The organism is Nocardia thraciensis, assembly GCF_054782435.1.
This window is the reverse complement of the sequence record NZ_BAAGSM010000027.1, coordinates 1-55,492: the sequence shown is the minus strand read 5'-3', so window position 1 is coordinate 55,492 and position 55,492 is coordinate 1. Positions and strand designations below refer to the sequence as shown.

General features: G+C 68.6%; 58 protein-coding genes and 1 tRNA gene (1 of these 59 cut by a window edge). 12 read left to right on the top strand and 47 right to left on the bottom strand.

Features of this window, described 5'->3' with window-relative positions:
* Window positions 1-1,109: the 5' portion of a L,D-transpeptidase gene (locus ACYVLQ_RS17985; RefSeq protein ID WP_460698642.1), read on the bottom strand. Its footprint begins 100 nt before the window's first position; the window shows 1,109 of its 1,209 coding nt (coding positions 1-1,109); it begins with the start codon at window positions 1,107-1,109; the stop codon falls past the left edge of the window.
* A 314-nt stretch (window positions 1,110-1,423) separates the two neighbouring features.
* On the opposite strand from ACYVLQ_RS17985, the gene ACYVLQ_RS17980 reads away from it, so the two are divergent.
* Window positions 1,424-1,496 (top strand) — tRNA-Lys (locus ACYVLQ_RS17980).
* 98 nt (window positions 1,497-1,594) lie between these two features.
* On the opposite strand, the gene ACYVLQ_RS17975 is transcribed toward ACYVLQ_RS17980, so the two are convergent.
* From ACYVLQ_RS17975 to ACYVLQ_RS17950, 6 genes are all read right to left on the bottom strand, one after another.
* Window positions 1,595-2,890, bottom strand: coding sequence for a tyrosine-type recombinase/integrase (locus ACYVLQ_RS17975; RefSeq protein WP_460698641.1), 1,296 nt, complete (start codon window positions 2,888-2,890; stop codon window positions 1,595-1,597).
* Between the two features lie 67 nt (window positions 2,891-2,957).
* The gene (locus ACYVLQ_RS17970) at window positions 2,958-3,218 is read right to left on the bottom strand and encodes a helix-turn-helix transcriptional regulator (RefSeq protein ID WP_460698640.1); all 261 of its coding nucleotides are present in this window, start codon (window positions 3,216-3,218) and stop codon (window positions 2,958-2,960) included.
* A 229-nt stretch (window positions 3,219-3,447) separates the two neighbouring features.
* Window positions 3,448-6,429, bottom strand: coding sequence for a TraG/VirB4 family ATPase (locus tag ACYVLQ_RS17965; protein WP_460698639.1), 2,982 nt, complete (start codon window positions 6,427-6,429; stop codon window positions 3,448-3,450).
* On the bottom strand, window positions 6,426-8,318 hold the full coding sequence (locus tag ACYVLQ_RS17960; protein WP_460698638.1) for a hypothetical protein: 1,893 nt from the start codon (window positions 8,316-8,318) through the stop codon (window positions 6,426-6,428). The genes ACYVLQ_RS17965 and ACYVLQ_RS17960 overlap by 4 nt, the downstream gene beginning before the upstream one ends.
* A gap of 2 nt (window positions 8,319-8,320) precedes the next feature.
* Window positions 8,321-8,719 (bottom strand): pilin, encoded by a 399-nt coding sequence (locus tag ACYVLQ_RS17955; protein WP_460698637.1) that lies wholly within the window; start codon window positions 8,717-8,719, stop codon window positions 8,321-8,323.
* Window positions 8,710-9,561 (bottom strand): hypothetical protein, encoded by an 852-nt coding sequence (locus tag ACYVLQ_RS17950; RefSeq protein ID WP_460698636.1) that lies wholly within the window; start codon window positions 9,559-9,561, stop codon window positions 8,710-8,712. Before ACYVLQ_RS17950 ends, ACYVLQ_RS17955 begins: the two co-directional genes overlap by 10 nt.
* A gap of 561 nt (window positions 9,562-10,122) precedes the next feature.
* Between ACYVLQ_RS17950 and ACYVLQ_RS17945 the strand changes: the two genes are divergently transcribed.
* From ACYVLQ_RS17945 to ACYVLQ_RS17920, 6 genes are all read left to right on the top strand, one after another.
* A complete protein-coding gene (locus ACYVLQ_RS17945; protein ID WP_460698635.1) occupies window positions 10,123-10,794 on the top strand; it encodes a hypothetical protein in 672 nt (223 codons plus the stop codon).
* Between the two features lie 50 nt (window positions 10,795-10,844).
* Window positions 10,845-11,837, top strand: a complete 993-nt coding sequence (locus ACYVLQ_RS17940) for a TRM11 family SAM-dependent methyltransferase (RefSeq protein ID WP_460698634.1) — start codon at window positions 10,845-10,847, stop codon at window positions 11,835-11,837.
* On the top strand, window positions 11,834-14,332 hold the full coding sequence (locus ACYVLQ_RS17935) for a helicase HerA domain-containing protein (RefSeq protein ID WP_460698633.1): 2,499 nt from the start codon (window positions 11,834-11,836) through the stop codon (window positions 14,330-14,332). The genes ACYVLQ_RS17940 and ACYVLQ_RS17935 overlap by 4 nt, the downstream gene beginning before the upstream one ends.
* A 76-nt stretch (window positions 14,333-14,408) precedes the next feature.
* Window positions 14,409-15,401, top strand: a complete 993-nt coding sequence (locus tag ACYVLQ_RS17930; protein ID WP_460698632.1) for a replication-relaxation family protein — start codon at window positions 14,409-14,411, stop codon at window positions 15,399-15,401.
* A gap of 8 nt (window positions 15,402-15,409) precedes the next feature.
* Window positions 15,410-16,420: a C40 family peptidase gene (locus ACYVLQ_RS17925; protein WP_460698631.1), complete on the top strand. Its 1,011-nt coding sequence runs from the start codon at window positions 15,410-15,412 to the stop codon at window positions 16,418-16,420.
* Window positions 16,421-16,556: 136 nt separating this feature from the next.
* The gene (locus ACYVLQ_RS17920) at window positions 16,557-18,065 is read left to right on the top strand and encodes a cutinase family protein (RefSeq protein WP_460698630.1); all 1,509 of its coding nucleotides are present in this window, start codon (window positions 16,557-16,559) and stop codon (window positions 18,063-18,065) included.
* Window positions 18,066-18,431: 366 nt separating this feature from the next.
* Here the strand turns inward: ACYVLQ_RS17920 and ACYVLQ_RS17915 are convergent, their stop codons facing one another.
* The 24 genes from ACYVLQ_RS17915 to ACYVLQ_RS17800 all read right to left on the bottom strand — a co-directional run bounded on the left by ACYVLQ_RS17915 (window position 18,432) and on the right by ACYVLQ_RS17800 (window position 39,654).
* Window positions 18,432-18,971: a hypothetical protein gene (locus ACYVLQ_RS17915; protein ID WP_460698629.1), complete on the bottom strand. Its 540-nt coding sequence runs from the start codon at window positions 18,969-18,971 to the stop codon at window positions 18,432-18,434.
* Window positions 18,972-19,243: 272 nt separating this feature from the next.
* Window positions 19,244-19,783 (bottom strand): hypothetical protein, encoded by a 540-nt coding sequence (locus ACYVLQ_RS17910; RefSeq protein ID WP_460698628.1) that lies wholly within the window; start codon window positions 19,781-19,783, stop codon window positions 19,244-19,246.
* Window positions 19,784-20,128: 345 nt separating this feature from the next.
* Complete coding sequence (locus ACYVLQ_RS17905; RefSeq protein ID WP_460698627.1) at window positions 20,129-20,554, bottom strand: hypothetical protein; 426 nt, start codon at window positions 20,552-20,554, stop codon at window positions 20,129-20,131.
* Window positions 20,555-20,622: 68 nt separating this feature from the next.
* A complete protein-coding gene (locus ACYVLQ_RS17900) occupies window positions 20,623-21,387 on the bottom strand; it encodes a hypothetical protein (protein WP_460698626.1) in 765 nt (254 codons plus the stop codon).
* A 316-nt stretch (window positions 21,388-21,703) separates the two neighbouring features.
* Window positions 21,704-21,991, bottom strand: a complete 288-nt coding sequence (locus ACYVLQ_RS17895) for a hypothetical protein (RefSeq protein WP_460698625.1) — start codon at window positions 21,989-21,991, stop codon at window positions 21,704-21,706.
* 586 nt (window positions 21,992-22,577) lie between these two features.
* A complete protein-coding gene (locus ACYVLQ_RS17890) occupies window positions 22,578-23,054 on the bottom strand; it encodes a hypothetical protein (RefSeq protein ID WP_460698624.1) in 477 nt (158 codons plus the stop codon).
* A complete protein-coding gene (locus ACYVLQ_RS17885; protein WP_460698623.1) occupies window positions 23,051-23,920 on the bottom strand; it encodes a hypothetical protein in 870 nt (289 codons plus the stop codon). Before ACYVLQ_RS17885 ends, ACYVLQ_RS17890 begins: the two co-directional genes overlap by 4 nt.
* 75 nt (window positions 23,921-23,995) lie before the next feature.
* Complete coding sequence (locus ACYVLQ_RS17880) at window positions 23,996-24,433, bottom strand: hypothetical protein (RefSeq protein ID WP_460698622.1); 438 nt, start codon at window positions 24,431-24,433, stop codon at window positions 23,996-23,998.
* A 50-nt stretch (window positions 24,434-24,483) separates the two neighbouring features.
* The gene (locus tag ACYVLQ_RS17875) at window positions 24,484-24,627 is read right to left on the bottom strand and encodes a hypothetical protein (protein WP_460698621.1); all 144 of its coding nucleotides are present in this window, start codon (window positions 24,625-24,627) and stop codon (window positions 24,484-24,486) included.
* A gap of 32 nt (window positions 24,628-24,659) precedes the next feature.
* Window positions 24,660-25,058 (bottom strand): hypothetical protein, encoded by a 399-nt coding sequence (locus ACYVLQ_RS17870; protein WP_460698620.1) that lies wholly within the window; start codon window positions 25,056-25,058, stop codon window positions 24,660-24,662.
* Between the two features lie 81 nt (window positions 25,059-25,139).
* Complete coding sequence (locus tag ACYVLQ_RS17865) at window positions 25,140-25,751, bottom strand: hypothetical protein (protein ID WP_460698619.1); 612 nt, start codon at window positions 25,749-25,751, stop codon at window positions 25,140-25,142.
* A gap of 88 nt (window positions 25,752-25,839) precedes the next feature.
* Complete coding sequence (locus tag ACYVLQ_RS17860; protein ID WP_460698618.1) at window positions 25,840-26,319, bottom strand: hypothetical protein; 480 nt, start codon at window positions 26,317-26,319, stop codon at window positions 25,840-25,842.
* A gap of 82 nt (window positions 26,320-26,401) precedes the next feature.
* Window positions 26,402-28,081 (bottom strand): VWA domain-containing protein, encoded by a 1,680-nt coding sequence (locus ACYVLQ_RS17855; RefSeq protein WP_460698617.1) that lies wholly within the window; start codon window positions 28,079-28,081, stop codon window positions 26,402-26,404.
* Between the two features lie 38 nt (window positions 28,082-28,119).
* Window positions 28,120-29,295 (bottom strand): AAA family ATPase, encoded by a 1,176-nt coding sequence (locus ACYVLQ_RS17850; protein WP_460698616.1) that lies wholly within the window; start codon window positions 29,293-29,295, stop codon window positions 28,120-28,122.
* A 91-nt stretch (window positions 29,296-29,386) separates the two neighbouring features.
* Window positions 29,387-29,704, bottom strand: coding sequence for a hypothetical protein (locus tag ACYVLQ_RS17845; RefSeq protein ID WP_460698615.1), 318 nt, complete (start codon window positions 29,702-29,704; stop codon window positions 29,387-29,389).
* A 4-nt stretch (window positions 29,705-29,708) separates the two neighbouring features.
* The gene (locus ACYVLQ_RS17840) at window positions 29,709-30,080 is read right to left on the bottom strand and encodes a hypothetical protein (protein ID WP_460698614.1); all 372 of its coding nucleotides are present in this window, start codon (window positions 30,078-30,080) and stop codon (window positions 29,709-29,711) included.
* Window positions 30,081-30,570: 490 nt separating this feature from the next.
* A complete protein-coding gene (locus tag ACYVLQ_RS17835) occupies window positions 30,571-32,469 on the bottom strand; it encodes a BTAD domain-containing putative transcriptional regulator (protein ID WP_460698613.1) in 1,899 nt (632 codons plus the stop codon).
* A 27-nt stretch (window positions 32,470-32,496) separates the two neighbouring features.
* On the bottom strand, window positions 32,497-33,402 hold the full coding sequence (locus ACYVLQ_RS17830) for an alpha/beta fold hydrolase (protein ID WP_460698612.1): 906 nt from the start codon (window positions 33,400-33,402) through the stop codon (window positions 32,497-32,499).
* 121 nt (window positions 33,403-33,523) lie between these two features.
* Complete coding sequence (locus ACYVLQ_RS17825; RefSeq protein WP_460698611.1) at window positions 33,524-34,252, bottom strand: hypothetical protein; 729 nt, start codon at window positions 34,250-34,252, stop codon at window positions 33,524-33,526.
* 108 nt (window positions 34,253-34,360) lie between these two features.
* The gene (locus tag ACYVLQ_RS17820) at window positions 34,361-35,104 is read right to left on the bottom strand and encodes a hypothetical protein (protein WP_460698610.1); all 744 of its coding nucleotides are present in this window, start codon (window positions 35,102-35,104) and stop codon (window positions 34,361-34,363) included.
* A 33-nt stretch (window positions 35,105-35,137) separates the two neighbouring features.
* Complete coding sequence (locus ACYVLQ_RS17815; protein WP_460698609.1) at window positions 35,138-36,313, bottom strand: lipase family protein; 1,176 nt, start codon at window positions 36,311-36,313, stop codon at window positions 35,138-35,140.
* A 151-nt stretch (window positions 36,314-36,464) separates the two neighbouring features.
* On the bottom strand, window positions 36,465-37,616 hold the full coding sequence (locus ACYVLQ_RS17810) for a lipase family protein (RefSeq protein ID WP_460698608.1): 1,152 nt from the start codon (window positions 37,614-37,616) through the stop codon (window positions 36,465-36,467).
* Window positions 37,613-38,860, bottom strand: a complete 1,248-nt coding sequence (locus ACYVLQ_RS17805) for a cutinase family protein (protein WP_460698607.1) — start codon at window positions 38,858-38,860, stop codon at window positions 37,613-37,615. The genes ACYVLQ_RS17810 and ACYVLQ_RS17805 overlap by 4 nt, the downstream gene beginning before the upstream one ends.
* Window positions 38,857-39,654, bottom strand: a complete 798-nt coding sequence (locus tag ACYVLQ_RS17800; protein ID WP_460698606.1) for a hypothetical protein — start codon at window positions 39,652-39,654, stop codon at window positions 38,857-38,859. The genes ACYVLQ_RS17805 and ACYVLQ_RS17800 overlap by 4 nt, the downstream gene beginning before the upstream one ends.
* A gap of 804 nt (window positions 39,655-40,458) precedes the next feature.
* Between ACYVLQ_RS17800 and ACYVLQ_RS17795 the strand changes: the two genes are divergently transcribed.
* Window positions 40,459-41,202 carry an MmyB family transcriptional regulator gene (locus ACYVLQ_RS17795; protein WP_460698605.1) on the top strand — a complete coding sequence of 248 codons (744 nt, stop codon included), beginning with the start codon at window positions 40,459-40,461 and terminating at the stop codon, window positions 41,200-41,202.
* A gap of 91 nt (window positions 41,203-41,293) precedes the next feature.
* Here the strand turns inward: ACYVLQ_RS17795 and ACYVLQ_RS17790 are convergent, their stop codons facing one another.
* Window positions 41,294-41,533: a hypothetical protein gene (locus ACYVLQ_RS17790; protein WP_460698604.1), complete on the bottom strand. Its 240-nt coding sequence runs from the start codon at window positions 41,531-41,533 to the stop codon at window positions 41,294-41,296.
* A gap of 323 nt (window positions 41,534-41,856) precedes the next feature.
* On the opposite strand from ACYVLQ_RS17790, the gene ACYVLQ_RS17785 reads away from it, so the two are divergent.
* From ACYVLQ_RS17785 to ACYVLQ_RS17775, 3 genes are all read left to right on the top strand, one after another.
* Window positions 41,857-42,723 (top strand): SDR family NAD(P)-dependent oxidoreductase, encoded by an 867-nt coding sequence (locus ACYVLQ_RS17785; RefSeq protein ID WP_460698603.1) that lies wholly within the window; start codon window positions 41,857-41,859, stop codon window positions 42,721-42,723.
* A gap of 54 nt (window positions 42,724-42,777) precedes the next feature.
* The gene (locus ACYVLQ_RS17780; RefSeq protein WP_460698602.1) at window positions 42,778-43,809 is read left to right on the top strand and encodes a GAF domain-containing protein; all 1,032 of its coding nucleotides are present in this window, start codon (window positions 42,778-42,780) and stop codon (window positions 43,807-43,809) included.
* Between the two features lie 496 nt (window positions 43,810-44,305).
* The gene (locus ACYVLQ_RS17775; protein ID WP_460698601.1) at window positions 44,306-45,454 is read left to right on the top strand and encodes a helix-turn-helix domain-containing protein; all 1,149 of its coding nucleotides are present in this window, start codon (window positions 44,306-44,308) and stop codon (window positions 45,452-45,454) included.
* Between the two features lie 193 nt (window positions 45,455-45,647).
* On the opposite strand, the gene ACYVLQ_RS17770 is transcribed toward ACYVLQ_RS17775, so the two are convergent.
* From ACYVLQ_RS17770 to ACYVLQ_RS17700, 15 genes are all read right to left on the bottom strand, one after another.
* On the bottom strand, window positions 45,648-45,884 hold the full coding sequence (locus tag ACYVLQ_RS17770; protein WP_460698600.1) for a hypothetical protein: 237 nt from the start codon (window positions 45,882-45,884) through the stop codon (window positions 45,648-45,650).
* A 466-nt stretch (window positions 45,885-46,350) separates the two neighbouring features.
* On the bottom strand, window positions 46,351-46,878 hold the full coding sequence (locus ACYVLQ_RS17765) for a hypothetical protein (protein WP_460698599.1): 528 nt from the start codon (window positions 46,876-46,878) through the stop codon (window positions 46,351-46,353).
* A gap of 55 nt (window positions 46,879-46,933) precedes the next feature.
* Window positions 46,934-47,164, bottom strand: a complete 231-nt coding sequence (locus tag ACYVLQ_RS17760; protein WP_460698598.1) for a hypothetical protein — start codon at window positions 47,162-47,164, stop codon at window positions 46,934-46,936.
* Window positions 47,165-47,271: 107 nt separating this feature from the next.
* Entirely contained in the window at window positions 47,272-47,883 is a 612-nt protein-coding gene (locus ACYVLQ_RS17755) for a Scr1 family TA system antitoxin-like transcriptional regulator (RefSeq protein ID WP_460698597.1), read from the bottom strand.
* 152 nt (window positions 47,884-48,035) lie between these two features.
* Complete coding sequence (locus ACYVLQ_RS17750) at window positions 48,036-48,299, bottom strand: winged helix-turn-helix transcriptional regulator (protein WP_460698596.1); 264 nt, start codon at window positions 48,297-48,299, stop codon at window positions 48,036-48,038.
* A 20-nt stretch (window positions 48,300-48,319) separates the two neighbouring features.
* Window positions 48,320-48,841, bottom strand: a complete 522-nt coding sequence (locus ACYVLQ_RS17745) for a hypothetical protein (protein WP_460698595.1) — start codon at window positions 48,839-48,841, stop codon at window positions 48,320-48,322.
* A gap of 113 nt (window positions 48,842-48,954) precedes the next feature.
* Window positions 48,955-49,398 carry a hypothetical protein gene (locus ACYVLQ_RS17740; protein WP_460698594.1) on the bottom strand — a complete coding sequence of 148 codons (444 nt, stop codon included), beginning with the start codon at window positions 49,396-49,398 and terminating at the stop codon, window positions 48,955-48,957.
* Window positions 49,398-49,925, bottom strand: coding sequence for a hypothetical protein (locus ACYVLQ_RS17735; RefSeq protein WP_460698593.1), 528 nt, complete (start codon window positions 49,923-49,925; stop codon window positions 49,398-49,400). Before ACYVLQ_RS17735 ends, ACYVLQ_RS17740 begins: the two co-directional genes overlap by 1 nt.
* Before the next feature lie 44 nt (window positions 49,926-49,969).
* Complete coding sequence (locus tag ACYVLQ_RS17730) at window positions 49,970-50,251, bottom strand: hypothetical protein (RefSeq protein ID WP_460698592.1); 282 nt, start codon at window positions 50,249-50,251, stop codon at window positions 49,970-49,972.
* A gap of 115 nt (window positions 50,252-50,366) precedes the next feature.
* Window positions 50,367-50,597, bottom strand: a complete 231-nt coding sequence (locus tag ACYVLQ_RS17725) for a hypothetical protein (RefSeq protein WP_460698591.1) — start codon at window positions 50,595-50,597, stop codon at window positions 50,367-50,369.
* Window positions 50,594-50,854 (bottom strand): hypothetical protein, encoded by a 261-nt coding sequence (locus ACYVLQ_RS17720; RefSeq protein ID WP_460698590.1) that lies wholly within the window; start codon window positions 50,852-50,854, stop codon window positions 50,594-50,596. Before ACYVLQ_RS17720 ends, ACYVLQ_RS17725 begins: the two co-directional genes overlap by 4 nt.
* 7 nt (window positions 50,855-50,861) lie before the next feature.
* Entirely contained in the window at window positions 50,862-51,083 is a 222-nt protein-coding gene (locus ACYVLQ_RS17715; protein WP_460698589.1) for a hypothetical protein, read from the bottom strand.
* A gap of 877 nt (window positions 51,084-51,960) precedes the next feature.
* The gene (locus ACYVLQ_RS17710; RefSeq protein WP_460698588.1) at window positions 51,961-52,455 is read right to left on the bottom strand and encodes a hypothetical protein; all 495 of its coding nucleotides are present in this window, start codon (window positions 52,453-52,455) and stop codon (window positions 51,961-51,963) included.
* The gene (locus tag ACYVLQ_RS17705) at window positions 52,452-53,012 is read right to left on the bottom strand and encodes a hypothetical protein (RefSeq protein WP_460698587.1); all 561 of its coding nucleotides are present in this window, start codon (window positions 53,010-53,012) and stop codon (window positions 52,452-52,454) included. The genes ACYVLQ_RS17710 and ACYVLQ_RS17705 overlap by 4 nt, the downstream gene beginning before the upstream one ends.
* Window positions 53,013-53,521: 509 nt before the next feature.
* Window positions 53,522-54,025 carry a hypothetical protein gene (locus ACYVLQ_RS17700; RefSeq protein WP_460698586.1) on the bottom strand — a complete coding sequence of 168 codons (504 nt, stop codon included), beginning with the start codon at window positions 54,023-54,025 and terminating at the stop codon, window positions 53,522-53,524.
* A gap of 217 nt (window positions 54,026-54,242) precedes the next feature.
* Between ACYVLQ_RS17700 and ACYVLQ_RS17695 the strand changes: the two genes are divergently transcribed.
* The coding region (locus tag ACYVLQ_RS17695; protein WP_460698585.1) for a helix-turn-helix domain-containing protein at window positions 54,243-55,492 on the top strand (1,250 nt) is incomplete at its 3' end.

Sequence of the window (55,492 nt, the reverse complement as noted above, 5' to 3'; positions counted from 1 at the left end):
TTCACGATGGCGATATCACCGCGCTTGGCGTTCTCGTAGACCCAGCGGGCATCCGAGGGGCTCAGGTTCAGACAACCGTGGCTGGTGTTGGAGTTCCCCTGCGCGCCCAGCGACCACGGGGCGGAGTGCATGAAGATACCGCTGTAGGACATGCGCGTCGCGAAGTCCACCGGCGTCCGGTATCCGTTCGGGCCCGTCGCCGACACGCCGTAGGTGGAGGAGTCCATGATGATGTGGTCGAACCGGTCGCTGATGATGTAGATGCCGTTGTCGGTGGGGTCGGAGGCCTTACCCATCGAGGTCGGCATGCTGCGGACGACCTGGCCGTTCATCTCCACGGTCACCATCTTGGTGTTGTCGTCGGCCGTGAAGATGGTGGGCTCGCCCACCGTGAAGCTCGAATGGATATCGCTGTCGCCGATCAGGCCGTGACCGAGATCCTTGCCGTAGGTGTTCACGTCGACGGTGACCCGGGTGTTCGGCGCCCAGAAATGCTCGGGCCGCCACCGCACCTCGCGATTGTTGACCCAGTAGAAGGCGCCCTCGACCGGCGGGTTCGTCGTGATCTTGATGGCCTCCTGGGCCGCCCGGCGATCGGGGATGTTCTCGTCGAACTGCACCGCCACGGGCTGCCCGATGCCGACCACCTCGGCCTCGCCGGGCAGCAGCCACGGGTGCGTGCGGTTGCGCGGCGACAGTGTGGTGAAGCTCAGCGTGCTGGAGGCCTTGCCGCCCAGCCCGACCGCCTCGGCCTGCAGGCGATACGTGCGCCCGAAGCCGAGCTGCTCGCCCACCTGCCAGGACCGGCCGTCGGGCGCGAGCTGCCCGGCCACCGGGGCGCCCTCCGGATTGAACAGCGTGACCGCGGTGAACCTGCCGTCCTCGACTCGCACCTGCAGCGGCACCGCGGGCGATACGCCGACGTCACCATCCTTGACCGGCGCGACGAGTTTGGGCTTGATCAGTTCGGTCATCGGATTGGGCTCGATCGCGGGCCCGGAACTCGCCCCCGAATCGCTGCATCCGGTCGCCGCCAGCGCTAGCGCGGACAGCACGGCAACCGATCCGAGCACTACCTTCGACCGATGTCGGCCCCGCCATACGCTCATGTCCAACCCCGTTTCATGTTCTCGGCGCCGCCGGGCCGCCCCGGCGATGCTGCTCAACCCACCACGCCCGCGGGGATCGGTCGAGACCACGCCCCGCCTATTCTGCCAGCCGGAAGAGCCCGAAACGCGCAAACACGGCGGGATCTCCGATCGGTCTGCACGTTCATCCGATCCCGCCCGCGATCCGTTACCACCGCCCGAAACGCCCGAACCACCCGCGAACAGGCGATTTCACTTTCCCCGCCCGCGCCTGTTATGGTTTTCCCCGCGCCGGAACGGAGCCCCACGGGCCCCGCAGCCGGATCACGCATCAAGCGCCATTAGCTCAATTGGCAGAGCAGCTGACTCTTAATCAGCGGGTTCGGGGTTCGAGTCCCTGATGGCGCACTCAAAATACCAGGTCAGGCCCAGATTCGGGTGCTGATCATCTCGCCCCGTCGGGTCATCACCAAAAATATGCCAAGAATTCCGGGGCTGGCCATCCGTCAGCTGGCCCTGCCAAGCCCCTCCTCCAGCACCGCCGACGAGTCAGGCGCCTGCTCCGGCGAGGCAATGTAGTGGCGTTCTGTGATGCCCTCCTGAGAGTGCCCCAACTGTTTCGCCGCGGTCTTCGAATCCGACGCCTCCGCGACCAGGGTCGCAACCGTCTTCCGGAACGTGTACTGAGTCACATCCTTGTAGGTGGAGCCTCGTGCAGCCCGCCACGTCCGGTTGAAGTTGTGCGGGTCTCGCAGAACTCCTCCCCGTCCCGGAAACACGAGAGGGACCTTGTCTTCAACCTCCTCCGCGCTGCCACCCACGTCGCGGAGCGCCTTCACTTCACACATCCGTCGATGCGCCGGGTCGATCTGCAGCCGCTTCAACATGCTGGTGGTGAATCCGGGAAGGGCGACGATGCGGTACCCAGCGTCGGACTTCACCCACTCTTGTCGGAACAGCCCCTTGCCAGTGAGTCTGACCACGGTGGCCGACACGGTGAAGGTCGCTGGTGTCGAGTTCAGGTCGAATTGGTCCCAGGAAGCGGCCAGCGCTTCCCCCGGACGAACTCCCGAGCCGAGAATCAGGTCCGCGACGTCGACCACAAGCGGATCCCGCTGCGGACCGTGCGTATAGGCCGGGGTCCCTGGAATCTCGTCACCCGCGAGCCATTCCTGAAGCTGAGCACGAAGCTCGTCCAGCCGTTCCCGCTCGATGATCTGAGGTTTGGTCTTCCGCCTACGCATGCGGGAGGTATCGCGTACCGGGTTCTCTGTGAGGACACCGTGCCGCACTGCAACACCCATGATCCCGGTCAGAATCACCTTATGCAAACGAGCCTTCGACTTCATTCCGGCATCAACGATGGACTGAATATGCTCGTCGATTCTCCCGGTGTCCGCTTCCCATATCCGGAGATTTCCGATAGCAGGCCGGAGCTTGATTGCCTCCTTCTTCGATCGCTTATCTTGACTGGCATCGATCTCACCTATGTATCGGTCGTACGACTGTTGCCCAACGCCTTCGTCCCGTTTTATCTCGGCGAGCCACATATCCATCAGTACAGCCAGGCGTGTGTCTCGCGTGATCGTGCCGCGCGCCCGTCCTCTGTGCTGCTTCTGGCGCATGCCGAGCTTCTTCCGCAATGCCGTCTTTGCCTTACTCTCCGTCGGTCCGTAAGCGTCGACAAGTCGGCCCTTGCCGTCGTAGTCGCGGAACGTTGCCCAGGCCCTCCACTGCCCGCCTTCTTGCTGTTTGGTACCTATGTCGCCGTAGCAACCCAGCTCTATGACCGGTCTCGGCATCGACGATCCCCTTTCTTTGAAATGGATTTCATCCCACGAACAATAATACGTTCACCGAACGCCATTTTCAGGCCGCTTCGGGCTGTTCTTCGGTATACACCATTCGGGCATCTAGATACGCATCCAAATCTGCTCGGCGATACATGCACGAGCTACCCGATGCCTTCGAGTAACGAGGGCCTTGCCCCTTTGCAGCCCAATTCGCGAGCGTGCGGGGGTGTACGCCCAGGTATTCTCCTGCCTCATGACGAGTGAGCCATCGCTTACGAGGCGAATCTCCTATTGCTTTCACACTGCCAGATGGCAGCTCCTGCGACTCTGATGCCATCAGAAGACCTCCAGTAATCGTTTTCTTCGAACAGTCCTAGCCATGCGTTGTGCGAATTGGGAATCGGCGCGTGCGCGGCGATCCGGCCGCCTCCGAACGCAGCCAGCACGTCTGATATGGCCCCGCGCTGCCCAGAACGCTCCGCCAAGCGCCGGGCCGTTCAGCGATCCGCCCCCGACCACACCGCCGGGCTGTCCCTGGCCAGGATGGTGGCGCGGAGCCGGGCCACTCATGCCACGCCTTCCGCGTCGATGAACACGTCGTCTTTGACGTCGGTGTCGATGTATGTGTGATCAGTGTTTTCGCTGTCGTCAGCAGAGGCACTGCGTGGGCAGAGTGATGGCAACGCGCTGAGATCGAAATCGATATGGACGTCGCCGTTCTCCTCGCCGATAGCGGTGAGTTCGCTCGGAGTGGTGGTGATTAACGTGTCCTCGAAGTCGGAGGCCATCGATGCGAAGACGGCTCGGTCGGTGCCGCCGAGTGCGAGTAATCCGCTGCCCCGTGACGCGGTGAGCAGGAATTGCTGTTCGCCGTCGGAGAGTTTGAACGCGGTAGCGACCTCGTCGATGGCTTGAGGGGCTTGGCGCAGCAGGATCTGGGTGGCGGCGTTGGAGACGATCGCGCGCCCGAGTTCGGTGGATAGCACGTCGGCGGAGTCTTGGGTGGCGATGGTGAGCCCGGCCCAATGCTTGCGGAAGCTCTTCGCGGCCCGGTACAGGAATTCGGCTCCGGCGGACTGGCGCATGATCAGCCACGCCTCATCCACGGTAACCATGCGGGGCCTCCGGGTGGCCGGGTCCGACACTCGCCGCCAGGTCGCGTCCAAGGCGAGCAGGGTGCCGATCGTTTTGAGTTCGTCGGGCAGGTCCCGCAGCGAGAACACGATCAGTCCGGCGTCGGGGTCGGTGGTGGTGGGGCCGTCGAGCAGCCCGGCGTATGCGCCCCCGGCGACGTAGGGGTGCAGTCCGGCGGCCAGCTCGTGGGCGGTAGGGGTGTCGAGCCGGTCCAGCTGGTCACGGAGTGTGCTCAGGGTGGGTGCGGGGCGGGTCCAGGTGGTGGGCTCGTCGGTGATGCCCGCGGCGGCGTAGGTGGCGGTGAGGGCGGTGTCGAGGACCGCCCGCTGGGTGGGGGTTTGCGCGCCGTGCAGCACCTGGATAAGGGTGTGCAGGAAGAGTTTCCGGCGGGTGAGGGCGTCGGCGGGGGCGGTGCGGCGGCCGTCGGGCCGGGTGCGGATTTCCAGGTCGAACGGATTGAGGCGCACGCCGGGCGCGCCGAGGCGCAGGTGCGCGCCACCGACAGCGTCGGCGAGGCGGCGGTATTCGTCTTCGGGGTCGATGATCACTTGCTCGATGCCGCGATACAGCGAGCGCAGGATTTCGGTTTTGGCCAGGTAGGACTTGCCTGCTCCGCTGCGGCCGAGGATCACCGCGTTGTGGTTGTGGGCCTCGGCGGCGAACCGGTCGGCGAACACGAGACCGCCTGCGGCGTCGCGCCCGTAGAGCACGCCACGTGGGCGGGTGGCGGCAATCGGGTCGGTCACCGGTAGTTGCGGGGAGTCGAACGGGAACGCGGCGGCCAGTGCGCTGGTGTCGAAGGTGCGCCCGATCCGGATCAGGTCCAGTCCGACCGGCAGGGTGGTGACCCAGCCCTGTGCGGCGCGGAAGGTTGTCGGGCAGGTGTCGATGAGCAGGCTGGCGGCCAGGGCCCGTACCGCGGCGATCTCGTCGGCCAGCTCGGCTTCGGAGTCGGCGTGCACGGTGAGGTAGACGCCGACCCGGTAGAGGCGGGCCTCGGCGCGGGCGACCCGCGCGGACAGGTCGGCGGCGTCTTCGACGGCGACGTCGACCTGGGGGTCGGCGAACCGGCCCCGGTGGGTGTCATGCAGGCGGGAGGACTCCAGCCGCGCGAGCTGGCGGCGCAGGCGCCCGGCGGCGGTGACCGGGTCGATCGGGTCGACATGCACGGCGACATCCAGGCGCCCGGGATGCGACAGCAACGGCGTCAGCCAGCCGGAGGTGACCTCGCGCGGGAATCCGGTCACCGCCAGGGTCGCGACCCAGTCCGACCCGATTTCGAGGTGCCGGGGCCGGAGCGACAGCGACTCGGGTCCGAAACTTGATGTCTCCGTGCCGGATTCGGTGTCGGCATCGATGCTCAGGCCGAGGGCGCCGGTGTGCTCGCCGGGGTCGGCGGTGATGATCTCGCCGGGACCGGCGGTATCGGCCGAGGACGCCACGAGACTGCCCGGATTACAGCAGGCAGCGAGCACCGCAGCCGCCTGTTCCTCATCGAGGGCGGTCACACGGACCCCGAGCGGGGCCAGCAGTTCGGTGGCCTCCCCGAGACGGCGCACCAGTCGCGACTCGGCAGCCCGGCGCGCAGCGCCCGACAACCATCCCCGTGAACGCCGACGTAACGGGAACACCCCCGAGGATGATGCGGGGGCCGCCGGTGCCTGGACGGGTTCGCGCCAGACCAGCAGCACTTGGTGCTGGATGAGGTCTTCGCCTGCGGCTAGGTCGGCGAGGTGGTCGGCGTGGCCACGGGCGGCGTCGGCCAGCTCCGGGGACATATCGCCGGTGGCGGTGTCCAGGGCCGACAGGTGGGCGGTCATGTCCAGGCGGGCGGAGCGGATCAGGATCTGCACGGGCTGGCGCAGTGTGTGCAGCCAGCCACCGAGCTGGGCGACGAGGCTGTCCTGTTCGGCCGGGGTGCGCAGGGCGAGGTTCACGGTGCCTGCCGCGGCGAGGACCGCGAGCCCGTCGGCGCCGAGGTCCACCACCCCGACCCCGCCGCTGCTGCCGGTCACCGTCTGCGGCAGGCGCACGGACTCGGCCGACAACGCCGCCGGAACCGGCACGCGCGGGCCCCGCTCGGCCCGGCCGGTGGCCCAGCGTGGCACCGCGTCGACGCGGTCGGGGTTGCGTATCAGGTGCCGTGGCCGGAGCCGGTGGCGAAGCGCCGCGAGGAGTAGTTGGTCGGCCGACAGGCCGTCGCGGGTGGTCGAGATGACGACCGTGACGATGACGCCGATCAGGACTGCACCGGCGAGAAACACCAGCGGCGCAACCACCGTGCGGGTGGCCATCCACGCCAGGTACAGCAGCAGCCCGGTGGTCGCGAGGATGGCGAGTTGCCGGGCGGTGAAGGGCCCGATCAGGCGGTCGCGGCGCTCGACATCGGCGGGTATACGCACGGGGGTGGTCACGGCAGTCCTCCTCGGGGTGTGCGGGGTGCGCGGCGGCGGACCGGGAGATCCGGCAGCGGCAGATGCAGTTGCCGCCCCGCCGACCGCTTCGATGCCGGTGTCGGCGGTTGCGGCGGGACGGGTGCGGGCGGGGCGGGGCGGACCCTCTTGACGGGGATGGGGAGCGGGTACTGGCCGCTGCGCAGTGGCCGGATGCGGGCGTAGGGGTCGCGCGTTGCGGGTGTGTCGAAGTCGAGCGTCAGCTGCGTGCCGCGAGAGCTTCGTGCGGGTGTCCGCTTCGCCGGGGCCGGTTCGGGCGCTGCGGGTGCGGGCCGCACCCGAGTAACCGCGATCGGGAGCGGGTCCTGGCCGCCCCGTCCGGGCCGGATCCCGCGATACGGGTCCAGCGGGGAGAAGTCGAACGCGAGCTGCCTACCTCGCGGCGCGCGGGAGGTCGCGGGCTTGGGTTGCGGTGCGGCGGAAGCCTGTCCGGCGGGTGGGGGTCGCCGTTTGACCCGGTGGACTCCTTCCAGCGGGAGCACCAGCTGCCCGTCGCGGGTGGCGCGCACCCGCGCGTACGGGTCGTCGTCCGAGCGGGGCCTGGGCGGCCGGGCTACGGCGCGCTTGGACCGTCGGGTAGCAGCGGCGGCGGTGCGTGAGGATGCGGTGGAGCTCTTGCCTTTGAGCACGCGGAGGGTCTTGTAGGTGATGTAGCCGCGCACGATCGACCCGGCCAGGGAGCGGCCCTGGCCGATCCGCAGCGCGGACAGCAGCCAGAACGGGGTCTTGACCAGTACCCCCATCAGGGCGAGGCCGATGATCAGGTTCACGATGCCGTCGGCGTTGGGGCCGAAGAAGTTCCAGGCACCCGGGGTGAGGAACACCCGCAGGCTGGTGACCAGCACCAGGGATTGGACGACCTGGATGGCCAGGCAGGCCGCGAACGCCCGCCACCACCAGCGCGCCACCTGGTCCAGGCCGGGCAGGGCGTGGCACATCAAGGCCAGGGGTGCGGCGACGACCAGGATCACGGTGATCGCGACTCGGATGACGTAGGCGATGAGCAGTAGCAGCACCATCACTTCGAGGGCGACCCGGAGCAGGATCAGGAAGAACCCCGACCCGGGGCCGGTGAAGGCCAGCTCGCGGATCGCGGCGGCGGCGGAGTCGGGATCGACGCCGTCTCCCGCGAGGGCGTAAGCGAGAGCGTTGGCGAACCGGATCGCCTGCGTCGCGATCAGCAGACTCATCGCCCCGGCGACGAACCCGACCACGAGCCGGGGCAGCAGCTCGCGCAACGACCACCGGTCCTGCAGAGTCTCGCGGACCATCAACAGGATGCCCGCGGCCATCACCAGCAGCCCGTACATCGCAACCACGAGCTGCCACGACGACTGCCACAACTCCCCCACCCGCGGCAGCTCACCGGGTTCCGGGGTGGTGAGCAGGGTCCGCGACAGCAGGTCCAGCAGCGGATTCAACCCGGAATCGACCAGCCGCTGGAAGACCCCGTCGACCGCGTCGGCGACGCAGCCGGAGATATTGGTGACCCCGCACCCGCCGTCCCCGTCACCGGACGAGCCATCCGGGATTCCGGTGCCCGGGTCGACCGGATACTCGGGGTCGAGCGGATACTGCGGGGTGGGGGTGACGGGGACCGGAGCACCCGGCGTTGTCGGAGCAGGGGTTTCGGGCTGCCAGCGCGGAGCGGGCACGGGCCCGGGTGTGGGCGTAGGCGTGGGCGGCACCGACGGCACCACCAGCGGAATCGGCGGCGGTGTGGTCGAAGGTTGCGCGAGCGCGGTAGCCGCGGTGAGGGTGGCGATCAGTGTCGCCGCGACCAGCAGCACCACCGCCGCTACGGCCCGGAGCGTCTTGCGGTGGATCGCCGCGTGGGTACGCGCTGGCATGGTCAGGCTCCCACGAGGGATTTGAGGACCGAGACCACGACCGGGGCCAGCATCGCGAGCACGTAGCCGATGCACGCGGCACGCAGCGCGGTCTTGGCTTTCTCGATCTCGGCCGGATCGTTGCCGCCCAGCAGGTAGCGCGCGCCCGCGACGGTCAGGCACACCGTGGCCAGCCCGGCCAGGATCCCGATCAGCCACGTGCGCGCGTTGTCGAGCAGCTGATCGAACGAGGTCACGATCGCCAGCACCGGCACCGGCTGCGCCGACGCCGGAGCCGACGCCGACACCACCGACAGCACCGCCACCACGGCCAGCACCGCGCCGATGGCCCCACCTGCTCGCCGCAGGCGTCCTCGGACCGCGAGACTTGGGGATAGTGCGGGGGTGCGGGTTATGCGCATCGCCGTGCCTCCTCATCCCCGACGACCACAGTGGGCTGGGCGTGTCCACTCAGCCCCTCTGGCCGGGAAGCCGGGAGTGTGGACACCGACGGTCGCTGACGGTCGGGCAACGCGGTATTCGCGAGGTTGTCCGGTTCCGGATGCGGGTCGGCGGTACGCGCGACCAACCACGGCGCGAGTGTCGTTTCGGCGGACTGGAGTTGTCTGCGGATCGTCCAGTACGACTGTGTTTCACGGAGTCCTCGGGCCACCGCAGACACCGACCGCCCCTCCCACCAGGTCATCGCGACGAGTTCCGCCTCGTCGGCGGTGATCACCTCAGCGGCGACCGCTTCGGCCAGCAGCAGGTCCGGATGGCCGTGGGACGTCACGGCGAGGATCGAACGGGTAGCCGCGGGATTGTCGTCGAGGTCGATCGCCGACGGCGCGCGCCCGCGCTGGCGAGTCCAGGACCGGCCGCTGTGCATGGTCCCCGACCACAACCGCGACCACAGATGCGGGCGATCCAGGTCGATCTCGCGCAGCTGCCGCACGAACCCCGCCACGATCTCGGCTTCCGCCTCGTCGCGGTCGCCGCTGCCGGGAGCGGCGTACCGGCCGGTGACTCGCGCCAGCATCGGCACCGCCAGTCCGATACACCCCAGCACCGTCTGACCGCCCCGCACTGTCCACCCCCGGCGGGCGCACCCGATCAGCCACGCCCACAAGGCGTCGACCGGCAGCGACCGAGACCGTAACCGCTCGTGCACCTCGCCCCACGACACCCCCTCCTCGACTCCCAGACTCGCCGGTGCGCCGGCGGGCACCGGCTCACCGGCGAGGCGGTCGAATGCCGAGGACACGACCCTCAGAGGCGAGAGTTCCACAATCTCTCGGCTGCGCCGAAAATCCGTGTATCCCGAATTAGTCACCAGGAACTCCTTGCTCGATGAACGACGACCGATTTCATACCGGCAAGGACAGCACACGCGAACCTCCAAACAACCTCCAACTAACCCCGAAACAACCCCCAACCGACCTCGAAACAACCCCCAAATAGCCCCCAACCAACCCCGAAACCGCCGCGCACACTTGCCCTCAAATCAGCCCGGACCGCTACGACACCCGCCCGAAAAGTACCCGTCTACCAGGCATTGTGATTCAGTGGAGGCGATCTGGAGGCTGTCTGGAGGTTGTTTCGGGGCCGCCGCAATCACCGTTGCCCACACCGGCCGGAAAAGTTTTTCAAAATATTCTCGACGGAGACCATCGCGCCCCGGAGACTTTCCCACTGGAGGCTCCCGACTCGGCACCGGCTCCGGAAAATTACTGAAGATTCTCTGGCGGAGACGCCAAAAAATCGGCCTCCGAGTGGAATTTATCTTGTGTACCCCATTCACTCCACTACGTCAGGAGCTTTCCGTATGACCACGCAATCCCCGCAGCCATTCCCTAACAGCTGGAACCCGCGCAGCAGTGCCACACGGCGGGTGGTCCCGTCCACCGTGTGGGCGGCAGGCACCACACCGATCGATCCGGGCGACCGCTGGCCGACCCCGGTCGTGTCCCGCGCCGTGACCGAGTTCTCCGCTCCCGGCGATCGAGTCCTACTGATGGACTGGCCCGAGCCCACCAGTCGCGGCCCGCTGACCGTGCTGCCGTCGGACACCGGTGACGCGCTCACGGTGATCGACGGCTTGAGCCGGACCGGACGCATCGCGCCGGGCCTGCCCGGCCCGGACGACGGTGCCGAACTCGTGCTGGCGAGCCTGCTCGCCCCGGACCTCGATCCGGTGGCCGCTGCCGACCGCGTCGCGGAACTGGCCAGCGCCCGGCTGGCCGAGGGCGGGCTGCTGGTCGTGCTCAGCCGCTGCGGCCACAGCGAGACAGGCGTGCTGACCGATCCGGTCGGGGCGGTCGTGTCCGCCGCACAGGCCGCCGACCTGCTCTACCTCCAGCACATCATCGCCGCACCCCTGCACGGCACCACCGTCAGCACCGGCGACCCCGACATCGCCACCCCCGCCCGGCACACGGTCGCCCACACCGACCTGGTCGTGCTCCTGCGGCCCGAGTCCGCACCAGCCCAGCACTGAGATCACCACCCCCACCTATGTCCCGTCACTCGATATCGCAAAGGAACCCGATGACCCTCGACCCCACCACCGCACCCACCGCCGCGACCGGCCACGCACCGGCGGTGTCGGTGTGGGCCACCGGCCAAACCGCCCCCGCCGCCCAGCGGGTGCGGGGCCGGTATCACCCCGACAGCGTGAAACACCCGGCCAAGATGCTGCCCGTCATCGTCCAGCACGCCGTGCAGGCATACACCCAGCCGGGAGACCTCGTCCTGGACCCGATGTGCGGCATTGGCACCACCCTGGTCGAAGCCCTCCACCTGGGCCGCCGCGCGGTCGGCGTCGAATACGAGACGCAGTGGGCCGAGCTGGCCCGCACCAACCTGGGCCTGGCCCGCGACGCCGGTATCACCTTGGACGCCGCCGTCTACCACGGCGATGCCCGCAAACTGCCCACCCTGCTCCCCGACGAGCTGCGAGGCCGGGTGGACCTGGTGATCACGTCCCCGCCCTACGGCGACTCCACCCACGGGCACGTGCGGATGAAAGCCGGAGAAGGGGTGCACAAGCGCGACCACCGGTACGGGTCGGTGCTCGACCGCGGCAACCTCGCCAACGTCGGCCTCGGCAGGTTGTTGAGCGGGTTCACGCGCATCCTCACCGGGGCCGCGGAGTTCCTCGCCCCCGGTGGGCATGTGGTGATCACCGCGCGGCCGTGGCGGCAGCACGCCGAACTGGTCCCGCTGCCAGGTCACCTGATCACCTGCGGCACCCTGGCCGGGCTCACCCCCGTCGAACGCTGCGTGGCGCTGCTCGGGCGGCTCGCGGACGGGGATCTCGTCGCCCGCAGCAGCTTCTTTCAGCGCGACTTCATCGTCAAACGCCGCGACGCGGGCCTGCCGGTCCATTTGATCGCGCACGAGGACGTAATCGTTCTGCAGAAGCGTGGAGAGGCCAGGAAGTCGTTGTCCCCCAACAGGTCTCATTCGTCGGATGAGACTACCGCACCGCTGCGGGCCGTGGGAACCGCAGCGTTCGAGTCGCACCGGGATGCGGCATGAACGCGCCGGAGCCCGGACTACTGGGCCGGTTCGTGCTGTCGCCGGGTCAGACACTGGGGGACCTCGCCCGAGACATCGGGCACGCCGTCGTCTCGCCCGCGGTGATCCCGGTCGTACTGGCGGCAGCAGGACTGCTCGCGGTGGCGCGGGTGCTCGCGGGAGTCCGCAGGCACCGGCTGGGGGCGGGGGCTCGCCGGATCACGGTGATGACGCCGCCCGAGGTCGATGCCAAGGCGGCGACCGCGCTGTGGTCGCACCTGTACGGGCAGCTGCGCCCGGCGTGGCGGCGCGCGGTGTTCGGGCAGCCGCATGTGGGGTTCGAGTACACCGTCACTCCCGAGGACGGTGCCGCGATCCGGATGTGGGTGCCCGGAGAGATCCCGGCGGGTCTGGTGGAGCGGGCGATCGCGTCGGCGTGGCCCGGCGCGCACACCGACACCGACGACACCCCCATCTCGCCGTTGCCCGGCGATGCTGACGGGAGGCGGCGGGTGCTGGTGGGTGGGCAGTTGCGACTGGGCCGCTCCGAGGCGTTCCCAATCCGCACCGACCACGGCGGGAACCTCGTGCGGGACCTGATCATCGCCGCCGATGATCTCGGGCCCGGCCAGGCCGCGTGTGTGCAGATCCTGGCCCGTCCGGTCACCGGCCGCCGCATAGCGCGCGCCACCCGCTCCGGCACCCGACAGGGTGGCGGGTTGAGGGCGCTGGCGCGGGAGCTACTGGACCTCATCACTCCCGGCCCCCTGACTCGTTCTCGCTCGCCGCGGTCGACTTCCGGCCCGGCCGACCGGCAGACCGCGATGGAGTACAACACCGCCGTGCGGGCCGCAGCGGTCAAAGCCCGGGGTCCGCATTTCGAGACCCGCATCCGCTACGCCGTCTCGATCCCGGTCTCCGAAGATGCGGGGGGTGTCGGTGGGGCGCGGCGGGTGGCGCGGGGCCGCGCGGACGCGCTGGCGACGGTGTTCGGGGCGTGCGCCGATCACAATTTCTACCGGCGGCGGCGCTGCTGGCGGCTCGCCCGCGCCGTGGGTGAGCGGCGGCTGGGGCGCGGTGACGTGCTCTCGGTGCCCGAGCTGGCCACCCTCGCCCACCTCCCCGACGACGACGGACTCCCGGGCCTGCACCGGGCCGGAGCCCGCGCCCTCCCCCCGGCGCCGGACATCCCGTCTCCCGGCGAGCACACCAAGCCCCTCGGCGTGGCCGACACCGCCAGCCGCCGCCCGGTCGCGGTCCGCGTCACCGACGCCCGCCACCACCTGCATATCCTCGGACCGACCGGCGTCGGCAAATCCACCCTGCTCGCGAGGACGATCCTTGCCGACGCCGACGCGGGGCGCGGCCTGATCGTCATCGACCCCAAAGGCGACCTCGTCACCGACGTCCTAGCCCGCCTCCCCCGCCGTCTCGCCGGCAAGGTGGTGTTGTTCGACGCCGACTCGCACGCCCCGCCACCGTGCGTCAACCCCCTGGATATCGGCCGGGTCGGCCACGCGGGCCTGGATCTCGCGGTCGACAACCTCGTCACCGTGTTCCATCGGGTGTTCGCCCAGTGGTGGGGACCGCGCACCGACGACGTGATGCGCGCCAGCCTGCTCACCCTGTGCGCCCAGCCCGGCACCGCCACCCTCGCCGACCTCCCCCGCCTGCTCACCGAACCCGCATTCCGGGCCCGGGTCACCCGCACCACCAGTGACCCCGTCCTGCGGGGGTTCTGGGAAGGCTACGAGGGGCTGTCCGAGGCCGCACGCGCCCAAGTCATCGGTCCCCTGCTGAACAAGCTGCGGGCGTTCCTGCTGCGGCCGTTCGTGCGCGCCGCGATCGCGGCCGGGCCCTCGACCGTCGAGTTCGGTGACGTTCTCGACAATGGCGGGATCTGCCTGGCCCGGCTCCCGAAAGGCTCCCTCGGCGAGGAGACCAGCCGCCTGGTCGGGTCCCTGCTCGTCGCCCGCACCTGGCAGGCCACCACCGCCCGCGCCCGTCAGCCCGCCGCCGACCGCGCCGACGCGTCCCTGGTCCTCGATGAAGCACACAACTTCTTGAACCTGTCCACACCGGTCGAGGACATGCTCGCCGAAGCCCGCGGCCTGCACCTCTCGCTGCTGCTGGCGCATCAGAACCTCGCCCAGCTACCGAAAGATCTGCGCGACGGTATCAGCGCGAACGCGAGGAACAAGGTCATCTTCGCCGTGAGCCCGGACGACGCGCGGGAGCTGGCACGCCACACCACACCGTGGCTGACCGAGCACGACCTCACACACCTGGACGCTTTCCACGCTGCCGCGCGGTTGCTCGTGCACGGCCAGCAGGCGCGCCCGTTCACGCTCACCACCCAGCCCCTGCCGCCGCCGACCCCGGGCCGGGCCCGGGACATCGCCGCCGTCGCGCGGGCCCGATCCAGCGGGTCGCCCCCGGGCACGGCGTCCACGCCGGTGCCCGGCACCAGCCACCGCGACGCGCCGCCCGCCACCGGCGATCCCCGGCTGAAGTAGCCACCCACCCCGACTCACAGGCACACCGCTGCACTGCCCCGCGTCGTGCCGCTCCGTGCCCGAAAGGTTCTCCCCGATGATCACCCGTCCCGACCAGCAAGCCGACCTGCGCGCACCGCGCCCGACCCCCGCTCAAGCCTCCGACACCGCACAGCTGGTGGCACGGCTGACCGACCGCGACCGCTGGATCCTGCGCATGCTCTACGAGCACCGCGTGCTGACCACCCACCAGCTCGCCGCACTCGCCTTCCCCACCCTCAAGATCGCGCGCCGCCGCCTGGCACTGCTGCACCGCTACGGCGTCGTGGACCGGTTCCGGCCGTTCCGTACCCGAGGCAGCGCACCCTGGCACTGGGTCCTCGCCCCAGCCGGCGCCGCAGTGCTCGCCGCCGAGGCCGACACCAGCCTGCGCACCCTGCAGTACCGCCCGCAGCACGCACTCGACATCGCCCACGCCCTGACCCTCACCCACACCATCGGCGTGAACGACTGGTTCACCACCCTCGCCACCCGCACCCACCACGACGCCCAAGTCACGGCCTGGTGGTCGGAGACCCGCTGCCGCCGCCTCTGGGGCGACCTCGCCCGACCCGACAGCTTCGGCCGCTACACCCGGCACGGGCACCGGCTGGACTTCTTCCTCGAATACGACCTCGCCACCACCACCAACCCGACCCGCATCGCCGCCAAACTCCTCGGCTACGCCGAGCTGGCCCGCACCACCGGCGTCATCACCCCCGTCCTGCTCTGGGTCCCCACCCGGCTCCGCGAGACCGCCGCCCGCCACGCCCTGCGCGACACCGCCGCCTCGCTACCCGACCCCGGCGCGGTCCCCGTCGCCACCGCCGCCGCCGAACTCCTCGACCCCACCAGCCATCCCAGCCCGGCCGACCGCGTCTGGCTGGCACTGGACCCCACCGGCACCGGCCGCGTCCACCTCCACGAGCTGACCAGCGTTTGGCCGCACCGCACCCCGCCACCGGAGAACATCAACACCGAACCCGCCCCGGTCGCTGTCGGCGGGCAGATGCTCCCCGCTCCGCCGCCGATCTTCCAGGCCGGTAGGTGATCGGAGGAATGCTCGTCAAAACGCTCGGCGCAGGTTCAGCGGTGATCGTGTTCTTCGTCGTCGTCATCGCCGCCGTGGTCACCGTCACCGTCGTCTACGACCAGACCTCCCAGGCCCCCGCCCCCGCCCCAGCGCCGGGCGCGGGCAGCGCGCCGAGCCCGCAGGCCCGCGACGACATCCCACCGGAGCTGCTGGTGCTGTACCAACGCGCCGCCAGCGACTGTCCCGGGTTGGACTGGTCGGTACTGGCCGCGATCGGGAAGGTCGAGACCGACCACGGCCGCTCCAAGCTCCCCGGGGTCCGCAGTGGCGAGAACTTCGCGGGCGCCGGGGGTCTCATGCAATTCCTCGCCCCCACCTTCGACGCGGTCACCACTCGTCACCAGCTCCCGCCCGGGGGCGCGAGCCCGCCTTCGCGCTACAACGACAGCGACGCCGTCCACGCCGCCGCGTTCTACCTGTGCGACTCCGGCGCACCCGACGACTTGCACCGCGCGCTGTTCGCCTACAACCACTCCGACGACTACGTGCAGCAAGTCCTCGACCAGGCCGCCCGCTACCGGCTCGACCCGCCACCCGTCAGCCGCGACTGCCGCGCGCTGCAGCCCGCCAGTCCTGCTGCCACACAGGTGATCTCGTTCGCCTGCTCGCAGCTCGGGCAGCCGTACGTGTGGGGCGGCGACGGCCCCAGCGAAGGCGGCTGGGACTGCTCCGGCCTCACCAAGGCCGCCTACGCCACCGCCGGAATCGACCTGCCCCGCACCACCTACGACCAGATCCACACCGGGCCCCGCATCCCCGAACACCAACTCCAGCCCGGCGACCTGGTCTTCTACGGCACCGACGCCGACGTCCACCACGTCGGCATCTATCTCGGAGCCGGGAAGAAAGTCGAGGCCGCCACCTTCGGAGTTCCCCTGCAAGTCAGCGAGCTGCGCTACCCCGCAGACGACTACTACGGCGCGACTCGACCCGCCGCCACACCCCGGCACTCAGCACCCCACGGCGGCCCCGAATGACCACCATGCCCCGCACCAGCCCCGAGAGGCTCGCGAGATCGCCACCGCGCCAAAGCCTTCCGCGCACTGGAGCGCTTCCCGACCACGTCCACACCCACCGCACCCGAATTCCCCGACTCTCCAGGAGGTCACACCTATGCCCCACCATCCACACACTCACCGCCGCACCCGTTTCCCCGCCCGCACCCTGATCAGCGCCGCCATCGTCGCCGCCGTGGCGATTCTCGGCTGCGGTCCGGCACTGGCCGATCCGGCACCGGCCGACCCGGCCTGTCCGCGATTCACCGCAGTCCTGGTCCCGGGCACCGGAGTAACCACACCCAGCTCCACCGGCTCGGACCAGCCGGGCGGAACACTCGCCCCGATCGGCCAGGGCCTGCGCCAGCGCTACGGCGGGAACATCGCCGTCCACACCCTCACCCAACCCGCCTCGACGACCCCGTACAACGCCTCGGGAACCGAGGGCAGGCAGGCCCTCTCGACACTCCTGGCCGGGCTGTGCTCCTCGACACGGGTCGTGCTCGCCGGATACTCCCACGGCGCGGACATCGCCGGACACCTCGCCACCGCCATCGGGAACAACCGGGGCCCGCTGCCCGCCTCCCGGACCGTGGCGGTCGCGCTGCTCTCCGACCCGCGCCGCGCGGCCGGTACCCCGCAGCTCGGACCACCCTCGCCCGGCGAGGGCATCGCCGGCCCCCGCGGCGAGGACTTCGGCGCCCTCGCCGACCGAGTCCGCACCCTCTGCACGACAAGCGACCTCACCTGCGCTACCTCCTCACACGCCGCACCCGTCCTCTCGGCCCTCGGCCGCGCCGTCACCGACAACGCCTTCCCACCTACCAGCGGCACCGCAGCCCCTGGCACGGACCCCACTCCCGCACCCGCGCTCTCGCCGCAGGCGAGCCCGGGGCACGCGGCAGGTTCACTCGACGGTCCGGAGCAGACAGCGGCAGGCTCGATCGGGAGCGTGGATCCGTCGGAGATCGTGCGGCAAGTGGTCACCGTCCTGAGCGGGCTGACCTCCTTCGCCGCGGGCGTGCCCGCGATCGTCGGCGACCTCGCCCAGCTGCCCGGGTTGCTCGCCACCGGCAATATCCCCGGCCTGCACCAAGTCTCAGGAGACCTGAACAACCGGTTCGCGCCGCTGGTCCAGATGGCCGCCCAGATCGACCTGCACCTCGTCGCCCGCGCCCTCGCACTCGCCGCGCCCCTCGACACGTCCGGATGGACCGCGATCGCCGCCCAGATCGTCGCCATCATCGCCAACCTCGACATCGGGCGCATCGCCACCGACATCGGACACGCACAAGAAATCGCCTGGGACGCAATACAGAAGCTCACCACCGGCGACCCGGCCGGTGCCGCGCTCGCGCTCACCGGCCTCATCCCCATCGCCGCAGACCTCGCCACCACCGCGGCCTCGGCCCTGACCGGGGACGCTGGAACCTATTTGTCCGGGCTCGCACACACCTTCACCGACTCCACCAGTCCCGACACCAGCAACGCGCTGACCGATCTGGCCCGTCAGGGCAGTGACGCGGCCCGCCTCGCCGGTCCGGAAGTGGACCGCGACGGCTACGCCGACGACGCCGGGCGGCAGGCGTTGAGCTGGCTCATCACTCGACTCGACACCGTGCGATAGCACCGCGCACCGGAAGCGCGGTCGTCGTCAGCGCGTGGGTGGGGCCCTCCGCGACCGGGAACCCCAGTCGACACGGGCCGATGCCCGGCCGGGGACGGTGGCAACATCCGCCGGGCGGACCTCGGCACGCACGGCCCGTCCGCCGAAATCGGCACACCCCCGCCGAACCCGCACGCCGCCCCGGGTCCACAGCGCGTTACCGCTCGGGGGTTCGTCCGTGGTCCCGGGCGCGGTGTCGGGCCGGGTGGGTAGCCGACAACCACGCGTCCGCATACGCGGCCCCCGCGTGCCGGACCGACCACCGAGAACGGGCCCCGGGTGATCCGCGGTGGCAGTGGATCACCCGGGGCCCGTGCGATCGCGTATCTAGTCGGCGCGGCGTTCGGCGGCGGGTGACGAGTCGGCATCGGCACGCTGCCGGGCCAGTTTCCGTCCGCCTTCGGTACGCGAGTACCGCACCACGTAATCTATTTCCCAGCCTTCGGCGCATTCCCTGCATATCGTGACACCGTGGTTGCAATTTTCCGGGGTCATGAACAGCACCTTGCTGATATGTGCGTCATCCTTTGATCGCACGGACACATACATGGCACCGCCGAGTTTCGCCGACAATTTGATCGCGCCGTCGGAATCGTGTATTGCGTTGTCGCGCATAACGTGCCTGGTTTCCTCACGCTCGTAGGTGATGCCCGCTGCGGCGCAACGAGCCTCGATTTCGGGACGGCCGAGGTCGGAACGCATGGAACGCCACATACTGAGTTCCCATAGGTTCTCCCGTACCGCCAACGGTTCGATGGCCTCGTACCCGTCGGCGATGTGTCTCGCGGCGAAATCGGTCAACACACCGAGATCACTACCACGCACCGTATGAGTCACGACGGCATCCACAACCGCATATATCACCATGCCTGCACTCCTTGTCATGAGCCGATAAACCCCGCCACCACCCCCGGGGGTATCGAACATTTCCGAAATCCGGCCGGACCGATGCGCCCCACCGAAACAATTCCCCGCCCATGCATTGACGCTCCATACGCCACAAATGTCAACCCGCCCTATAACTACGCGCGGTCCGCATATGCGACCCCCACATGCCGGACCGACCACCGAGACCGGGCCCCGGGGTGATCCACAGTGGCAACAAAAGGAACACCCGGGGCCCGTGCGAACGCGCGCATCTAGTCGGCGCGGCGTTCGTGGGAGGGCGATGCGTCGGCACTGGCACGCTGCCCGGACAATTCCCGCCCGGCGATGGTGCTCGAGTATCGCACCTCGTAATCTAGTTCCCAGCTTTCCGCGCATTCGGTGCATATCGTGACGCCGTGGTTGCATATGTGCGGAGCCATGAGCAGCAACCGGCCGAATACCCGGGTATCCCTACATCGAATGGACACGTAAGCATTACCGCTGAGCTTGGCTGACGTTCTGACCGCACCCCGGTCGTCGTGGGCTGCGGTGTCGCGCATGATGTGTTCGGTGTCCTCACGCTCGTACGTGATACCCGCCGCGGAGCACCGGTCCTCGATTTCCCTGCGTCCGAGGTCGAACGTGACAGATCGCCACATACACAGCACCCACGCATTGTCCCGACCCGCCCACGGGTCGGCAGCCCGGTACCCCTCGGCAATGTGCCTCGCGGCGAAAGCAGACAATTCCCCGAGGTCGCAACAACGCACCGTGTGTATCACGATAGTAGTCAAAACCCAGCGCTTCGCCATTCCTCCTCCTTACAACCAGATGACAACCCCCGCATTCACACCAGAGGCATCGACGTTTCCGGATAACCGCCGGGCCGACATATCCCGCCGGAACAATTTCCCCACCGCATTGACGCTCGATACACCCCAAATGTCAACCCGCCCTAGACGACCGACGGGCCCGACCACGGCATTCGGTCCATTACCGACCGCCCCACAATTTCCGCGCAGCGGCAAACCCGGCGGCACCAGGGCCGTGGGGCGGTGTGGTCGCGTCACAGCCGGGCACCCGATAGATGCCGCGACGGCAGGTGGGCCGGGCAGATCCCTGCCCGGCCCACCTGCCGTTCGTGCGCTTGTCCGGGATCAGCTGGCGGCGGGGTGCACGCCAGCGCGCGGGTCCGGCGTGGGGTGGACCCTGTCGAGCCGCCACGTCGGCAGCTCCGTGACCCCGGCGACGTGCTCGGCGAGGGGATGGTGGGTGACCACTGCCCAGGCCGCGCTGTCGAAGTCGCGATAGATGGTACCGGCCAAGTGCCCGCTGGTGATCTCCATCCGGCCGGTGCCGGGGTGCAGGAGGGCCTCGGTGCGTAGTTTGCGGTACATGGTGAACACCGGAAGCCATTGCGGCGGCGCGGTATCGGCGGCGAGTTGCCGTGCGGCCTCGTCGGCGATCACCACCCACAGCTCGAAACTGTCGGGACCGTGCGCCGAGGAATCGAACACCTCGTGCAAGGCGACCGCGACGGCGGCGAGGCTGGTAGAGCTGGTGGAACTGATGATGTCGTTCATGACGGTCAAAGCCTTTCTCGCAGAAGATTCGTGGCGGAAACCGGTCGAGTGCGGTCGGTGCGTCGTGGTCACTCACCGGTCGCGAGGGCGAACTTCTTGGGCCGCTCGCAGGTTTGGCGGGCCGTGCCCAGAACGGTGAGCTTGGCCAGCGCGTTGTGCACCGCGCCGCTGCTGCGCCCCAACGCCTTCCCGATCTGATTGGGTGTGAATTCCTTGCCGGGGGCGTCACGCAGGTGGTCTTCGACCAGCCCCCGCAACGCGCCCGGGGCCAGCCGCTCGGGTGACTCCTGCCGCCCCGCTGCCGCGTCGGGCCCGCCGTCGGGGGTGTCGCCCCCGCCGTCGGGGATGTCGGTGGGCGGGGCCGTGGTTTCGCCGCCCGTAGGGCCCGCTGCGGCCGGTTCCGGCGGTTCCTGCGTCCCGGGCGCGGGTTCGGGCGCGGGCGCGTCGGCGGCGGATTCCGTGGCGGTGCTGGCGGTGTCGCTGCCCGGTTCCGCGTCCGCTTCCGGCTGCGGCTCGGCGGCCGGGTCGGCCGGGATGGTAGGTGTCCAGCGTTGAGCGGCGCGGGGGCTACCGGGGTCGCGGTCACGGCGCGCCGCACCGGTTTTGGCCCAGCCCGACAGGATGTGCCGGGCGGTGGAGCCCGCCATCCCGGCCGCGTCCGCCAGTTCGGCGGCGGTGGATCCGGGATGGTTTTCCAGCGCGGCCCACAATTCTTTCTCGTTGTCGGTGGGCAGCTCCGGCGCACTGGCGGCCGGTGCGGTAACCGGTTCGGGCGTGGTTTCGGTGGCGCGGTTTTCCGCGCGCTTTGTGGTGTTCTTCTTTCGTGCGGACATGACGGTTCCTCCCTGATAGGTGGGAATTGGTGGATATTCGGTCATGTCCCGGCCGGGACGGGAACCACGCCGTATCACCCGAACCCGGGTGTGGCGGGTGTTCCCACGTCTATCAACGCTCGATACCGGTATCAATGTCAAGCGGTGCGTGGAGAAAAATATGCGACTGGATTTTCTTCTCGTGTTGTGCGTGCCAGCGATGGTTGGCCTTTGGCAGGGCTACTTGGCCATTCGGACGAAGGTGTCGTACAGGAAGGCCTTCTTGTGGGTGTTCTTTCTCGAGCCAAGTCGGTCTGCGTGATGAAAGGCCCGCCGGTCAGTCAGGGGAATCGGTGCCGAGCCAGGGCCGCCCGCCCCACCACCGTTCCCCGTTGTGGCAATCAGGACACCGCGGGTACCACTCGTCGTGGACCATCAACATCACGGCCAGCACGGCCGACTCGATCGGGCCGGGCATGTCGACGGAGTGGCCCTCCAGCAGTGCCTGCATCAGACGCTCCGCGACTCGGGCTCGACGGCAGAGGCGGACCTGCACCCATCGCCGGTGCGCGATCCACGCCGTGAGCGGGCGTCTGGGGTTCTCGTGGTGATGGTCGGCGGTCATGATAATTACCTCCATTCGGCTTATGGACAGAGCACCTCCATCGCGGAATTCGAGAATCTCGAGAGTGTTGGTGCCGTGTCCTGGATAGGGCGGCCCACCGGTGGCGCAGGGCCATCATTCCAAGAATTCGGGAGCCACATACATGAACGCTCGATACCGCGTGAATGTCAAGCCGATACCGCTGGATTCGGTCGTTTTCGCTTGTGCATCCGATTGCGACTGCCAGCGACATTTGACATATCCCAGGGAATGTTGACCACAAGCCCGCAATGGGCGGCGTGACCTGTTCATCGCCGATATCGAAGCCCGCTGCCGTACCCGCCGATGACCAATCATCACCGCAACCTCTGGGTCAGATGCGGCTGCGAGCCAGCTGCTCGACACGTGAATCGTTGGTCAACTATCGGCGGCAGTCACGCGCGTGTTCCGATTCGGATAGTGATTATTCGAGTCGAACTCGACTCGACTCGCCATCTCGCACGGATCATCGAATTCGAGGCGAGACCGCCACCACGCGGGAGACGGTGGCGGCGGTCGAGGTGGAGCTGTGGCCGGTCGGCCTCGGGTCACGGCCGACGGGTGCGGGTCACTCGCGGGTGTGCTCCGGGGTCGGACCATGAACTCGGTAACCGAGTGCGTGCAGCCGGTCGAGATCGATGTGCGGTGCTACTTGCGCCCAGGTGATATGGCACCACTGCGCGCCGCAGCGGCACGTGACCACCTCTGACAGGGAGCCGCCGGGGTGGTGCGGATCGCTGCCCGTCGAAGTGATTGCGGTGCAGCAGGATTCCTGTCCGCTGAGCACGAGGACGTCGTCGGCGCGGGGATGGGGTCCGGTCGCGTAGTTGCGGGCGGCCGACCACGACGGCACGGTGCCGTCGGCGGCTACCAGGCCGTGTTCGGATGCCTCGGTCCACAGGTGGACCAGCCACGCGCGGCGCGCGGCGTCGGCGAGGGTGTCGGCGTCGATGAGGTAGCCGTGCGGCCGTTCGCCGTCGTGCCGTCCCGGACCGGCGACCTCGATCGCCCACACCCGCGCCGCACCCGCCTGCACGGCGGTCATGCGTGGCCCCGCGTCCACGCGGTGGGCAGCGGTCCGCCCGCCTCGATCAGGTCGATCAGTTTCTCGGTGGCGCTGGCGATGTCGCCGTGGAGGTCATCGCGCTGCTGGAGGTAGGCGACGTCGAAGGCGGGGTCGTTGTCTCGATGGCCGGGGTCGTCGGGATCGAGGCCGTATTTGGTGCACAGCGTCGTGTACAGCTGTGCCATGTCGCGCCGCCGGTCACGGATGTCGGCGTGCAACCGGTCGGCCTCCGCGATCCGGTCCGCGGGTGGTGGCGAGGTCCGCGGCACCTCGGCGGTCTGCGGCCGTGGCGGGGCCGGTGTCGGCTCGGTGGTCTCGATCGCGAGCTGGACCTTGAGGTCGTCGGGAGCGAAGAGGCCGGAATCGACGACGGTCTCGCGGTACTCCGCCATCCGCCGCAGTTCCTCGTCGAGGCCGGTGGCGGTGAATTCCATCGGCGAATGGCCGGGCGGGCCGGGTGTGCGGCCTGCGCACAGCTCGTGGATGATCGCTGTGGCCTGTTTGGTGAGTGCGATGACCCGGTGCAGGATGTCGCGTTGCTGTTCGAGCATCCGGTAGAGCACGCGCTCGCGTTGCACGGTCAGGAAGCGCGCCATTCGCAGGTCCCAGTCGACCGGATCGACGGTGTCGTCGGCCGGATCCAGCTCCCACGGATACGCGAGATACGTGGTGCCGCCGCGTATTTCCAGCGTGCACTTGGTGAGCGCGTCCTCGGTGTAGACGCGCGCGACCCGGCCGAGCGTGTCCGGCGGGGCGTGGCACAGCCCCACCTCGTCACCGGCGCGGACCGGGCATTCGGTGTCCTCGGGCCACATCGCCGGGGCCGGGGTTGTCTCGTTCGTCATCGCAGAGATCTCCTCTCGATACCCGGGCGCGGGTTTGGTCGTTGCTGTTTCGCCGCGCCCGGGGTGGATGGGGATTCAGTTGCCGCCGTGGGTGTCCGGGTCCGGCGGGTAGGTGAGGGTGGGCGCGGTGGCACGTATCGAGCCGGGGTGGAGGTTGGTGCTGGTGATCAGCGCGATGTCCATGTCGGCGGCGAGATCGTCGCTGGTGAACTCGGTGCCGGGGTCGGCGTGCGCCCACGCCCATTCCGCGACCACCTTGACCTGTTCGGCGCGGGAATCTTGCGGTGCGTTCGGCCCGACCGGCTGGGCTATGCGCCCGCTGTCGAGTGCCTCCCAGAACGCGTGCAGGTAGACCTCGGCGTGGGTGGCCAGCACGCTCGCGCGGTCGCAGTGCCGCACGAACGCGGCGCGGGTGACCGGGTCGTGCGGGTAGAAGTCGGCGGCGCGGCGAGCACGGGCGGCCAGGATGTCGGCGGCGGTGGGCGGCGTTTCCGGGGCGGTGTGGTCGACCATTATCGTTGTCTCCTAATGTGTTTCGAGTACTGCAATCCGGTGTCAGCGGGTTACCGGTGCTGGGTCGGGTGCGGGGGTGGGCGGTCGGTGCAGTCGTCGCAGAGGCCGGTCAGCCGGTTGAGCGTCAGGTTGTGCGGGGTGATGGTGACGGTCTTGACTTTCCGGCAGCGTTCGCAATAGCCGATGGTGCGCATGACGGGGTAAATCCTTTCTGGCGGAGTGTGTTTCACCGCGATGACTCGACCGAAGTGCGGGAGGTGTCGCGGACGGCGCGCAGGTCGAGATGGAAGGGCCCGTCGCCGCAGGCGCGAGTCATGCCGGCGAGGTCCGGGGAGCGCAGATCCGAGGCCCACGGGATGAGGTCGACGGCGAGGCGCTCGTCGTGGACCTCGGCGCCGTCCTCGCCGCGGAACGCGGCAACGTGGAGGCCGCCGTAGGGGGCCCAGTCGAAGTCGACCGACCGCACGCTTGGCGCGCGACGACCGATCTCGGCGACGATCGCCGCCAGCACGAGGTCGGTGATGGCCTGCTCGCGGGCCGCGCCGCCCGGCATCGCGTGCGCGGCAGCGAGGCGGGCATTCAGCACCGATCGAGGCAATGGGCCGGTGGACGGGTTCGGGGTCATGAGGGTGGGTTCCTTCCGTGGGTGGGCGTGGGTACCGGTCCCCGCCGTCCCGTCCATGGGCGGGACGGCGGGCCGGTCTGGTTATCTCGGTGGGCGCGGGGATGCGGCGTGCGGGCCGCTGGCGGGCTGGCCCGCAGCGGGTGTGCTGTCGTGGTAGGCGTCGGCGATGGCCGTAGCGCGGGCGTCGAACCACACGTTCAGCGCGGGCGTGTATTCGCGCTCCCCGGCGCGTACGCGGTCGACGATGAACGCCGCACAGACCGGTTCGTCGGCCAGGAACACGGTGAAAGTCGTGTCCCCGTACGTGGTTTCGGTCCATGCGTCGCCGGGGCACAGAGTCCAGGTGGTTTCGGTCGCGGCGCGGTCGAACACGACCAGCGCCTCGCGGATATCCCGGATGCGCATGTGCCCGGCCTGCCCGCTCACTGTCGCCCACTGGTCGGGGTGGTGGGCGTGGTCGGCCCACCATCCGCACCGCCCGCAGGTGCGGCGGTCGCCGGGGTCCATACCCCACCGCACCAGCAAGTCTTCACAGGCCAGCGCCGTCTCCAGATCATCGGCGGCACAAGCCCGGTCACGATCGGCGTGCACGGTGTCGCGGAATTCGCGGCGTTTGCGGGCCGCGATCGCATCACGCGGGCGCAGGTACTGTGCGCCCCCACCGGTCGGTTCGGGATACATGCGAGGTGCCATGTCGTCTACTCCTGACTGTGGTTGCGGTAGTTGCGATTTCGTGCCCTCGAAAGGGCGGTGATGTGGCGAGGTTCGGCAGTGGTCCGGCTCAGGTGCCGCAGTCGTCGTCGCATTGCCGGGTGGCGTGGCTGGTGATGAACGGGCAGGTGTCGCGGTGAGCCTTGGTGAAGGTGACCGAGCCGTCGGGGTGCTCGATGATGTGCATGCGGTGGCCGTGGCCGCTGGCCCAGTCGATGTCACCGGGGTCGACGGTTCGTTGCCCGTGGTAGCTGTAGACGGTGGCCAGCAGCGCCTCGACCCCGCCGAGCACACGCGCTGTCACGGCCGTAGTGCGGGTCCATGCGAGGGGCAGTCGCCCCCCGCCGGTGAGGTGGGTGTCGAGGGCGTCCATCAGCTCGGTCGCGTCGCGGTACAGCTCTTCGAGCCGGTCGTGGCGCTCGGCGGCCTCGCCAGGTGGCTCGACGCGGTCCTCGTCGGCGGTGTGGGCGGTGATCGTCTCGGCGATGTCCCACCGGGTGGCCCGGAACTGGTTGAGGATGTCGTCGGGGTCGAGGGTGTTGTCAGCCATGGCGCCAATCTCCTTGCGGTCGAATCGTTTTCGGTGTTCTCCCGTGCCGGGCGCGGGGTGCGCCGCGCCCGGCGGGCGGGGGCTATGCGTGGCGTACGGCGGTCACGGCGGCTTTGGCGATCGCGGCGGCGGTGGTGGCCGGGTCCTCGATCACGTGCACGGTGGTGTTGTCCAGCGGGGCCCTGCCCCAGGTGTCCGGGGTCAGCCACAGCACCGCGCACCCGGTCGCGCGCAGCCGGTCGATGCGCTGTTGCGCGCGGGTGCGATGGTGGTCCCAGTAGCAGCCGTCGGAAATGATGACCAGCAGCCTCGTGTTTTCCGGGCGGGACAGCCCGAGCGCGCCGTCGAGGGCATCGATCGCGTCATCGAGTGCTTCCTCGCCGTCGGGGCAAGTGAACTCGGTAACCTTGGCCGGGGCGGTGCCCGGGTAGGTGATCGGGGAAACCGATTCGCCGAAGGTGACGGTGGCGGTGTCGGCGGGCATGGCGGCCAGTTCGGCCGCGTGGGCGATGATCCACGCGGTCGAGGCAACCGGTTTGGCGTAGGCCGACATCGAACCGGATCGGTCGCACGCGACACCGATCCGCAGCGGCGGGATCGGGGTGGCGCGGCGGATGGCGCGGGTGAACGGCTCGGCGGTCGGGATCGCTCCGGCCGCGCGCTGGGCTTCGCGTGCCATCGCGCCGCGCATCCGCAACCGGCCCGGCGGCACCACCGAGGTCGTCTTGACGACCGCGCGTTCACGCTGGCTGGCGGTATTGAGGGCGCGGGCCAGCACACGCGCCGCGCCGCGCTCGTCGGTGCGCGGGGCGCGGGTACGTCGCGTCGAGGCCGTCTTGCCGAACACCTTCCCCGCTGCCTTCCGTGCGGCGGCCTCGACCTCGGCCTCGGCGCGAGCGGCGGCGCGCGCCAGCTCGGCGGGATCGGCCGGAATCGGTTCGGCGTCTACGGCTGTGCCGATGTTGGCGATCGTCTCGGCGATCGCGGCCGACAGGGCCGAGTGCGGGTCGGGGTCGGCGTGCGGGACCGGTCCGACGAGATCGAGCCATTGCTGACCGAGGTCGAGCATTCGTTCGGCGTCGTCGTCGGCGGTGGTGTGCGCGGCCTGCCAGATCTCGCGCAGGGCAGCGAGTTTCGCGGTGCCGAGGATGGATTCCGCAGCGGCGGCGGCCGGGCCGCACTCACCGGGTTCGAGGACCCCGCCGTCCACCCGGGCCAGCAGCAGCGCGGCCGCCTGCGCGGCGGCATAATCGGTGGCCGGGAGGGATTTCGCGGCGGCGGGCCCGCCGCTGTCGCCGATGATGATCTCGGTCGCCGAGGCGCGCAGCCAGTGTCGGTCGTCGGGGCAGCGGCGGACCTGGGCGGCCTCGATCCGCGATTCCTCGAGCAGCATCGCGGCCTCGACCACGGCCGGGTTCGCCATCGGGGGCGGATCCCAACGGCTGTGCTGGGCGTGGGCGCATTCGTGGGTGAACGCACCCCACACCGCCGCGTAGCGGGCCCGGTCGGCGAGGCGATCCGGCCGCACGGTGCCCGGGTCGACCTTCAACAGATCGCCATCGATCTCGATCGCGGCGCGGGCGGGAAAGAACACCGCCGGGTGCCCGTGCGCGGCACCGGGGGCGATCGTGACAATCAGGTCGTCGCGCTCGGCGATCGGCGGGGCCTCGGCGGTCAGGTCGGCCGACAGTGCGTCCCAGCCCGCCCGCGCGGGCGGTGTCGCGGGGGTGGCGGCCGGGTCGGCTATTACGTGGGATGTCATGGCGGGCAGTGCCTTTCACTGGCAGGGATCGGGGGCGGTCAGATTCGTGAGCCCAGGGCGAGGGGCGTGTAGGTGGCACCGAACACGGTTCTGACGACGGTCGAGACGATCTCGCGGTCGTCCTCGGGGGCGGTGCCGATCAGATTCGCCGCAGCGGTCGCGGTGTCGGTGGCGGCGGCAATGCGCTTGAACGCCAGCAGTTCTCGCAGTTGCGGGGCCCACCCGATATCGCCCGCGTCCTTGCGGGTGGCCAGGTTGCGGGCGACCCGTACCGCTTTCGCGTCGACCCCGAGCTGCGTAGCGAGGTCGTAGTCGCTGCCGACCCGGACCTGGAACGCGAACCGGGACGAGAGTGCGTCGGACAGGATCGCGCCGTGCACACCCGGGTTGTGCCCCGCTACCACGAAGAACCCGGGCGCAGCGGCCACGACCTCGCCGCCGTTGGCTTTGATCACGATCTCTTTGCGGCCGTCCATCGCGGGATACATGCACGCGAGCACGGTCGGCGGGATCAACGTCGCATCGTCCACGAACAGCACCCGGCCCTCACGCATCGCCCGGATCAAAGGCCCGTGCACGAAAACGAAAGTGCCGTCCGGGTTCTGGGTGTACTCCCCCACGAAATCCGCCACCGTCGTATCCGAATCACCTTGCACCGTCAGCAGATCCCCGTACGCGGCCTCGATCAGCGACGTCTTGCCCGTGCCGGGCGGCCCGTACAACAGCACCGGGACCTCGGCCGCGCGCATGGTGCGCAACACATCCACATCGGTACGGCCCGCGAGCTTGCGCAGGTGGTAGTCCTGCCCGTTCGGACGCGCCACGGTCCTACCGGATACCGGGGCGGGCGCGACGGTTTTGCCTCTGCCCGTGCCCTTGCTTTTGGCCCTGGTGGTCGGGGCGGCCGGTTTCGGTGCGGCGGGTGCGGGTGCTGCCGGGGCGGGTGTGGGGGCACCGACCGCAGCGGCGGCCGTGGCGGCGGTAGCGCGGTAGCGCAACGGTTTCGCGCTGGTCTGTTCGGCCTGTCCGTCGTCGGTGAGCTTTTTCAGCGCGTTACCGATCGCACCGGACGACCGCGAGATCAGTTTCGCGATGTCGCGGGGCGTGTAGTCGGTGGACGGGTTGTCGGCGAGCACTTGCGCGACCATGCGGCGCAACTCACCGTTACCCAGACGCGCGCCCGGGGCGGCGGTAGCGGGGGCGGGGGATGTCATCGTGGAAACTCCTTGCAAGCGGGACGGATACGAATCCGGGGCGGGAACCGTGCCCGGGGGCCGCATCGGCCCCCGGGCACGGGGTCACGGGTCAGATGTCGCCGAGGTCGAACGGGCCGACGGTTTGCCACGTGACAGATCCGGCCGCACGGTCCCAGCCAGCGCGCGCCACGATCGTGTCGGCATCCACGCCCCACGAATTGGACTCGAATTCGTCGCGGTCCACCCGCATCACATCCACGCGGTAGTCCCACACATCGCCGCCGGTGGTCACGAAGTCGCGAATGTGGTTGTCGGCCCATGCGCGGGCGGTATCGAAGTCGCTGAAATCGTCGTAACCGAGTTCGTCCCCGTCACGCGACAGCAGCGCGACAAAAATCTCGTTGTCGTTCAACTCGAATACGGTCATGGCATTAACCTCCCCATTTCAGGCGCGCCGGATCACGGCGGATCATCGCATACGCCGGGCGCGAAACACATTCGGATTGCTGATTTCCCCGATTTTCCGGGGCCACAACGAAACTAACTCGATCCGCCATACGCACGCAACCCGAAAACCGCCCTTTTTCCGGGAATTTTTCGGACTCGCCCCGGAATTGACGGCGCAATTCCGGGAAGAAATGCGCATGCACAGCCGTCCGGCCGCGCACACGAAAGACGAAAAGAATGACCACAAAGAATAATGAAATGGAGAACAAGGAGAGGAACAGAGGGGCAAATATGCCAGCAGCGGACAGGACTGGCGAGACGGTCGCCAGGGACGGGCGGTACCGCCGCAGAGTCATGTACCTACCCTTTGTGGGTACGTGATCCCGTGTCGCAGAGGGGCCTCGATATGCATGCCTACCAGGCATTATGATGCGGTCGGGTGGGGCGATTTGAGCGCCCCACCGAGGACCCCACGGAGGTCCCCACGGAACGCCCCACGGATCGACCACGCACGATCGCCAATAAAAGATTGATATCGTAAATGGCATTCGATAGCCCGGACAAAGGGTTCCTGATTTCGGCGCCGGGCCGCTTCGAACGCCGGGCTATGATGCCGTTTCATCTGGGTCAATAATTTGCGTATTACACGCCATTTCCTCGCATTTTCACTATACCGGAATGGCGCGGTGCAGTGACGATTTGTCCCGACAGGGGCGAACACGTTTGCCGCTCGTGTCGTGTAGCAGGCTAGGTCTCCTGTGCCGGTCTTCTTCCGTGGTTGTTTGTCACTGCGGTCCCGGCCGGAGCTGCGGACGATGCACCCCTTCTCTCTGGGCTGGGGCCGTGTCATCTCGTGGTGCGTTTCAGGTGCTGGAGGAGCTGGCGTGTTTCCCGGGTTGGGGTGGTGTCGATCTCGGCGAGTTTTCCGCGCAGGAGGGTGTAGGTGCGGTCGAGGGCGTCGTATTCGCCGAGTTTGGCGTGCAGGCGGAGGATGTTCTGCCAGAGCACTTCGTTGTAGGGGTCGGTTTCGGTGGCGGTTTCGAGCATTTCCAGGGTGGTGCGGGGGTCGGTGGTGGCGGTGTGGGCGGCCAGCCATCCGCGGGCGTTGAGCGCGTCGCGGTGGGCGGCTTGGCGCATCGGCGCGATCCATGGGTGCGGCAGGTCGGGGGCCAGTGGCGCGGCGGCCAGCGAGACTATCCGCTGGCACGCGCGGGTCCGGTCGGCGTCGCTGGTGGCACGGCGGCGTGCGTTCACTGCGTCGGTGAACTCCCAGTAGTCGACCCGCACGTACGCGGGGTCCAGGCGGAAGCGGGTCCGGTCCTGGGTGAGCTGCACGGCGGCGTGGCGGTCGGTGCCGGTGGCCGCGGCGAGCGTGGTGCGCAGGCGGCTGAGCGCGTTGGTCAGCGACTTGCCCGGCTTGGCGGGCCGGTGCTCGCCCCACAGGGCCTCGAGCAGCTCAGCGCGGCTCACCCCGCCGGCATGCAACGCGAGCACTGCCAGCAGTTCCAGGCTCTGCGGTTGCAGACGACCGGTGACCTCCACCGCACCCGCACCGTCCGCGCCCGCCGGTCCGGGACCGGCCCACAGCCGGGTCGGGCCGAACAGCTGCACCACCAAACCCGGCCCGCTGCCCTCTGCGAGCGCGTACGCGGGTTCCGGGACCGGGCCGGGGATCTCGGGCACTATCGCCACGCCGCCGCCGGTACTGCTGACGGTCGGCGGGGTATCGGCGGTGCGGCCGGGATCGTGGCCGCTGTGCGGGCCGGTGACCGACTCACGGCCGCGATCCGGTGGCGGTTGTGCGGGTTCGGGGCGCGGCAGGCTGCGGGCGCGGCCGGGATCCGGGGAGGGCGGGTCGGCGAGGAGTTCGAGCCGGTAGACCGTGGGCCGCTCGGTTCGGCGTCGGCCCGGGGCGCGGGTACCCCGTGTACGGGGGCGCGCGGGCACGGTGCCCGCCCCGATGTGTGTGGGTGTCGGTGGGGGCGGGCGTAGCTGGGTTTCGACGGCGGCAGAGACCGTGTGGGCGGCGCGAAGTAGCCGGTTGCGCCACAGCAGTATCGCGGGCCTGTGCAGCAGGGCGGTGGCGCAATGCCGGTCGCGGGGAAGGCAATCCAGGACCGGGACGCGCAGGGCGGTGGCGTAGTCGCTGCCGGGGTCCGCGCCGATCAGCAGGACTCCGGGGTGGCGGCTGCGACCGGCCAGCTCGCGGATCCGAGCACCGGCCGGGGCCGGGTCGGTGTGGTCGGCGTCGACGACGATCAGGCAGGCATCGGCGGCGGCCAGCACCGGTGCCAGCGCCGAGCCCGGCCCGGGTGCCCCGCAGTCGGCGAACACCGTGGCTCCCAGCTCCCGCCATGCCCCCAGCTCGCCGAGGCGCCGGTCGTGGCCGGGACCGGTCAACAGGGTCGCGGTCCAGTCGGTCCGGCGGGTATCGGCTCCTGGTGGCGCGGCCAGGAATCCGGCCCCGCTGGGCAGGAATTGGAGGTGCTCGGCGATCGGTATCCGCCGCGCGCCGGAGCGTGCGGCGCGCGCGATGCTCGCCAGCCCACGATACGGATCGGCTCCGGCCAGCTGCGCGAGGTGCCCGCCGGCCGGGTCGGCCTCGACCACGACGGCCGGGCCGGGCCAGGTGTGTGCGAGCGCGACCGTGGTGGTCGTGACACCGGTATGCGGCGCGAGACCGGCCACCGCGATCAGCAGCGGATGCGCGGGGCCGGACGAGGTGCGGGGGCCGGACGAGGTCATCACAACCGGGCCGGAGTCAGGTCCATCTCATGCCTCCCCGCGTCCGCTGCCGGGGTTACGCAGGGCCAGATGGCACGGGTGTACCAGCTGGGCGCGCAGGACGTGGTCGATGAGGGTGGTGATGGTGTCGGTGACGCGTGAGAGGTGGGTGTGGGGCAGGTAGTGCCCGGCACCGATCACGATGTCGTAGTCGGCCCACAGCGCGTTCGCCAGCCCGACCGCCTGCTGCGGGGGGACGAACCTATCGCGCTCGCCTGCCAGCACGACCGAGGGGACGTGGCGAAGCCGCTCGGCGATGGCGACGGCCAGACCGTATCCGGGGTGGTTGCCGAGGATGTCGATGGTCACCCTCGCATCGGCGCCAGCACTCGCGGGAAGAGGCCCGCCATTGCGGCGCAGGCGATAGCTCAGCAGAGCCTCGCCCGCCGCGGTGACCGCGTCCAGGGCTCGGTGCGACCGTAACCGGATCAGCCGCGGCGGCCAGGTGTGGAGATACGGTGGGAGACAGAGCGGTTCGGCGGTGGCGTTGAGGAACACGAGCCCGGCCAGGGCGGCGGCGCGGTCGGGGTGGGCGGTGGCATAGGCGTACACCAGCTGCGCGGCGGTCGAATGCGCAACCAGCACCACCGGTCCGCAGGCGCGCGCCACGACGGCGTCCAGATCGTCGGCGAGACGGCGCAAGGTGGTGATCTCGCGCCGGTCCGGGATGCCGGAGTCGCCGTGGCCGCGCTGATCGTAGGTGAGCTGCGCGACCGCGCCACACAACTGCTCGTCCATCCACCGGGCCACCGGGAACCAGAACCGACGCTCGCGCAGCAACGGATGCAGATACACCAGCGTGGCCGCCGCCCCAGCCCGGCCGACACGGGTGGCCGCCAGGCGCAGCCCGTCGTCGACGGGGATGGTCAGCGTGTGAAAACCGGGAGGAGTCATCGGATCGAGGTCCTTCCATCTGTCGAGGTCCGGCCACACGACACCCGCCCCACGAGCGGGAGCAGTCCAGACTTGTTGGCGGGTAGTGGATTTCGGCCGGAGTGCGGAGTCGGCATAGATTTCATCCCTGGCCCTGGACGTGGCTGATCAGCAGGCCGCCACCGGTGGTGGAGATGGTGTTGACCACTTGCAGGTAGTCCACTCGGGTGCGGTCGGGGCGCGTTTCGACGATGTGGACGTGCGCGGTGTTCAGCGTGACCGGGGTGATCGCGACGCAGTAGCGGGTGCCCTTGGGAATGGTGGCGATCCCGTCGGCCAGCGATCCCTCGGTGATCCCGGACTCCGGCGCCACCACCTTCACCGCGGCCTCGGCCGAGCGCAGCGTGTAATAGGCGTCCTGGAACGTCGCGATCACCCCCGCCACGGTGGCCGGATCACCCGCACGATCGGTCACCACCGCGCCCGTCAGCCCCGCACACGCACCCTCCGCCACAGACCCCGGCACCGACGCCGACGTCCCGGGCGACGCGGTCACCGCGCCGGGCCCGCTGTCGGCCGGGTGGTGCGGGCCGCGCACACCGGCGATCACGCCGACGGTCACCGCTGCCACCGCGGCGAGCCCGGCCCAGCCCCGCAGCGGTATCCGGCGCAGCACCCCGCGCCGTCGCGCGGGAGGCCGGCTGGGCTCACGGCCGGGTGCGGACGGGGAGACCAGCCACGTGTCGTCGAGAACCGGGCCGGGTCCGCGACCGGTTCCCGCGCCGAGGTCGAGGTCGCCGGACAGGTCGGCCGCCACGGGGTCACCGGGCTCCGACCATTGGTCGCTGTCTCCGGATGTGTTGTGAGGCAACTTTGTTCACCTCCCGGGTTGTGCTTCGGGGTCTGCCCGCGCCCGCCGAGCGGCGCTGGTCGGCGGGGCGCGAGCAGGGTCCCCCGAACGGGGTCGGCGGGTGGATGGTCAGAGCGTGTCGAGCATTCCCCGGATCACCGGTGCCAGCCGCTGCACCGACGCGCGCATCGTCTGGGGTTCGAGCAGCGCTGCGGTGTAGGCGATCTGGCATCCGCGCCGCGTGGTGTCGGCGTCGGCCGGGTCGCAGAGCCGATCGACGATGCCGGGGTCGATACCGGCGAGGCTGGGATCGAGCAGCCCGGCGTAAGTGACCGCGAGATCGAGCACCGGGCGGTGAACGACCGCGAGGTTGGCGACGTCGGCGATCGTCAAGAACCGCTGCTCGGCCGCAGTGGGCTCGGCACCGCACTGTCTCGCCCACCGCGTCCCGGCGTCGACCGACACCCGCCGCGCCCAGCTCCACGCCGCCGCAGCCGCATTCGGCTCCACCGGCACAACCCCGCCGAACAACAGCAGGTAGTCGGCCCACGCTCGCGCGCCCGGGTTGCCGTGGTCGTCGGCCTCCGGATCGGCCGCCACAGCGGTCCCCCTCCCGACGGCCTCGACGAGGGTGGCGTTGACCCGCGACAGCCAGCTGCCGGGCGCACCGAGATCGGCCGCGGCGAAGAATGTCACAACCCCTTCCAGCCTGCGCCAGGCATCCGCCGCGCCGAACCCTCGGGCGTGGTCCCCCAGCGCACGCAGCAGCTCGACCCGGTCGGCCATGGACATCAGGTCGATATCGTGCGCGGTGGCGTCCAGCGGCGCGAGGTCCAGGCGCGGTGTGCGGATAACGTCAGGGAGAGAAGACATGGCGGACAATCCTTTTCGCATCACAGGGGTGGGTCAGGGGCGTGTGGTGGGGGCAGCGGCGTCGATGACCGGGCCGGGACTCGTTACCCGAATCAGGTTGTCCGCGAGGCGGTTCAGGACGTCGGTGATGGCGGCGAGGGCAGTGCCGGTGTGTCCGGTGTCGTACTGGCTCCAGGTGACCTGGGCTCCGCGCTGCCGGTAGGCGATCAGGGTCCGCAAACCGGCGCGGACGGGCACGATGTCGTCGTTGTGCCCGTGATAGAGGTGCATCGGCACGGCGGGCGCGGCATGCGCGAGCCGTTCGTATTCGAGAACGTGCCGCCACATGAGGTCGTTCCACGGATCGGGGCGCTGGCACCAGTGCGACAGCGGCTGCGGGTAGCGGTCGAAAAGCTCGATGTCGGTGAGGGTTTCGGCGTCGACTGCCGTGTGCTGGCCTTCCTCGGTAAGTACATGCCGCAGCCGCTGATGCGGGTACGCCTGCGACAGCCCGACCACGGCGGCCAGCCCGAGCGTCGCGAAGGGTCCGCTGGTGAGGGCCGGTGCCAGCGCGGTCAGGTCGGAGGCGACCGCGCCCGCGGAGATCCCTCGCAGGTCCAGCTCGGGGGCGTAGCGCGGATGCAGCTCGGCCGCCGCGGCGACCGCGCGGCCTCCGTCGGCGTAGCCCCAGGCCACCACCGGCATCGAGGGCACAGACCAGCGGCCGGTTTCCAGGACCGGGACGGCTTGGGCGGCGCGGGCGAGGTCGAGAACGATCTGCCCGCCGGCATGAGCGGCGAGGAAGGTGTGCGGGCCGAGGCCGGTGACGCCGAGGCCCTCCCCGTCGGGCACCGCGACAATCCAGCCCTGGTCGAGCGCGGTGGAGATCTCCACGGTGTCGGACTCGTCGCCCACGGCCAGCATCTGCGACGTCGCGCGTCCACCGAGGCCGTGGAAGACCGGGTAGTACACCAGCAAGCCACCGTCGCCCGGACCGAGACCCGACGCAGAGACGTTCTCGTCGTTGTCGGCGGTGTCGATGTCGGTGTCGGGCAGGATCACCGTGCCCGAGGCGGGGATGAGGTCGCCGCGGGTGTTGGTCGACACGTACAGGATCTGCCAGGCCGCCGCTGCGCGTGGCAGTTGGGGGACGAATGTCGGGCGCATTCGGATCAGGTCACCGGGCAGAGAACTCGGCGAAAGGATCGGTGCGCTGTAGAAGTCGGACACGGGATACCTCCGTACAGAGCTTTCGATTGACCTTGTGGCACAGGGGGTTTGGTTTGTGTGTGGCTCCTGCCCTGCCCGGCGGAGGGGGCACCGGGCAAGACAGGGCCTCTCGGGCTGGTCTGGGGGTGACGAGGCGCCGGTCTGCCGGTGGTCAGGTGGGTGTCGGGTCGGTGAGATTGCGGGCGAGGGCCGCCAGAGCGTCGGTGGTGGCGGTGCGAGCGGTGCGGAAGTGGTCGGTCTTGTACTCGCGCCAAGCCACGTGTGCGCCTCGGGCTTTCAGATCGTCGGCGAAGCGGCGGCCGAACTCGATAGGCACGATCGCGTCCTTGCCGCCGTGGTACAGGTGCACCGGCACGGCCGGGGTTCCGCTGGCTTTGATGAGTTCGAGCGCGGCCACGTGCCGCCAGACCGGGTCGTCCAACGGGTCGGGATGCGCGCACCACGTGGTGAACGGGTGCCGGTACCGCTGACACAGCTCGGCTCTGCTCGCCGCTTCGACATCCGCCAGCAGCCCGCGCGCGGTCTCGGTGAACACGTGCCGCAAGGGCAAGTGACGGTGCGCACGGGACAGGCCGATCAGCCCCGCGAGCCCGAGCCCTGGCCAGGAGGTCCGGTCGATGTGCCGCAGGATCGGGCCGGGGTCGGTGACGACGGCCCCGGCGGCGATTCCGCGCAGCTCAAGCTCCGGTGCGTACCCGGGTTGCAGGCCACCGGCCCAGACCGCCGCTCTGCCGCCATCTGCGTAGCCCCACAACAGGATCGGTGCGCCGACCGCATCCACAGCGGGAATCCGGGCGGCAGCACGGGCCAGATCGAGCATGACCTGCCCAGCCGCACGCCCGGCCAGGAACGTGTGCGGTCCCTGCCCAAGCACCCCAAGTCCTTCCCCATCGACGACGGCGACGGGCCAGCCGCGTGCTAGGGCCGCGCTGATCTGCTCGGCCTCGGGTTCGGTTCCCGCGGCGAGCAACCGCGACGGCGCGCTCGTGGCGGCCAGACCGTGGAAGCTCGGCTGATACACCAGCAACGGACCCGAGCTGAGATCCTCCCCGGCGTCCTCCGGAGTGATCATGGTCCCCGACACCGGGATCGGCTCGCCGTGGGAGTCGCGGGACACGTACATGATCTGCCACGCCGGACCCGCACCGGCCAGCTTCGGTAGCACGGTAGGGCGCAGTCGCAGGATCTCCCCGATCCGATGATCGTCGTGCAGGGTGGGTGGGGTGTAGAAGCCGACGTCGGCGTCGGTGGCGCCGGAAGTCGTTGTGCCACTGGTGTTTGTGTCACTGGTCTTTGTTGTCATTTCTGTCCTTCGCTGAGGTCGTGGGCGAGAGCGACCAGCCAAGCGATCGCGGAGGTGAGCTGGCCGGTGGCGGCGTAGCCGGTGTGCGGAGCCGCCGTGGCAGCCACCCGGGCCCAGACCGCCGGATCCACCAGGCTGCTGTTGTCGGCGACCAACTGCCCCCACGCGGCGGCCAGCTGGCCCGCCAGCTTCACCACCTCGCCCGGATTCGCCGCGACGGTGGCGGTGATCTGGTTCCACCGATCCCCCGCCTCGCCCACCTGCTCGGGTAGCGGGGCAACGATGCGGGGGTCAGCGGCGTCGACCAGCCGCTGCGACAACGGCTTTCGAGGGATGTAGTCGACGGTGCCGGAACCGACGGCGACGTCGTCGAGCACCACGGTGGTCCACGCGGAACCCAACGCCTGCGACAGCACCTGCTGCAGGGTGGTGAGAGCAACGAGAGGGTTCGTCAGATCCGCTTGCGCGGCGATCAGGGCACCGGCGCGCAGGAGCGCCGCGTGTTCGGGGGCCGAGCACGCCAGGTCTCCGTCGACGCAGATATCGGCCACCCTGCCCGCCAATGCCCCGTATTCGGCGTCGTCGGCGGCGATCCCGCTCCCCGAGGCGGGCGCGGAGGTGAGTTGCACCGCCGCGACCGCACTTCCGCCGGTGCCCGGCGCGGGATCCGGGGTGAGCTGGCCCGGCCGTCCCGGAAACACTTGCGTGTCCGCGCGGCGTTCGGGGTTGGCATACAACGCGATCGCGGCGACCTGGTCGGCCGAAACCGGCCCGGTCCCGGCACCGATCGCCCTGGCGATTTGCGAAACTATCTGCGCGCCTTGGGAATACCCGACCATTGCCAGCGCGGTAGCCGGGCAGCGACCTACGATCTGTGAGGCCGTGGCGTCGAGTTCGGCGACCGCGGTGGTGACCGAGTCGACGTACCGCTCCGGGCCCCCACCAGCGCCCGGGATGCCGCCGAACCCGGCCGGATACGGGATGTAGGTGTGGGCCACCAGTCCCGGGACCGCTGCGGCCACCGGGCCCAGCAGCGCGCCGACTACGCCGGTGTCGTCGGTGCGGCTCGCGCCCGGAGACGACTGGCCGGTGCCTTGGACGCCGAGCACCCACAACACCGGACAGCCCGGATCAGCCTCGGCCGGTGAGCCTTCGGCCGGCGCACTCGTCGCGAGGACGCTCGCACCCAGCGAGGCCAGCAGCACCGCCGTCACCGTGCGCGCGCGTAACCAGGAGTGATTCATCGCTGGTCCACTCCGACTCCGGCACCGAATCCCGCTCCGACGGTGCCCCCAGCGATGGCCCCGCCCACGGCGGCAGGTGCTCCGGCGATCAGCGCACCCGCCGCCGCCCCGGCTGCCGCGCCGATCGCGGTACCGGCCACTCCGGAGGTGACGGTGCCGATCACCGGGACCGCGACCACCGTGCCCGCGACGGCCCCGGCGATCCCGCCGACCGTGCCGCCCACCAGGCCACCCACGACCGCTCCGGCCGCTGCGGCCGGAGCGGCGGCGACGGTGCCGCCGATCGCACCGCCGATCCCGGCCCCGGCGGCGGTGGCTCCGGCGACGCGATCCGAGCGGCCCGCCGGGATCCCGATCGAATCCAGACCCGTGGCGATTTGCGCCTCGGCACCGGCGGCGGTGCCGTTGATCGCGTCGCGGACCTCGACGGGCAACCACGGCGGTGACGGCACCGCGAACTGGCCCACCCGGATCTCATCCGGCGGCGGTTCGATCGGCGCGACCGGCTCGACCGGCACCGGCAGATGCAGCTCCTCCAGCACCACCGGCTCGACCGGCTCCGGCGACGGTGCGGGCCGGGGCACGGGCCCGTTACGCACCTCCGGAGGCTGCTGCGGATACTGCGCAGGCGCGGGCGGCTCCGGCGGAGGAGGCGGGGGTGGGGGTGTCGCGGTGCCCGGTTGCGCCTGGTTGGTCACGCCCGGCTGGTCGACCACCGGGCCGGGCGTCGCGGCACCAGCCAGCGCGGGAGCAGCCAGCATGACGGCTATCGGCACGGCAGCGGCGGCAAGCATGTGGCGTCCAGGCAGCGAGTGCCGTGTCAGGCAGTGAGAATTGGCGGAGAATGGGGAGGTGTTTCGGTTTTTGGGCATGCCGAATAACCCTTCGTCGCGAAGGAGAATGGGAATTGGGGAATGCGCGCGGGGGCGCTAGGCGGGCGGGCGTTCCCGGCTGCGTCATTGCAGCCGGGCGCCTCGGCTCATATTGGTGTGAATCAGAGGAACGGCAAGACCAACGACAGGACTTGACCGGCGACGCTGAGGCCGTTCGCGACGACGCCCAGACCGGCGTTGAGCCAGGACAGAACAACGTAGGGGTCCACGATTTTTCCTTTCGGAGAGGTGCTGTTGCCTCTCCATCACAACCCCGAAACCTCGTGTCGCGCCATAGTTTTCATTGTTCAACTTTGTGCGCGCACTAGCAGTACTAATCGGCCCGGTGGTGGTGATCAGCGTGGATACACGAATTTGGTCACGCCAGTCCGGATGGTGAATTTTCCAGCGCCCGCTGTGCACGTGCAGATGCACGGTCGATGCCCTGTCTCGCGGCCCGCGAGCTATCGCCTTGTTATCGGTCAGGCAATTCTTCGTTGCCGCGCTGAGTTGCTTCTGGTAGGAAAGAATCGTCTCGGGGGAGATCAATCTTTCAACGTATCCCGTGCGGACCGGGGTACAGAAGACCAGAAAAGGAGGGGGGAGGACGTGACTCGGACTCCTGACAGAAGCCACACCCCGCGATACGCGCGACACCTCCAGCAGCAGCGGCGAGGCGGCCGGCATGACCCGCTCACCACGCAGATGCCCACCGTCGGCCACTGGATGGAACGGCTACGTACCCACCACAGACAATCTCGCCGTAAGGCCGCCAAATGCCTGCATATCAGCGAGGCCGCTCTCCAACGCATCGAACGCTACGGAGCCACTCCCTCCGAGGCGACGCTGGGCCGGATGGTCACCGAGTACAACCTGGATCCCGACCAGGAGCGCCACACGCGCGAGCTGGTGGAACCAGCGGTCGACCTCACTCCGATCGCCGAGTTGCGTGAACAGTTCACCACCCCAACGCATCTGGCGCGGCTCGCGCGGTTCGAGCAGGAAGGGTTCGCCTGCGCCTACATCGATCCGCTCTGGAACCTGGTCGCGGCCAACGACATGTTCCTGCGGGTGTTTCCCGGTGTCGACGAGTTCGACCGCAACATGCCGCTGTGGCATTTTCAGCCCGGAACGGCCGAGCCCACCTCGAAACGGATCTCGGTGTTCTGGGAGTACGAGGCCGCCTTCCTTGTCATGACCCTCCGTGCCGCGTTCGGCCGTTTCCGCGACTCCCCGCAGGCCATCGAGCTGATGCGACGCCTGCAGGCCAGCCCGGAGTTCACCCGGATGTGGATCGACAGCCTGCGAGTCGCCTACGGCCGCGGCCCCACCGACCTCGTCCACCTCCGCGACCCGGCCACCGGCGAACCGCACTCGTGGAACATCCAGCTCGGCGAGATCCCCGACACCCGCGAGGTCCTCCTCTGCCTGGGATACCGACAAACCTATGCCGGGCCGCCGCTGTCATGACCACCGAGACCGGTGGCACAACGCCGATGCTGTGCCACCGGCCCGGCGGCTCCGTCCCGGTTCGAGACGATGGCACGGCGCATCACGCTGCTCAGCCCACGATCTTGTCGTAGTACCAATACACGCCGCTGTCCTCCTCGAACGCGTTGCAATTCGGCGAGGTGACGACGCCATTACTATGGTCTAGCTTGAGAGATTCCATGCAATCCTTGGGATTGGGAAACGGACCCACCGGGACCCAGTAATTCTCGGCAGCTGCCGACGGAGCGATCGCAGAGGTAGCTGCCATCACTGTGCAGGCACCAAGAATGATCTTGAACGACTTGTGCATCAAATCTCCCCTATCCGACGTCTCATCGCATACAGGTGCATCCTCCCACCTCACCGGACGTATCGGGCGCAAGCGCCGGAACATTAACGGACTGGACCACTTTCGGCACCCACCTGCAGAATTTGCGCGACAAGTGCCCCACGCAGCGGTGCGAGACCCGGCTCAGCCGTCGTAGGGATACCGCACGAATCGACGGGAGCTCGTACGGACGTCTGAACGGCCCACAGGTCAGGCTATGTGACATTCGTTCTCCCCAGTGGTGCTCTGCCGCAGCATGATTAGAGATATCGGCAATGGTCGAACACCATGCGTAGGCTGCGCCCATGGGTCTATTGCGCGGCGTAGCACGCAGAGCAGTGAACCGGCAAGGTAGAAGCGGGCGGCCGGAGTTCTTCGGGGACAAGGCAATTGCGATCACCGGTGCCGGATCCGGCATCGGACGCGCCCTCGCCCTCGAACTCAGCCGACGCGGCGCGCACCTGGCTCTCGCAGACATCGACGCCGCGCGACTCGAGGACACCCGCGCCGCGTGTTCCGGTCCGGGCACTATTTCCGTCGTGCTCGATGTCGGCGATCAGTCGGCGGTCGAGGACTTTGCCGCAGTCACGGCCGCCCGGTTCGGCCGGGTCGACGTGGTCATCAACTGTGCCGGGATCCTGCACGTCGGCTCGGTCGACGCGTCCCCGGTCACCGATTTCGATACCGTCATGCGCATCAACTTCTTCGGCACTCTCCACGTCACCAAGGCATTCCTGCCCCACCTGCGCCACTCGGATCGCCCGGCCCGCATCGTCACCCTCTCGTCCGCGCTCGGGCTCGCCGCCGTCGCGGGCCACGGACCCTACGCGACAGCAAAATTCGCGATCCGCGGATTCACCGAGGCACTACGCGCCGACCTCGCCGACACCGGAATCGCCGTCGTGGGCGTGTATCCCGGCGGGATCCGCACTCCCATCGCTCGCGCCGCCCTCGTCGCACCCGGCATCGACAAACCGGCTACCGTCGAACGATTCGAGCGCCGGGTCACTCGCACCGACGTGCACACGGCGGCACGGGTCATCCTCGCCGGTGTCGAACGCGGCACCCCACGAGTCCTCATCGGCGCCGACGCGCGGCTGGCCGACCTCGCCGCGCGTCTCGCCGGCCCGCATTACGACCGCCTCATTGGACTTGCCGCGAAGTTTGCGTGATCATGGACGGTTCGATACCGGGCGGTCCAGTACACAAACTCCGGGGGGAGAACCATGACAGACGCGAAATGGCTGTTGATCGAGACGTTCGGCGGCGGCACACCGCCGTCCGTGATCGCCATGGCACGCAAAATCAAGCCCTTCGTCCCCCTCCACCAGATCCTCAACCACCGCGTCGGCCTCCGCGAAGCCCACCGCGCCCTCGACGACATCGACGCCGACCGCGTCCCGATCGACCGGATCTCCGACGACGGCCGCCGCCGCACCATCGCTGTGCCCCTAGCGATCTCGCCGACCAGACTCCACGGAGTCATGCTCTGGTCCGGACACCCCAACGCCGAGGTGCCGCCGCGTGACCCCGCAGGCGCCTGGGTGTTCAACCTGGACGACAGCACCGACACCCGCAGCGACGACGTCCTGGCCCTCCTGGGAGTCCCACCCGACCGGCGGCCCGCGCTGCGCCGCCACTCGATCGCCGATGTCTTCGGATCCCCGTTCATCATCAACCCCGGAGACCAGCTGATGGCCCTCGCCCGGCTCGTCCGCGCCGAACACGGCACCAACACCCAATCCCTCTGGGGCCTGCGCCACCCCTGCGGCGAACTGCGCGCCCTGCACTACTCCTGCCGCCAGCTCACCGAAACCGACAGCGACGGCACCGTGCGAAAGATGCTGCGCGGCATCACCTACGACATCGGCCCCGCCACCGACATCCCCGCAGCGCCGCCCCCGGCCCTCCTCGAACACCGCGTCCTCGACGCAGTCGCCGCCGACGGCGAGTACCGCGCCATCATCAACCCCCGCACGCTGCACCTGCTCCAGTGGATCGGGCCCCCGATGCCCGGCATCGCCTGGCAAGCCCTCGCCGCACAACCCGCACCCGCCTTGCATCCCGACGACATCGACGCCGCCCGCGCCATGATCGACGGCCTGCGCGAGGGCCGCACCAGCGGCCGCATCCGGGTGCGGGCCCTCGACGGCACCTGGGCCACCCTCGACGCGCGCGCTACCCTTATCGCCCTCGACCACGACACCACCGCCGCACTCGTAGCACTACGACACGCGGCCCCGCTCGACCGACCATGAGCGCCCGACCCCGGTGCATCGACGACCCTCAGCCCGGCGTTTGCCATCCAAACACGATGGCCGCCAACAGCTTTCCCCAGCGGATTGACTCCTCCACCGCGTGAACCGCGAGGTCACCACCCACAGCGTGACGCGCATTACTGATAACGCAATATTGCGAATTGCGGGACTCGGTGACTAGAGTCGGGTGCAACGCTGCCGCTAACCACAGCGGCGTCCTGCAGGCATCGAAGGTAATGCCGCTTGAAGCGTCCCCGCGAAACTCACTCGGAACACCCTTGCCCGCGTGACTGTTTCCTCGACGTAGAGAGCGACCGACCATGCATATCCCCTGCACATCGTCCCTCCATCCGGCCGCGACCGACACCGCGCAGCTCCGCCGGGTATCCGGTTCTCGCCTCGGCACAGACTCCAGTACCACACCTGTCGGCCGCACTGTCCTCGACTGCGCGGCGTCGGCCACTGAGCTACCCGGCACGGTATCGAGAGTGCTGACATGACCCGCGTTTACGAACCAGCGCAGATGCCGGACTTCTACGACTGGATCTGGCGGGGGCGGGACCATCTCGGCCTAACGCTCGAGACCACCGCCGCCCACACCGATGTCACCGCGTCCTGGCTCGGCAAGATCGAAAATGAGCGGCGTCCTACCACTGAGGCCGTCGCCGGACAGCTCGCCAGTGTCTACCGGTTCAACCGCTGGCAACGCCGCCACACCCTCGACTTGTTGAAACCCTCGGCGACGCTGGCGCCCGCCGACGACCTGCGCCGCCACATCATCTCCCCGGCCGTGCACGCGCACCTCGGCCGTCTCGACGCCCGGCGGATGATCGCGGGCTATTTCGATCCGCTCGGCACCGTGCTGCTGGCCAACGAGTCACTGCGCCACGCGATCCCCGGCCTCGACGACGCCGACGACAACCTCCTGCTGTGGCTGTTCACCCCGATCGCCCGGAAAGTCTTGCAGCACTGGGAGTGCGAAGCAGTCCACGGCGTCGCGAACCTGCGAGGAGCACTCGGCCGCTACCGCGACACCCCGCAGGCACGGCAGCTGTGGCGGAAACTGCTGGCCAGCAACGACTTCAACCGGCTGTGGACCGAGAACCCGCTCCTCGTCGCCTACGGCCGGCTCTCGCCCGCCCCCATAAGCCTGTGCACCACCCGGACTCCGGCGAGCCAGCGCCGATGTCGCTGCAAGTCAGCGAGTACGCCCGCCGCGACATCCTCGTCGGCTACGCCTTCTACGACCACCCCGCAATCGCATGCTGAGGTGCCGCCACACTGCCGCGTGTCGCGACGACGACACCGCGCCCGCAACCAGGGAATCAGCCCGCCCGGTAGCCCGGATCCGGCCGACCACGCCTGCCCTGGGCCGGGACGCGGCGGGTGGCAGGCGGACAGGACGACGACTGACGCTCCTGCCGATCCAGCCACACGAGGACATCCCGGCGATACCGGCGCTCCGTCATCCAGTCCTGCCACCAACGTCGAATCCTGTCGATCACTGCGTGCTCCAAATCCTCGGCGTCCCCACTCTTCTCGGAACGCGGGGCGCTGTGGTCATCTCAGGCGGATGGGGGGCCGGTGGACGGTGGTTGGCAACCACGCGGCCACAGGCAGGGACAAGTCGAAGTTGGCCGGGTAGAACACCAGGTCGGTCTGCACGGCGAGCGGGTAGATGCCGGTGCGACCACCGGTCCACTGCCCGCTCGGACCGTGGTGCACCAAGCCGACGTAGCCGGTGCCGGTCGCCAGGATCGTGCCTGTCGGCAACCCGGCCAGCTGTACGCGGGACTCGATCAGCCGGGTTCCGCCCACCGAGGCGGGCTTTGGCCCGGTCACGATGGCTTCGCGAGCGATGCCGTGTGCTCGTCGCGAATCTTCTTCCGGCGGATCACGCCCACGCCGATGAGGACGAACCCGGCCAGTTCCAGCGGGAGCCACACCGGCCACGGGGCTTGGTAGGCGACGTGCACCACGTTCGACGCCGCGATCAATCCCACAGCGACAATCCCGGTCAGGATGGAGATCACACGCCGCCGTGTCCGGCGTTTCGTCATGCTGTTTCCACTCATCAGGGTATCCATTCGTCATGAGTCACATTGCAGGGCAACGGAGTTCACATCCGATGCGCGGTGCTGAGGGCACGTGATGCGCAGCATCGCCTTCTCGACTCCGGTGCCGACGGCGGCTTTCAGGCCAGTTCAGGGAAACCCCGGGCATTGCTGACGCCGGTGGCGCTGAGCTGCGGTGCGGGTCGCCGCGTCCCTTGTGAGGGTGGGACGGGGCGACCCTGTGTGATGACCTCTCGTTATTTACTGCGCCGTCGTGGCTCCTACTCGTCGCCGTTGCGCTCGTCGGGGTCGAAGCTCACGAACACGCGAAACCACCTCCCTCCATCGGTCAGCTGTATTTCCAACTCTCCCAATGCTTCTCGCGCAACCAGTCGGGAATCATGATGGACAGGAGCCGGATTCCGGAAGGTCGGAGGCTGACTACTGTTGCCGGTTGCGTTCGTGCGCATTGGGAACCTTCGTGGCGTCAGGGGTTGAAAATGTCGTAGCCGTAGTCGAGGTTCGCGGCGGCAGCTTGCCCCTTCTCGGTAAGCACCCACGGGTATCCGTCCGGATCGACACCTTCCGGTGCTTGGGTTCTCACGTATCCGTGCCGAATGAACCAGTAGATCGCGTGCATGGCGCTGGCGCGGCGCGGCAACCGGAGCTCGGTAGTCAGCGTCTCAGCCGTGCGCGGGCGACCGTCCGACAGGGCCTCGAGTATCCGTCTCTGGTTGCTGCTGAACAGTTTCCGCGGATACCGGTCCGGATGATTAGCGACAGCCTTCCGCCCGACGGCGGTGAGCTTCCACAGTTGCTCACGGGTGCCATCCGGCCGCGTCCACGTGCTGTCCCCGTTGACGTAGCCGTGCCGGAGCAGCCACCGCAGCGTGTGCTTCACCGACCCGGACTTGGCGATACCGCTGGTCCTCATGAGGGTAGGCACCGTTTGGGGGCGGCCGTTGCCGAGCGCGTGCAGAACGCGCAGCTGGTCGAACGAGTACGTGTCCGCCATACTCGGTCACTTCCCCGAGTCGTTGGTCACCGGGTCGCGAGACAGGCCCGCCATGTCAGCGCGCCCCGTGATCGGTGATACCGGGCTGGTTACCGCCGCTCCGTCCGGACCACGACGGCGCGGTGACTCCCGGCTGTCCGTCGGGCTGTGCGGCGCAGCTGCCCGGAGTCGTGGGCTCGGGGCGTTGGGCGATGAGCAGCGCCAGGAGCGCGGCCAGCACGCCCGCGGCCGTGTAGAGGATCGGATGAGTGCGCATGTCCTGGATCGGGTCGTAACTGAAATTCATCGGAGTGGACCGTCCCGTCGTCGTTGCGGTGCGTATGCCGTCGTTCGATTTCGAGGCCGAACACGCCGTCGTGACCGAGCGCGATGTTCTTGCCCTGGTCGGGGGTGTTAGAAGTGTGAGGCGAGTGCTCGCGCGATGAGTTGCTCGGCGGCGGTGTCGGTGACCGCGTGTGCGGCGAGGGCGTCGAAGGTGGTCAGATAATCGGTAATAGCGTCGCGGCCGGTGAACCGCAGTCCTCCGGTCATGGTCTCGACGGCCACTTCCCGGTCGTCGAAGACCATGAAGTTGTTGACGCTGTTGAGGTACTGCGCGGTGCGGGGAACGATGCCGAGCCGGATGGTGTTGGGCAGCGGACGCAGCAGCAGGGCGTCGAGTTGAGCCCTGGTGGTCGCCGCGTCCCCCACGCGGGTGTAGAGCGCTTGTTCCCCGATCAGGATGTGCGTGCGGTGGCCGGACTGGCGGCGCTGCTGCTGCCGGGCCATGCGGACCTCGACGGCGGCGGGGAGGTCGTGTTCTGCGCCGACGCCGCGCAGGCAGACCGTGAGGATGGCGGTGGCGTACTCGCGGGTCTGGAGCAGGCCCGATACCACGTCGGGGTCGTAGATCCGCAAGTACTCGGTGCCGGCCTCGGCGCGGCCCGTGTCCTGTTGCAGGGTGCTCGACGCAGCATCGCGCCAGGAGCGAAACTGCGGATCGGACACGGCGATATCAGCGGACATGCTTATCCCTCCACTTCTGGTTGGTTCTTTCACTGAAAAACGTTGCAGAGCAGCGGAACTCCTCTGTCTGAGGGGTTTCGGCAGATGTTGGGAGCGCTGGGTTCTACTGTGGGGTTGGTTGTTCGCGCGCCATGTCGGAACAGTCCCCTGGGTCATTGCGCCGCAACGGCGTCCGAGTCGAGGATGCTCCGGCCCTTCGGCGCGATCCGCCACAGAACGGCGCGGCCGTTCTTCCCGCCGCGCTCACCGGTGTCCCGGACGAAGTCATCGTCAGCCAGGCGGCGCACCGCGTGGCTGGCGACACCCTCGTCCACACCGGACTTCTCGGCGATCTCCCGGCAGGTCCGCTTCTTGCCGTCCGCGACACATTCGAGGATTGCTCGCTGCGTCGGGCCGCATCCGGGGCGTATGGACATGTGACATCCTTTGCTGTTGTCTATGTTTCGGTAGTGATATCGCTGATCAGGGTGCGGTCACCGTCGGTGCGGGTGGTGACGATCTGGCGGTAGACGCGCGTCTCGCCGGGCTCGGCCGGGTTGAGACTGGGCCGGTGCGTCGTGAGTTCCAGAGCCCACCGCGACACCGGGCCGGTGCCGACGCCGGGATCGAGGGTGGTGATGCGGGCGCAGTGCTGGACCGCGGGTGTGTGGTCGATACCGGTCTGGATGCGCTCAGCCGGGTGCAGGCGGGAATCCGGAGTGAGCACCTCTGCGGCAGCGGCCCCGGACCGCAGCACGAAATACCCGTGCTCGAAAGCAAGGATCACGTCCGGGCCGTCGCCGGTACTACCCGGCCCCGACCCGGTCACCGTGTCGGGTGTGCGGGCCTGCGGGCAGGTGAACGGCGCGGTCTCGGCGGCGGCGGGACCGGACATGACCCATCCGGCAGCGACAGCGGCGAACCCGGCCACCGCCACCCGAGCCAGCCGGGACAGCTGTCGTGAAAACAGTTGCGGCATCAGTGTTTTCCTTCCATAGATACAGTCAGAGAATCGAGGCGGGAGATGGCGATACGGATGGATCGGATGCCCAGGACGTGCCGCTGCGCGGGCTGCGCGCGGAGAAGGGGCTTCTATTCGTCTGCGCTGCCGCTCGCACGGGGGTCGCCCGGTGGGATGTTTTCCCCGCCTTCGGCGACAACTAGATTCGGGAGCAGGTAGCCGTGCTCGCCGTAATACGACATGTACTTCATCACGGTGCTGACCGTGGTCGCGTGGTCGCCGCGGTCACGGATCAAGCGGTCGGCGAAGAACGCCATGGTCCAGGTCGGGCCGACGTTGTCCACGAGGACCGCTGGTTCCCCGCAGCGCACATAGGTGCCGGATTCGTCGATGTCCTCGAACGCCAACAGCCGCCACGCGACCGGGAGCTTCTCGTCGTAGGGTTTCATGAACCGACAGGCCGTCGTCAATTCGTCCGGCGTCACCGCCATCGGACTCAGCATCCGAATGTGCGTGGTGAACGTGTCGGCGGACCAGTCGACCTCGGTGTTATCTGCAGCGGTGATGACCCACATCAGTCCGCCATCCTCTCTTCCCGAATCTGATACTCGTGCACTGCAATTCCGCTGTGGACCGGACTCGTGTCGTGCTTGCGCCACAGTTCCGGCAATGCCCGCGCATTCGACTCCAGCGCCATCACCCTCGGGTCGCCCGACAGCACCGTCCGGCGGTGACCGGCCGAGGGCAGGTAATGCACACCGACATCGCCGGGCGAGTCTCGGGGCATCACCGCGTGATAGCTGTTGCCGTCCATATCGACGACAAGTCCCGTGATCGCCGGGTCGCCGTGGTCGGTCATGGTCAGCCGATACTGCCGATTCTCGGGCTGCTCGACCGACGAGGAGTGTTCGAGCATCAGTCCGAGGCCCCAGCAGCGGATACCGGCCTTGATTAGTTGGCCGAACTGCTGCACCATCACCGCCGACGCGTGCTGCCGGTCGGCCGGTAGCGGGAACGGGTGCATGTGGATCTGTTGGGCCGGGCGATATTCGAACCCGAAGAACAGCGAGAACACGCCCGCCGTGCGATAGATGTTCATCATCGCGGCGCACGAGTCCTCTCGCGTGGCCACCACAGGACAAGGGATCACAGGGATTGGGGTCCTTCCGATCTCGAACGCTGGACGTCCAGCCAGGTCTTGTTGCCGAGCGGTGTGATCTGCCACCCGTCTCGGGGACCACGGGGCTTGTCGACCATGCGTTGCACGTGCAGCCGAATCGCTGCCCGGCGCACCAGCCGCTCGTCCAGCTCGGCCTCGGCCGCCAGCTGCGCGGTCGTCAACCACTCCACCCGCGACAGCAGATCCAGCACCCGCAACTCGGCCACCGCGACCTGCTGCATGTCCGTGAGGAACGGTCGCCGGGTCATAGCCGTCGGCGGCGACTGCGTGCGTACTCGACCGCCGCGATGACAGCACCGAACACGGCGCACACACCGACGACCACATCGAGCAGCCTCACCAACCGGACCATGTTGATCCCCATCACTCGGCCACCCCCGAACCCTGTTGCGTCCGTGCTTGATTCGCCAGCCGGGTCTCCACCACATACACCAGCCCGAACAACAGTGGCACCGTGAGCACGGTCAGGCCGAGGGCGACCTGCCACGGCAGCAGGATCCAGATGATCGTGAGCCCGACGGCGAAAAGGAATGGGGACCATGCCTTCACGACAGCGGCTTTGATTGTCGGCTTCTGGCGTTCGGGGTCTGTCACGGTCCGGTCTCCTCTTCTGGGGTGTGGGTGGGTGTGACGAATCGGTAGGTGTGGGTACGTCGGGCCCGGACTGTCCGGTCGAGCCAGAGCAACAGCAGAGTGAACGCGGCGACGGCCATGACGCCCCTGAGCACGACGCCGAATGCGCCGAGGTAGGACAAGGCCACGACACAGGTGGAGACCGCGGTGCCGGCGAGACACACACCGAGCACAATCCGCAGGTCGCGATCCTGACGCGGGGTCAGGGTGAACCTCACCCGGCGGTCATCGTTCATCGCGGAGCGGGTGGTTGTCGTAGAGGTCTTGATGCTCGTACACGACCGGCGGCGGAGGATCGACCATGTCGGCCCACCGCCGCCACCACGCGGGCTCGGTGAGTGCGACCGGCCGCGGCATCGCCTCGGCGACGGCCCGGACCGTCGCCGCAGCGAGACTGACGACGCCCGCGGCGGCGGTGAGGCTGCGCAGACAGTGACGCAAACGCATGACAGGGAGTCCTCCCTAGGCGAATCGTGGTGTGGGTCAGCGTGTTCACAGCTGAGTGAGGATGCAGTCGCCGGGTCGGCAGCCCGGTGTGCAGCCGCCGGTACACGGGGACCTGAGCGAGTCGAAGGCGTCGGCCCGACGCGCGTTGCCGGTATGAACGTCGCGAGCCAGCTCGGCGTAGTCGCCCAGCAAGTCATTCACCGTGTCGCGGTACTCGCGCCACCACCCCGCAGACCAGACACACACGGGGCGGGGCCGGACATACCACAGCAACCAGGCGGCACCGGTGAAAGCGGCAGCGGCGGTGAGGGTGAACAGACGTGTACGCAGCGGCATGACGAGTGTGCTCCAGATAGGTGAATGGGAATCGAGCAACAATCAGGTAGAGCGCGAGCACCTCCGGCTGCCCCCGAGCACCACGAGGCACCAGGCAGTCGGCCACACAGCCGGAGGTGTCGCTTCCCACCGCTCCCCGGGATTGATGAAGGGGTTAGGGAGCGGGAAGCCCGCTTAGGACCGGCACGAGGCTCCTCGACAGCCGACAGAGTCCGCGACGCGCTGTCCTGCACGGGAAGCGGGCCCGCTTCGGCGTCGGCGCGCACCGCCGCCCACGTCGCCGCATATTCCGGCAACCGGTCCTGCGCGGCAGCCAGCGTGAATCCCCGCCCGAAATACACGAAGCCCGTCGCGCCCGTCCCCCACACAGTGCCCGGCCAGTTATACGACGGCCAGACCGCATGCCGATCCTTGAGCGTGCTGAGGAGCACCTGCCCCTCCGGGGAAATCTTCCACGACACCGTCACCGCTCCCTCGACCGTCCAGTGAGGGCAGCCGCGGCTGCGGTGCTCGGCCCGGATCACAGTCGATGCCGCTTCCATCACGTCTCCATTTCCGCAATGACGTTGTGGGACAACAGCCCTGGATTCACCGTCGTGCAGATGGCCTCAGCGACAGCGAAAATCAGTGCCATCGGCGGCAACTCGGCTTCTGGCACCGGTGGCGCGACCCAGTACCTGCCGGGATTTCCCGGTGTCGGGTAGGAGATGTAGTCGCCCGGTGCCGAGACACGAATCGGGCCCCCGGCACGCACGAGCCGCGTGTGCAGGTCGGTGTGGGCTTCGATGCTCAGGGCGGGCCGGACCAGGAACATCCAGTGCGACGCACCCGTAGTGCCCATGATCGGCGCCTCGACCTCACGGTCGACCAGCTCGGTCCGTACCAGCTCCCCGAGGCCGTCGTCCATCCCGACAACGTGAACGTTGCGCGCAAGGGTGTAGATGCTGCCCGGCTCGATCTGCGCGTCCAGCTGATACACGGTGTTGTACCGCCGCCACTGCTGCTCAAGGGTGAGGCAAATCTGCGGCCGTGTCATGACTCCTCACCACCCGCTTCCGGCCCGGCGTGCTCGCGGCGCGGTTCCGGGCGAGGCAGCACCGGCCACTGCCGGTCGGGCCACGCCACGGTGGCCGGGCTCGTGTGCCGGGTCGCGATCTCGTAGACCACCGACAAACCGGGCAGCCCAGCGCCGACCGGCGGCGTCAGCCACTTCTTCCGGGTGTACGGCGGCGTCGGCAGGAACACCGTGGCGCCCGCCTCGGAGACCACCACCGGGTACTGCGGGCGACTGCCGGCCAGCTCGTAGGCCAGGCTGCGATGCTCCCGCGACGCGAGGTCCGGGAAGACCAGGAAGTCCCACCGCATCACCCCGTGACCGCACATGATCACCGGCCGAATCTCCCGCAGCCGCATCTCCGTGCGCACCCGAGCACCCACCTGCTGGTCCATCGACACGACGTGCAGACTTCGCCCAGCCCAGGTGACGATCGCGTTGCCGCCGATGACCTGGGCCTGTAAACCGTTAACGGTGTTGTAGCGGTCCAGGCAGCACCGAATTGTGTTCTGGGCGTGGTCGGTCAAGGGCTGAGCCATAAGTCCTCGCATGGCAATCGAAGGAATCTGGTCAGACCGTCACGGACAACGGTGGCCGTAGCGGTCGGATTGTGGCTGCACTGCCAGTTGGTGATGAAGTTCCTCGCCGCGGTCCTGCACGCGGCAAAATCGAAATACGTTTCGCCGTACGAGATTCGGACGTGCACGTCGGGTTCATCCGGTCGAGGAGACCGGACTGCCGCCGACAGCCGCACGCTCATCGCTACAAGCCCCGCACAGACGGCTCACGAAATACGTTGTAACGCAACGCCTTTGTTCGGCTGTTGCCGATCGCGTGGCTGCCTCCCGGTCGGCGTAGCTCGCCCGTTAGCCACTCTCGCCGCTCCGGGCGGTGCCGTCCCGGCGACGAGTTCCGCAATCGGATACAGAAGTAGGCCAGCCAGGCACAGAATCCGACGAGACCAGCAACGGCGAAGGCAGTCGACACGGCAGATCGTCCTCCTAGATCGAATTGGCTTCGAACCGCATCGCCGGGCGCGTACCCGAAATCAGGTCGGCAACATGCAAGACGGTCTCCACAGAGGGCCTGAATGCGTCACGGGGACCCGCAACCCACCGGCACGAACGGTCCTTTTCCGATGGCAGCCGAATGTCTTCGGCGTATTGAATGGCCTTGATTCCGAGGCCAAGTGCGATACCCCCAGGACCGGGTCTGCATCGATTCGATACGGCCGAACGAGGAACGTCCACGCATCGGCCTCGCTGAGGATCTGGCATCCGATCCCTAGAACACGCATCCGTTCATGGGTTGCTTCACCGAGCGCAACCGGCATCCGGACGGCGCCAATGTCGGTCATCCGCATGACAATTCGGCCGCCGCTGTCGACCCGACACGGCAAGCCGAACGCGGCGTTGTAACGCGCGACGCGCTCCTCGATCTCCTCCACCGCCGTCAGTGCCTGCACGCTGCTGGTCATCGCCGCAATTTCTGAGTGCGCCCAGCTCGGAGAGGTGATAGGGGTGCGATCCGGCACTTCCGCAAAGTTCTCCATGGCATTCCGTCTCATGGCTAGTTCTGTTGGTGTCACGACGCTGGGCGTCGCAGCCCCAATTGGGGAATTGGTCGGCAGCTACTTTCGCCAGTCGGGACCGAAACGGGCCCGCTATTAGGTTGGTGTTCAAACTGTCGATCGGGCGGCCGGTGTTGCGCTAGCGTTGCGGTGTTGGCAATCCAGCAACGCTGGTAGAGGGCTCGTGGGAGGGTGGGCCATGGAGCAATGGCGTCCATTCGGCAATGAACTGAAGCGACTCCGCGGCGAGGAGTCGCTCCGTGGTCTTGCCCGTCGGACCGGCATCAACGCTGGAGATCTGTCGCGGTTCGAGCGAGGCGTCCGCCGACCGTCCCCTGAAGTTGTCCAGCTGCTAGATCGGGAACTGTCGGCATCCGGGCGTCTGATCGAGATCGCTGCCGCGACTCTGTTCGGCCTCGACAACGAACCGGACAGCAGGCAGCATGTGTCGAGTCACAATGATCTCTACGACAACGGAGAGGGCGAAATCATGCCAATCTCCAGACGGGGCTTCATCGCGACCGCAGCGCTGAGTGCATCCGTGCCGCACGTCATGCTCAACCGCGACGCGGATGTCGACTACCTCGACCACTTCCGGCAGCTGAAGCGCGTGCTTGTGGACCAGGACGTACTGTTCGGGCCGACAACGGTAATTCCCATTGTCGAGCAGCAGATCCATGTCATCGGGCAGCTTCGCAGGACCAGCGGCACCGACACCATCGGACTGCTCCAGATGCAAACCAACTACGCCGAGTTCGCGGGTTGGCTGCGCCAGGACACCATGGACTTCGGGGCAGCCGAGTACTGGACCGATCGAGCGCTTCAATGGAGCCTCGCTGCAGGCGACGATGTTATGTCCTCCTACATCCTGCAACGGAAAGCGCACCTAACCGGAGACGCGGGCGACGGCGGCGAGACCGTCGCGCTCTCCGCTGCCGCCATCCGCACAGCGCCCGGCGATTCGCCGATCGAGGCCCTGGCCAATATGCGTGCGGCACATGGACATGCACTACTCGGCGATCAGAAAGCGACCGAGAGCGCCTACGACGTGGCGTTGGAATCTGTCGACGACCCGGACTTGGATCCGGACCTGCCGTGGGCGGGCTGGTTCGATCAGTCCTACATCAACGTCCATAGAGCCCGGAGCCTGTCGACGCTCGGCGAATTCGGTTCTGCAGCAGAGCAATTCACGCAGGTACTCGACACCCTGCCTCCGCACTACGCCCGAGACAAGTCCATCTACATGGCACGCGCAGCGATCGCCTTCGCGGGCAACAACGACGTCGATCACGCCGCGACCCTTGGGCTGGAAGCCATCGGTGCTGGCCGCGGCTCAGGCTCAGGACGGCTTGTGCGGGAGCTGCAGCAGCTGGATCAGACGCTCGTGTCGGCTGCCAGGAGGAAGGGACCACTTCGGAGCCGTTTTTGCCATGAGCATGGGACCACCCC

Coding starts and splice junctions, on each gene's coding strand:
- ACYVLQ_RS17975 (WP_460698641.1), bottom strand. CDS start 2,890: ATGCCGAGACCGGTCATAGAGCTGGGTTGCTACGGCGACATAGGTACC.
- ACYVLQ_RS17970 (WP_460698640.1), bottom strand. CDS start 3,218: ATGGCATCAGAGTCGCAGGAGCTGCCATCTGGCAGTGTGAAAGCAATA.
- ACYVLQ_RS17960 (WP_460698638.1), bottom strand. CDS start 8,318: ATGCCAGCGCGTACCCACGCGGCGATCCACCGCAAGACGCTCCGGGCC.
- ACYVLQ_RS17955 (WP_460698637.1), bottom strand. CDS start 8,719: ATGCGCATAACCCGCACCCCCGCACTATCCCCAAGTCTCGCGGTCCGA.
- ACYVLQ_RS17945 (WP_460698635.1), top strand. CDS start 10,123: ATGACCACGCAATCCCCGCAGCCATTCCCTAACAGCTGGAACCCGCGC.
- ACYVLQ_RS17940 (WP_460698634.1), top strand. CDS start 10,845: ATGACCCTCGACCCCACCACCGCACCCACCGCCGCGACCGGCCACGCA.
- ACYVLQ_RS17935 (WP_460698633.1), top strand. CDS start 11,834: ATGAACGCGCCGGAGCCCGGACTACTGGGCCGGTTCGTGCTGTCGCCG.
- ACYVLQ_RS17930 (WP_460698632.1), top strand. CDS start 14,409: ATGATCACCCGTCCCGACCAGCAAGCCGACCTGCGCGCACCGCGCCCG.
- ACYVLQ_RS17925 (WP_460698631.1), top strand. CDS start 15,410: ATGCTCGTCAAAACGCTCGGCGCAGGTTCAGCGGTGATCGTGTTCTTC.
- ACYVLQ_RS17920 (WP_460698630.1), top strand. CDS start 16,557: ATGCCCCACCATCCACACACTCACCGCCGCACCCGTTTCCCCGCCCGC.
- ACYVLQ_RS17915 (WP_460698629.1), bottom strand. CDS start 18,971: ATGGTGATATATGCGGTTGTGGATGCCGTCGTGACTCATACGGTGCGT.
- ACYVLQ_RS17910 (WP_460698628.1), bottom strand. CDS start 19,783: ATGGCGAAGCGCTGGGTTTTGACTACTATCGTGATACACACGGTGCGT.
- ACYVLQ_RS17905 (WP_460698627.1), bottom strand. CDS start 20,554: ATGAACGACATCATCAGTTCCACCAGCTCTACCAGCCTCGCCGCCGTC.
- ACYVLQ_RS17900 (WP_460698626.1), bottom strand. CDS start 21,387: ATGTCCGCACGAAAGAAGAACACCACAAAGCGCGCGGAAAACCGCGCC.
- ACYVLQ_RS17895 (WP_460698625.1), bottom strand. CDS start 21,991: ATGACCGCCGACCATCACCACGAGAACCCCAGACGCCCGCTCACGGCG.
- ACYVLQ_RS17890 (WP_460698624.1), bottom strand. CDS start 23,054: ATGACCGCCGTGCAGGCGGGTGCGGCGCGGGTGTGGGCGATCGAGGTC.
- ACYVLQ_RS17885 (WP_460698623.1), bottom strand. CDS start 23,920: ATGACGAACGAGACAACCCCGGCCCCGGCGATGTGGCCCGAGGACACC.
- ACYVLQ_RS17880 (WP_460698622.1), bottom strand. CDS start 24,433: ATGGTCGACCACACCGCCCCGGAAACGCCGCCCACCGCCGCCGACATC.
- ACYVLQ_RS17875 (WP_460698621.1), bottom strand. CDS start 24,627: ATGCGCACCATCGGCTATTGCGAACGCTGCCGGAAAGTCAAGACCGTC.
- ACYVLQ_RS17870 (WP_460698620.1), bottom strand. CDS start 25,058: ATGACCCCGAACCCGTCCACCGGCCCATTGCCTCGATCGGTGCTGAAT.
- ACYVLQ_RS17865 (WP_460698619.1), bottom strand. CDS start 25,751: ATGGCACCTCGCATGTATCCCGAACCGACCGGTGGGGGCGCACAGTAC.
- ACYVLQ_RS17860 (WP_460698618.1), bottom strand. CDS start 26,319: ATGGCTGACAACACCCTCGACCCCGACGACATCCTCAACCAGTTCCGG.
- ACYVLQ_RS17855 (WP_460698617.1), bottom strand. CDS start 28,081: ATGACATCCCACGTAATAGCCGACCCGGCCGCCACCCCCGCGACACCG.
- ACYVLQ_RS17850 (WP_460698616.1), bottom strand. CDS start 29,295: ATGACATCCCCCGCCCCCGCTACCGCCGCCCCGGGCGCGCGTCTGGGT.
- ACYVLQ_RS17845 (WP_460698615.1), bottom strand. CDS start 29,704: ATGACCGTATTCGAGTTGAACGACAACGAGATTTTTGTCGCGCTGCTG.
- ACYVLQ_RS17840 (WP_460698614.1), bottom strand. CDS start 30,080: ATGACTCTGCGGCGGTACCGCCCGTCCCTGGCGACCGTCTCGCCAGTC.
- ACYVLQ_RS17835 (WP_460698613.1), bottom strand. CDS start 32,469: ATGACCTCGTCCGGCCCCCGCACCTCGTCCGGCCCCGCGCATCCGCTG.
- ACYVLQ_RS17830 (WP_460698612.1), bottom strand. CDS start 33,402: ATGACTCCTCCCGGTTTTCACACGCTGACCATCCCCGTCGACGACGGG.
- ACYVLQ_RS17820 (WP_460698610.1), bottom strand. CDS start 35,104: ATGTCTTCTCTCCCTGACGTTATCCGCACACCGCGCCTGGACCTCGCG.
- ACYVLQ_RS17810 (WP_460698608.1), bottom strand. CDS start 37,616: ATGACAACAAAGACCAGTGACACAAACACCAGTGGCACAACGACTTCC.
- ACYVLQ_RS17805 (WP_460698607.1), bottom strand. CDS start 38,860: ATGAATCACTCCTGGTTACGCGCGCGCACGGTGACGGCGGTGCTGCTG.
- ACYVLQ_RS17800 (WP_460698606.1), bottom strand. CDS start 39,654: ATGCTTGCCGCCGCTGCCGTGCCGATAGCCGTCATGCTGGCTGCTCCC.
- ACYVLQ_RS17795 (WP_460698605.1), top strand. CDS start 40,459: ATGGAACGGCTACGTACCCACCACAGACAATCTCGCCGTAAGGCCGCC.
- ACYVLQ_RS17790 (WP_460698604.1), bottom strand. CDS start 41,533: ATGCACAAGTCGTTCAAGATCATTCTTGGTGCCTGCACAGTGATGGCA.
- ACYVLQ_RS17785 (WP_460698603.1), top strand. CDS start 41,857: ATGGGTCTATTGCGCGGCGTAGCACGCAGAGCAGTGAACCGGCAAGGT.
- ACYVLQ_RS17780 (WP_460698602.1), top strand. CDS start 42,778: ATGACAGACGCGAAATGGCTGTTGATCGAGACGTTCGGCGGCGGCACA.
- ACYVLQ_RS17775 (WP_460698601.1), top strand. CDS start 44,306: ATGACCCGCGTTTACGAACCAGCGCAGATGCCGGACTTCTACGACTGG.
- ACYVLQ_RS17770 (WP_460698600.1), bottom strand. CDS start 45,884: ATGAGTGGAAACAGCATGACGAAACGCCGGACACGGCGGCGTGTGATC.
- ACYVLQ_RS17765 (WP_460698599.1), bottom strand. CDS start 46,878: ATGGCGGACACGTACTCGTTCGACCAGCTGCGCGTTCTGCACGCGCTC.
- ACYVLQ_RS17760 (WP_460698598.1), bottom strand. CDS start 47,164: ATGAATTTCAGTTACGACCCGATCCAGGACATGCGCACTCATCCGATC.
- ACYVLQ_RS17755 (WP_460698597.1), bottom strand. CDS start 47,883: ATGTCCGCTGATATCGCCGTGTCCGATCCGCAGTTTCGCTCCTGGCGC.
- ACYVLQ_RS17750 (WP_460698596.1), bottom strand. CDS start 48,299: ATGTCCATACGCCCCGGATGCGGCCCGACGCAGCGAGCAATCCTCGAA.
- ACYVLQ_RS17745 (WP_460698595.1), bottom strand. CDS start 48,841: ATGCCGCAACTGTTTTCACGACAGCTGTCCCGGCTGGCTCGGGTGGCG.
- ACYVLQ_RS17740 (WP_460698594.1), bottom strand. CDS start 49,398: ATGTGGGTCATCACCGCTGCAGATAACACCGAGGTCGACTGGTCCGCC.
- ACYVLQ_RS17735 (WP_460698593.1), bottom strand. CDS start 49,925: ATGATGAACATCTATCGCACGGCGGGCGTGTTCTCGCTGTTCTTCGGG.
- ACYVLQ_RS17730 (WP_460698592.1), bottom strand. CDS start 50,251: ATGACCCGGCGACCGTTCCTCACGGACATGCAGCAGGTCGCGGTGGCC.
- ACYVLQ_RS17715 (WP_460698589.1), bottom strand. CDS start 51,083: ATGCGTTTGCGTCACTGTCTGCGCAGCCTCACCGCCGCCGCGGGCGTC.
- ACYVLQ_RS17710 (WP_460698588.1), bottom strand. CDS start 52,455: ATGACACGGCCGCAGATTTGCCTCACCCTTGAGCAGCAGTGGCGGCGG.
- ACYVLQ_RS17705 (WP_460698587.1), bottom strand. CDS start 53,012: ATGGCTCAGCCCTTGACCGACCACGCCCAGAACACAATTCGGTGCTGC.
- ACYVLQ_RS17700 (WP_460698586.1), bottom strand. CDS start 54,025: ATGGAGAACTTTGCGGAAGTGCCGGATCGCACCCCTATCACCTCTCCG.